This is a genomic window from Caldanaerobacter subterraneus, from assembly GCF_004345675.1.
Lineage (GTDB): Bacteria > Bacillota > Thermoanaerobacteria > Thermoanaerobacterales > Thermoanaerobacteraceae > Thermoanaerobacter > Thermoanaerobacter subterraneus.
On the sequence record NZ_SLWU01000021.1, the window covers coordinates 2,501 to 44,739 of the forward strand.

General features: G+C 37.1%; 39 protein-coding genes, 1 tRNA gene and 2 pseudogenes. 10 read left to right on the forward strand and 32 right to left on the reverse strand.

All coding sequences use genetic code 11. From position 1 onward, the window contains the following. Nucleotides 1-39: 39 nt before the first annotated feature. A complete protein-coding gene (locus tag EV203_RS09640; protein ID WP_132040297.1) occupies nucleotides 40-747 on the reverse strand; it encodes a PP-loop family protein in 708 nt (235 codons plus the stop codon). Nucleotides 748-861: 114 nt separating this feature from the next. Here EV203_RS09640 and EV203_RS09645 point away from each other — a divergent pair, with 114 nt between their 5' ends. Together EV203_RS09645 and EV203_RS09650 are read left to right on the forward strand one after the other, a co-directional pair. Then, nucleotides 862-2,037: a class I SAM-dependent rRNA methyltransferase gene (locus EV203_RS09645; RefSeq protein WP_011025776.1), complete on the forward strand. Its 1,176-nt coding sequence runs from the start codon at nucleotides 862-864 to the stop codon at nucleotides 2,035-2,037. Nucleotides 2,038-2,102: 65 nt separating this feature from the next. Beyond that, nucleotides 2,103-2,336, forward strand: coding sequence for a peptidoglycan-binding domain-containing protein (locus EV203_RS09650; protein WP_132040299.1), 234 nt, complete (start codon nucleotides 2,103-2,105; stop codon nucleotides 2,334-2,336). Here EV203_RS09650 and pyrE read toward each other — a convergent pair. The 7 genes from pyrE to pyrR all read right to left on the reverse strand — a co-directional run bounded on the left by pyrE (nucleotide 2,333) and on the right by pyrR (nucleotide 8,465). Further along, entirely contained in the window at nucleotides 2,333-2,905 is a 573-nt protein-coding gene (pyrE, locus tag EV203_RS09655) for an orotate phosphoribosyltransferase (protein ID WP_132040301.1), read from the reverse strand. The two genes, EV203_RS09650 and pyrE, sit on opposite strands and share 4 nt — an antisense overlap. A gap of 15 nt (nucleotides 2,906-2,920) precedes the next feature. Further along, on the reverse strand, nucleotides 2,921-3,826 hold the full coding sequence (locus EV203_RS09660; protein ID WP_011025778.1) for a dihydroorotate dehydrogenase: 906 nt from the start codon (nucleotides 3,824-3,826) through the stop codon (nucleotides 2,921-2,923). Next, nucleotides 3,823-4,554, reverse strand: coding sequence for a dihydroorotate dehydrogenase electron transfer subunit (locus EV203_RS09665; protein WP_132040303.1), 732 nt, complete (start codon nucleotides 4,552-4,554; stop codon nucleotides 3,823-3,825). The genes EV203_RS09660 and EV203_RS09665 overlap by 4 nt, the downstream gene beginning before the upstream one ends. Before the next feature lie 8 nt (nucleotides 4,555-4,562). Further along, nucleotides 4,563-5,486, reverse strand: a complete 924-nt coding sequence (gene pyrF, locus EV203_RS09670) for an orotidine-5'-phosphate decarboxylase (RefSeq protein ID WP_132040357.1) — start codon at nucleotides 5,484-5,486, stop codon at nucleotides 4,563-4,565. A 23-nt stretch (nucleotides 5,487-5,509) separates the two neighbouring features. Further along, nucleotides 5,510-6,805 (reverse strand): dihydroorotase, encoded by a 1,296-nt coding sequence (locus EV203_RS09675; protein ID WP_132040305.1) that lies wholly within the window; start codon nucleotides 6,803-6,805, stop codon nucleotides 5,510-5,512. A gap of 2 nt (nucleotides 6,806-6,807) precedes the next feature. Beyond that, nucleotides 6,808-7,722 carry an aspartate carbamoyltransferase catalytic subunit gene (locus EV203_RS09680; protein ID WP_132040307.1) on the reverse strand — a complete coding sequence of 305 codons (915 nt, stop codon included), beginning with the start codon at nucleotides 7,720-7,722 and terminating at the stop codon, nucleotides 6,808-6,810. A gap of 206 nt (nucleotides 7,723-7,928) precedes the next feature. After that, entirely contained in the window at nucleotides 7,929-8,465 is a 537-nt protein-coding gene (gene pyrR, locus EV203_RS09685; protein ID WP_011025784.1) for a bifunctional pyr operon transcriptional regulator/uracil phosphoribosyltransferase PyrR, read from the reverse strand. 215 nt (nucleotides 8,466-8,680) lie between these two features. Here pyrR and EV203_RS09690 point away from each other — a divergent pair, with 215 nt between their 5' ends. Then, the gene (locus tag EV203_RS09690; RefSeq protein ID WP_132040309.1) at nucleotides 8,681-9,682 is read left to right on the forward strand and encodes an AIR synthase family protein; all 1,002 of its coding nucleotides are present in this window, start codon (nucleotides 8,681-8,683) and stop codon (nucleotides 9,680-9,682) included. Here EV203_RS09690 and EV203_RS09695 read toward each other — a convergent pair. From EV203_RS09695 to EV203_RS09750, 12 genes and pseudogenes are all read right to left on the reverse strand, one after another. Continuing rightward, nucleotides 9,679-10,608: an RluA family pseudouridine synthase gene (locus EV203_RS09695; protein WP_132040311.1), complete on the reverse strand. Its 930-nt coding sequence runs from the start codon at nucleotides 10,606-10,608 to the stop codon at nucleotides 9,679-9,681. The genes EV203_RS09690 and EV203_RS09695 overlap by 4 nt on opposite strands. After that, nucleotides 10,605-11,042, reverse strand: coding sequence for a signal peptidase II (gene lspA, locus EV203_RS09700; RefSeq protein ID WP_043883906.1), 438 nt, complete (start codon nucleotides 11,040-11,042; stop codon nucleotides 10,605-10,607). Before lspA ends, EV203_RS09695 begins: the two co-directional genes overlap by 4 nt. Before the next feature lie 100 nt (nucleotides 11,043-11,142). Continuing rightward, a complete protein-coding gene (locus tag EV203_RS09705) occupies nucleotides 11,143-11,700 on the reverse strand; it encodes a GNAT family N-acetyltransferase (protein ID WP_132040313.1) in 558 nt (185 codons plus the stop codon). Further along, complete coding sequence (locus tag EV203_RS09710) at nucleotides 11,678-11,959, reverse strand: nucleotidyltransferase family protein (RefSeq protein ID WP_132040315.1); 282 nt, start codon at nucleotides 11,957-11,959, stop codon at nucleotides 11,678-11,680. The genes EV203_RS09705 and EV203_RS09710 overlap by 23 nt, the downstream gene beginning before the upstream one ends. Before the next feature lie 83 nt (nucleotides 11,960-12,042). After that, nucleotides 12,043-12,717 (reverse strand): M48 family metallopeptidase, encoded by a 675-nt coding sequence (locus tag EV203_RS09715; protein WP_132040317.1) that lies wholly within the window; start codon nucleotides 12,715-12,717, stop codon nucleotides 12,043-12,045. Nucleotides 12,718-12,721: 4 nt separating this feature from the next. Then, complete coding sequence (locus EV203_RS09720; RefSeq protein ID WP_132040319.1) at nucleotides 12,722-15,934, reverse strand: type I restriction endonuclease subunit R; 3,213 nt, start codon at nucleotides 15,932-15,934, stop codon at nucleotides 12,722-12,724. 211 nt (nucleotides 15,935-16,145) lie between these two features. Beyond that, nucleotides 16,146-17,604, reverse strand: a pseudogene (locus tag EV203_RS09725) (IS200/IS605 family accessory protein TnpB-related protein); the annotation flags it as partial. After that, nucleotides 17,573-18,178 (reverse strand): IS607 family transposase, encoded by a 606-nt coding sequence (locus EV203_RS09730; protein WP_132040323.1) that lies wholly within the window; start codon nucleotides 18,176-18,178, stop codon nucleotides 17,573-17,575. The pseudogene EV203_RS09725 and the gene EV203_RS09730, both read right to left, overlap by 32 nt. A 10-nt stretch (nucleotides 18,179-18,188) precedes the next feature. Further along, nucleotides 18,189-18,512 carry a nucleotidyltransferase family protein gene (locus EV203_RS09735; RefSeq protein ID WP_132040325.1) on the reverse strand — a complete coding sequence of 108 codons (324 nt, stop codon included), beginning with the start codon at nucleotides 18,510-18,512 and terminating at the stop codon, nucleotides 18,189-18,191. Beyond that, entirely contained in the window at nucleotides 18,509-19,810 is a 1,302-nt protein-coding gene (locus EV203_RS09740; protein ID WP_207910883.1) for a restriction endonuclease subunit S, read from the reverse strand. Before EV203_RS09740 ends, EV203_RS09735 begins: the two co-directional genes overlap by 4 nt. Then, entirely contained in the window at nucleotides 19,803-22,244 is a 2,442-nt protein-coding gene (locus EV203_RS09745) for a type I restriction-modification system subunit M (RefSeq protein WP_132040327.1), read from the reverse strand. The genes EV203_RS09740 and EV203_RS09745 overlap by 8 nt, the downstream gene beginning before the upstream one ends. Before the next feature lie 317 nt (nucleotides 22,245-22,561). After that, complete coding sequence (locus EV203_RS09750) at nucleotides 22,562-24,460, reverse strand: alpha/beta hydrolase family protein (RefSeq protein ID WP_132040329.1); 1,899 nt, start codon at nucleotides 24,458-24,460, stop codon at nucleotides 22,562-22,564. A 190-nt stretch (nucleotides 24,461-24,650) separates the two neighbouring features. Here EV203_RS09750 and EV203_RS09755 point away from each other — a divergent pair, with 190 nt between their 5' ends. Then, entirely contained in the window at nucleotides 24,651-26,294 is a 1,644-nt protein-coding gene (locus EV203_RS09755) for a peptide ABC transporter substrate-binding protein (protein WP_132040331.1), read from the forward strand. A 35-nt stretch (nucleotides 26,295-26,329) separates the two neighbouring features. On the opposite strand, the gene EV203_RS09760 is transcribed toward EV203_RS09755, so the two are convergent. The 3 genes from EV203_RS09760 to EV203_RS09770 are packed head-to-tail and all read right to left on the reverse strand — an operon-like array spanning nucleotide 26,330 to nucleotide 29,524. Further along, nucleotides 26,330-28,132: a DUF2207 domain-containing protein gene (locus tag EV203_RS09760; RefSeq protein ID WP_132040333.1), complete on the reverse strand. Its 1,803-nt coding sequence runs from the start codon at nucleotides 28,130-28,132 to the stop codon at nucleotides 26,330-26,332. A gap of 16 nt (nucleotides 28,133-28,148) precedes the next feature. After that, nucleotides 28,149-28,904 carry a sulfite exporter TauE/SafE family protein gene (locus tag EV203_RS09765; protein WP_009610091.1) on the reverse strand — a complete coding sequence of 252 codons (756 nt, stop codon included), beginning with the start codon at nucleotides 28,902-28,904 and terminating at the stop codon, nucleotides 28,149-28,151. Continuing rightward, the gene (locus EV203_RS09770) at nucleotides 28,904-29,524 is read right to left on the reverse strand and encodes a nitroreductase family protein (protein WP_022587990.1); all 621 of its coding nucleotides are present in this window, start codon (nucleotides 29,522-29,524) and stop codon (nucleotides 28,904-28,906) included. Before EV203_RS09770 ends, EV203_RS09765 begins: the two co-directional genes overlap by 1 nt. A gap of 260 nt (nucleotides 29,525-29,784) precedes the next feature. Between EV203_RS09770 and EV203_RS09775 the strand changes: the two genes are divergently transcribed. Beyond that, nucleotides 29,785-30,249 (forward strand): RNA polymerase sigma factor, encoded by a 465-nt coding sequence (locus EV203_RS09775; protein WP_132040335.1) that lies wholly within the window; start codon nucleotides 29,785-29,787, stop codon nucleotides 30,247-30,249. Next, complete coding sequence (locus tag EV203_RS09780; RefSeq protein WP_132040337.1) at nucleotides 30,250-31,161, forward strand: sigma factor regulator N-terminal domain-containing protein; 912 nt, start codon at nucleotides 30,250-30,252, stop codon at nucleotides 31,159-31,161. Between the two features lies 1 nt (nucleotide 31,162). Here the strand turns inward: EV203_RS09780 and EV203_RS09785 are convergent, their stop codons facing one another. The 7 genes from EV203_RS09785 to EV203_RS14145 form a co-directional block, all read right to left on the reverse strand. Beyond that, a complete protein-coding gene (locus tag EV203_RS09785; protein WP_132040339.1) occupies nucleotides 31,163-31,894 on the reverse strand; it encodes an ABC transporter permease in 732 nt (243 codons plus the stop codon). A gap of 11 nt (nucleotides 31,895-31,905) precedes the next feature. Then, complete coding sequence (locus EV203_RS09790; RefSeq protein ID WP_132040341.1) at nucleotides 31,906-32,658, reverse strand: ABC transporter permease; 753 nt, start codon at nucleotides 32,656-32,658, stop codon at nucleotides 31,906-31,908. Further along, nucleotides 32,655-33,563 carry an ABC transporter ATP-binding protein gene (locus EV203_RS09795; protein ID WP_132040343.1) on the reverse strand — a complete coding sequence of 303 codons (909 nt, stop codon included), beginning with the start codon at nucleotides 33,561-33,563 and terminating at the stop codon, nucleotides 32,655-32,657. The genes EV203_RS09790 and EV203_RS09795 overlap by 4 nt, the downstream gene beginning before the upstream one ends. Before the next feature lie 126 nt (nucleotides 33,564-33,689). After that, the gene (locus EV203_RS09800; protein ID WP_132040345.1) at nucleotides 33,690-35,120 is read right to left on the reverse strand and encodes a sensor histidine kinase; all 1,431 of its coding nucleotides are present in this window, start codon (nucleotides 35,118-35,120) and stop codon (nucleotides 33,690-33,692) included. A 10-nt stretch (nucleotides 35,121-35,130) separates the two neighbouring features. Then, nucleotides 35,131-35,877: a response regulator transcription factor gene (locus EV203_RS09805; RefSeq protein WP_132040347.1), complete on the reverse strand. Its 747-nt coding sequence runs from the start codon at nucleotides 35,875-35,877 to the stop codon at nucleotides 35,131-35,133. 202 nt (nucleotides 35,878-36,079) lie between these two features. Then, a complete protein-coding gene (locus EV203_RS09810; RefSeq protein WP_132040349.1) occupies nucleotides 36,080-37,678 on the reverse strand; it encodes a GGDEF domain-containing protein in 1,599 nt (532 codons plus the stop codon). After that, nucleotides 37,675-37,797, reverse strand: a complete 123-nt coding sequence (locus EV203_RS14145; protein ID WP_132040351.1) for a hypothetical protein — start codon at nucleotides 37,795-37,797, stop codon at nucleotides 37,675-37,677. Before EV203_RS14145 ends, EV203_RS09810 begins: the two co-directional genes overlap by 4 nt. A gap of 199 nt (nucleotides 37,798-37,996) precedes the next feature. On the opposite strand from EV203_RS14145, the gene EV203_RS09820 reads away from it, so the two are divergent. The 3 genes from EV203_RS09820 (at nucleotide 37,997) to EV203_RS09830 (ending at nucleotide 40,010) form a co-directional block, all read left to right on the forward strand. Next, complete coding sequence (locus EV203_RS09820) at nucleotides 37,997-38,422, forward strand: RNA polymerase sigma factor (RefSeq protein ID WP_165911606.1); 426 nt, start codon at nucleotides 37,997-37,999, stop codon at nucleotides 38,420-38,422. Between the two features lie 14 nt (nucleotides 38,423-38,436). Continuing rightward, nucleotides 38,437-38,514: an RNA polymerase sigma factor gene (locus EV203_RS14320; protein WP_424945278.1), complete on the forward strand. Its 78-nt coding sequence runs from the start codon at nucleotides 38,437-38,439 to the stop codon at nucleotides 38,512-38,514. 212 nt (nucleotides 38,515-38,726) lie between these two features. Then, on the forward strand, nucleotides 38,727-40,010 hold the full coding sequence (locus tag EV203_RS09830) for a serpin family protein (RefSeq protein WP_243700656.1): 1,284 nt from the start codon (nucleotides 38,727-38,729) through the stop codon (nucleotides 40,008-40,010). Between the two features lie 22 nt (nucleotides 40,011-40,032). On the opposite strand, the gene EV203_RS09835 is transcribed toward EV203_RS09830, so the two are convergent. Next, nucleotides 40,033-41,100: a transglutaminase domain-containing protein gene (locus tag EV203_RS09835; RefSeq protein ID WP_132040355.1), complete on the reverse strand. Its 1,068-nt coding sequence runs from the start codon at nucleotides 41,098-41,100 to the stop codon at nucleotides 40,033-40,035. Between the two features lie 147 nt (nucleotides 41,101-41,247). On the opposite strand from EV203_RS09835, the gene EV203_RS09840 reads away from it, so the two are divergent. Continuing rightward, nucleotides 41,248-41,323: transfer RNA gene (locus EV203_RS09840), tRNA-Trp, on the forward strand. A 25-nt stretch (nucleotides 41,324-41,348) separates the two neighbouring features. On the opposite strand, the pseudogene EV203_RS09845 reads toward EV203_RS09840, so the two are convergent. Continuing rightward, nucleotides 41,349-42,239, reverse strand: a pseudogene (locus EV203_RS09845) (IS1182 family transposase); the annotation flags it as partial.

The window sequence follows — 42,239 nt, forward strand, 5'->3', positions numbered from 1 at the left end:
AAAAAACCTGCGCAATTTTTGCACATAGCTTTTTTTTACTCAATTTTTCAATTGAAAAACATCTTTTTTTATGGCCGTAAAAATTCTCTTGCCCAATTCAGGGATTTCTTTTTCTAAATTTCTAATCAAATTCTCAATTGAGTGGCGAGTAGTATTCCCTGCCATAGGACACGGATTTTCCACAACAGGTAGGTTGTTTTTTTTCACTGCACTTCTCACTTCCTTCTCTCTCACATAAATCAAAGGCCTTATTAGTGTAATTTTAGACCTGTCCAAAAACGTGACAGGTTCAAAAGTGTGAAGTCTTCCATTGTAAAACAAATTCATCATAAAAGTAACTATCAAGTCATCATAATGATGTGCCAGAGCCACTTTGTTGCAACCCTTCTCCTTTGCAAAGTCATTCAGAGCACCTCGCCTTAGATTTGCGCATAAAGAGCAGGGATTTTTCTCTTTCCTGTAGTCAAACACGATTTTCTTTATTTCGGTATGCTTAACAAAAAAAGGAATACCCTTTTCTTCACAGAAGTTTTTTATAGGAGTGGGGTCGAAATTCTCAAACCCTAAAGATAGCATGAGTCCCATTACCTCGAACTTTATTGGATAAAATCTTTTGAGAAGATGTAATCCGTAAAGAAGCGTGATGCTGTCTTTACCTCCAGACACTCCGACAGCTATAGCATCTCCCTCCTGTATCATCTCAAAGTCCTGCACCGCTCTTCTTATTTTGCCTAGTATCTCCTGCATACTCATCACCCCTCTAAATATTAATCCTGCTTTCTTTGCCATGTCAATATACAATTGCAAAATCAAGACATCTGTGGTATAAAAAACTTATCAAAAACCGTAAGGAGAGGTGCTATGGCAGACGTAATCTTAAGAAACATGAATATAAAGCGAATATTAGATGGACATCCTTGGGTATACAGAACTGAGATAGACAGGATTGAGGGAGATTACATCCCTGGAGATATTGTAAATGTGCTCACTCATAAAAAAGAATTTATTGGAAAAGGATACATAAACTTAAAATCGATGATATCCGTGCGAATTCTCACAAGAGACCCTGAAGAGGAAATAGGCGAAGAATTTTTTAGAAGGCGAATTAAAAGAGCATGGGAATACAGAAAAAAAGTGATGGAAGATCTTAATTCGTGTCGAGTTGTATTTGGAGAAGGGGATTTTCTACCAGCATTGATTGTAGACAAATTTGGAGATTATCTTGTCATACAAACTCTTTCACTGGGTATAGACAAATACAAAGAAACGATAGTGAAACTCCTCGTAGAAATATTAAATCCCAAAGGCATATTTGAAAGAAATGATGTCAACGTGAGGGAAATTGAAGGCCTACCTCAGCAAAAAGGATTTTTATACGGAAAGTTTGACCCTGTACAGCAGTTCAAAGAAAATGGCATTAAATTTTGGGTTGATATGGAAAATGGACAGAAGACAGGTTATTTTTTGGACCAAAAAGAAAATAGAAGAGCAATTCAAAATTATGTAAAAGGGGCCGAAGTACTGGATTGTTTTAGCCATACGGGTTCTTTTGCCGTTCACGCTCTTCACTATGGAGCAAAAAGGGTAGAAATAGTGGATATATCTGAAGAAGCACTTGAAATGGCAAAAAAGAACGTAGAACTAAACGGCTATCAACAAAGGGCTGAGTTTATAAGAGAGAACGCCTTTGACCTTTTGAGAAGGTACGACAGAGAAAAGAAAAAATTTGACACAGTAATACTGGACCCTCCTGCCTTTACAAAGAGCAAAGAAACAGTTAAAGACGCTTTAAGAGGATACAAAGAGATAAACTTAAGAGCTTTAAAAATCATAAGAGAAGGGGGATTTCTCATCACCTGTTCCTGTTCTCAGCACATAAGACCCGATATGTTTTTAAATACAGTAAAAGAAGCAGCTTCTGACGCTAAAAGGACCATAAGACTTGTGGAACAAAGGACACAGGCAAAAGACCACCCAATACTGCTGGCTTCCGAAGAAACCCAATATCTTAAGTGCCTTATACTTCAGGTATTTTAAAGGAACACTCCCCTCATCTTATGCATACCCTGTAAAGAGGGAAAGTGCATAGATGAGGTGAAAAAATGGAAAGACAAGAATTGGGTTCTCGCCTTCTGTACGAAGGATTAGCAGGGTACGATGTGCTAGAACTTCAGATGATTCTTCAGAGTTTAGGCTATGACCCTGGCCCCATAGACGGCATATTTGGCCCCCGAACAAAAAAGGCCGTCATGAAATTTCAGCAAGACAACGGCCTTAAAGTAGACGGCATTGTGGGCCCTGAAACGATGAAAGTTATAAGGATGTTAGTGCCCTAAAGCTTTCTGCTTCCTGGCTTTACCAGAGGAATACCCTCTTTACAAAGAGGGCATTCCTCTTTTTCATAAGTTTTAATCTGTAACTTTACAATTGACTCAAAAGGCACACCAAAATCTATTTTCCCATCGCTTCTATCAACAATAGTTCCTACTCCTATCACTTCTCCTCCTAAAGATCTGACCAATTCTATTACCTCTTTTACAGAACCTCCTGTTGTCACTACATCTTCTACCACCAATACTCTTTCTCCTTTACTTATCTCAAATCCTCTTCTCAACTTCATAACATTGTCTTCTCTTTCCGCAAATAAAGCTCTTACACCGATTTGCCGCGCAACCTCATACGCCAATATAATGCCTCCAATCGCAGGGCCTATTACCACATCTATTCTGTATCCTTTGAACTTCTCTGCCAATTCCCTGCTAAAAATTTCACTACAGTTAGGATATTGAAATATCTTTGCACATTGAAGGTACGTATCACTGTGTTTCCCAGAACTCAGCAGAAAATGCCCTTTATTTATAACTTCTAGTTTTTCAAAAATTTCCAAAACCTTTTCTTTTTCCATTTCCAAATCCCCTCTTTAAATTTTTATACTTCCAATAATTTCATTTATGTCTTCAATTTCGTTTTCTTCCATGTACTTTTTTATTCCATCAATAATCTCAACAGTACAGTAAGGATTTACAAAATTACAAGTTCCCACTGCAATAGCTCTTGCACCTACAATTAAAAATTCCAAAGCATCTTTGTAGTTCATTATTCCTCCCATGCCTATCACAGGAATGCTCACAACTGTGACTACTTCGTACACCATTTTAAGAGCAATAGGCTTTATAGCAGGCCCGGATAGACCCCCAATTACATTCTCAAAAACAGGCCTCCTTTTATCGATGTCCACAGCCATTCCTGCCACCGTGTTAATCAAAGATATAGCATCTGCTCCTCCTTTTTCCGCAGCCTTTGCGCAAACTTTTATGTCTGTTACATTTGGGGTTAACTTCACTATGACAGTCTTACTGGTAGCCTTTCTAACCTTTCTTGTAATGTCAAAAATATCATCTGGATTTACACCAAAAGCCATTCCGCCTTTTTTCACGTTGGGGCAGGAAACGTTAATTTCAATCCCTTCTATCCCTTCAATATCAAGTTTTTCTGCCATATACACAAATTCCTCAACCGTTTCCCCAGCAATATTTACAATCACTGGAACATCGAAACTTTTCAAAAAAGGAAGTTCCCTTTCAATAAACGCATCTACTCCCGGATTTTGAAGGCCTATGCTGTTTAAAATCCCAGAAGCGGTCTCAAACAACCTGGGCGGAGGATTGCCTTCCCTTGGCTTTACAGTAAGTCCTTTTACAACTATCGCTCCTAATTTATTAAGGTCGATGTATTCACTGTACTCCCTGCCAAAACCAAAAGTTCCTGAGGCAGTAATCACAGGGTTTTTAAGCTTTATCTTTCCAATCTCAACCGATAGGTTCAAAATAGCACCTCCTCTGCCCAGAAAACCGGCCCATCTCTGCAAACTCTCTTGTAAGAAAAGCCTTTATCTTCTCTGACCTTGCACGCACATCCAAGGCAGGCCCCAATACCACAGGCCATTTTCTCTTCTAAAGAAATTTGGCATAAGACGTTTGCCTTCATCGAAATTTCCTGAAGAGCTTTTAACATGGGCTTTGGTCCACATCCGTATACTATATCCACTTCTCCTATCATTTCCTCAACTACAGAAGTTACCAATCCTTTTCTTCCCGTACTTCCTTCTTCTGTAGTCACTACAACTTCCCCTAACCCCTCAAATTTTTCCACAAGAAAAGTTTCTCTTTTAAAGCCTAGAGCGATGTACAGCTTCTGTGCCTTTACTTTCTTAGCAAGGTACAAAAGGGGAGCAATTCCTACTCCTCCGCCCACTATAAGAACTCTCTTTCCTTCCAAAATCTCAAATCCATTGCCATGAGGGCCAGTTATTTCAAGAATATCTCCCTCTTTCATCTGAGACAAATTTTTTGTGCCTTCTCCCCTTACTTGATAGAGAATTGTCATTTTCTCCTCTTCAAAGTCATTCACACTAAACGGCCTTTTTAAAAAGGTCTTTCCCTGGCAGTCTATCATTAGAAACTGCCCTGGATGAGGTTTTTTTCCTTTCCACTCAAATGTCATTTCATAGACGCTAGATGCTATTCCTCTATTGGACAATACTCTTGCCTTCATCTTCCACCTCAACTGGCAATGTATTTTCTTTTTACAAGGGCATTGTTGATCATGCCCGTCATCAAAATCACTTCTTCTCTTGCCGCCTGACCATACTCATATTCCGAATAGGCCTCTTTCCAAAAATCGCTCCTGTAGGCATATATTACACCTCTAGATGAATTTATTATCGCTCCATATCCTTCTTCATCAAAGCAATTTACTACATCCTCGGCTGTTGCCCCCTGTGCTCCATATCCTGGTACCAAAAAATAACACCGCGGCATCTCTTCTCTTAGTATTTTCGCTTCAAAAGGATATGTTGCACCTACCACAGCCCCTATGGAACTGTACCCGTATTTACCGACTGTCATTTTTGAGAGCCTGCTTATCATTTTTGCTACTTCCTGGTACACATAGCTGCCTTTTTTAGTTTCAATATCCTGTACGTCCTTTGAACTCCTATTAGAAGTCTTGACAAGGACAAATATGCCCTTGCCAAACTTCTCCACATCTTCTAAATAGGGTACCATGCTGTCCTCACCCATATAGGGATTTACAGTGATTGCATCAAACAAAGGGTTCTGAAGATACGCCTTCGAATACATTTTAGCAACGTCCTGTATATCCCCTCTTTTCACATCTGCTATCACTATAAGGCCTAGACTTTTAGCATACTCCGCAGTTCTGAAAAAAGCTTTAAAGCCCTCTATCCCATAAGCCTCATAAAAGGCAACTTGAATTTTCACAGCAGGAATAAGGTCATACACAGCATCAATTATCCCTTTGTTGAAAAGGTACATGGCTTCTGCAATTCCTTCTACCCCATTTCCCTTTCTCCTAAACGCCTCTTCTTTTATAAAATCCGGAATCATCTCAATTCGCGGGTCAAGTCCCACAACCACATGGGTTTTTTTGACCTTGACACTTTCTATCAGCCTGTCCACAAACATATTTCCCCTTCTTTCCATCAAAGTCATATCTCGACCTTTTCAAATTTCTTGTTTTTCTGATACCTTATTTGCCCTTCCACTATTGTGTATTCCACAACTCCTTTTAATTTCATCCCGTGATAAGGGGTGTTTTTGCCCTTTGACTTGAATTTTTCTTTATCCACGGTATATTCTTCATGGGGATTAACAATCACAATATCCGCAGTAGCTCCTACCCTTATTCCATTGGATATTCCCAGTATCCTTGCAGGATTCATACTCATGTAATTCACTAAGGCTTTCATAGTGATTATACCTGTCTGTACCAGAAAAGTGTTTATAACAGAAAACGCCGTTTCAAGACCTGATATTCCAAAAGGAGCCATGTCATAGGGAACTTTTTTATCGTCTTTAGTATGAGGAGCGTGGTCTGTAGCGATCGCATCTATAGTGCCGTCCTTCAACCCTTCTATCAAAGCCTCTACATCTTCCCTAGTCCTCAAGGGCGGGAAAACTTTTGTATTGGTATCGTAATTGTAGACTGCCTCATCTGTGAGGGTAAGATGGTGAGGAGTAACTTCTGCTGTTATACTTACCCCTTCCTCTTTTGCCCTTCTTATGAGCTCTACACTGCCTTTAGTGGAAACATGGGCAATGTGAAGCTTCGCACCTGTCGCCTTTGCCAGTATTATATTTCTTGCAAGCATCACTTCTTCCGCTTCCCTCGGTATTCCTTTAAGCCCCAGCATTGTAGCAATTATCCCGCTGTTCATAACTCCTTCTCCGCTCAACGTCTTGTCCTCGCAGTGAGTTATCATAAGGAGGTCATACATTTTGCCATAAGTCATAACCCTTTTCATAATTCCCGCGCTCATTATCGGGAAGCCGTCATCAGATAAAGCAACGACTCCAGCCTTTTTCAGCTTTGCCATTTCAGTTATTTCTTCGCCTTTCATCCCCTTTGTCATAGCCCCTATAGGCAGTACCTTCACTACTCCTTCTCTTTGAGCCACAGCCTTCACATACTCTACGACTACTTCGCTGTCTATAGGAGGATTGGTATTAGGCATACAGGCGACAGTAGTAAAGCCCCCTGCTGCAGCCGACTCTGTTCCTGTCTTTATGGTCTCCTTTTCCTCAAAACCCGGCTGTCTTAGGTGGGTGTGCATGTCTACAAAACCTGGAAGCACATATTTGCCTTCAGCGTCAATCACTATAGCATCGGAAACATCGATATTCTTGTCAATCCCCTTTATTATGCCGTAATTTATAAAGATGTCGGCTTTTTCTTCACCGCCAAAACCATCAATCACAATTCCATTTTTTATCACGATCCTCATTTCTAATTCCTCCTCTCACACAGAATTTTCAAAAGTGCCATCCTCACAGCCACCCCGTTTGTTACCTGCTCCTCTATTACGGAGTAACTAGCATTTGCAGCACCTGAGGTAACCTCCACATTCCTGTTGATAGGACCTGGGTGCATCAAAATAGCGTCAGGTTTTGCCAGTCTCATTCTCTCCTCATTTATTCCGAAATACTCCCTGTACTCCTCAATTGAAGGAAATAGCCCGCTTTTTTGCCTTTCCAATTGAATTCTCAATCCCATCACAACATCTGCATCCTTTATAGCCTCTTCAGCGTTATAGCAGACTTTGACCCCCATTTTCTCTATCTGAGGAGGCATTAGTGTGGAAGGTCCCGCCACTTTCACTTCTGCTCCCAATTTCTTAAGCCCCCATATGTTAGACCTTGCCACCCTGCTGTGCATAATATCACCTATTATAGCAACTTTTAATCCTTTAAAATCCCCTTTTTTCTCCTTTATAGTCATCATATCCAAAAGCGCCTGTGTTGGATGTTCATTTATGCCATCCCCTCCGTTTATGATGGAAGCATTTGTGTATTTCGCAAGAAGGTGAGGAGTTCCACTCATATTGTGCCTTGTCACTATCACATCTGCTTTCATTCTTTCAACTGTCCTTATAGTATCTATGAGGGACTCTCCCTTTACCACACTGCTGGTAGCCACCTCTATATTTCCATAATGGGCTCCTAGGTATTTGGCAGCCATTTCAAAAGACAGCCTTGTCCTTGTGCTGGGCTCGAAGAAGATTGTCACCACAGTTTTTCCTCTTAAGGCTTGGGAATACTTTTCACCGTTTAACAGCTTTTTCATCTCAAAGGCCAAATCCAGAATTTCCAGTATTTCTTCTCTTGTAAGGTCTTTAATCCCCAGAAGGTCCTTTTTGAGCATGACCTTTTCCCTCCTTTAAAAAAAGAGTAGTCCCCATTTCACAAAAAAGTGAAATGGAACTACTCTTATTTCTTAAAATATACTTTTTTGTAAAAATCAAGAATTTAATTTTAGGCACAAAAAATCCTCCCCTCGTCAAGTTTAACACTCAGGGAGAATAGATCTATATTCTCCCTTCTTAGCCTCGCTGGGCTAAATTAAAGGTGCTACTTTTCAGTTATAACTACTTTATTCACTCCATCCACTTCTTCCAGCATCACTTGAATTATCTCGCTTCTAGATGTCGGAACATTCTTCCCAACATAGTCAGGCCTTATAGGAAGTTCCCTGTGACCTCTGTCCACAAGCTCAGCAAGCTGTATTGCTTTGGGTCGCCCCAGGTCAATTATGGCATCCATTGCAGCCCTCACAGTCCTGCCTGTGTATATCACGTCGTCTACCAAAACCACTATTTTATTGGCTACATCCACTCCAATATCTTTCTTCTTTACTACAGGCTGTTCAAGGTCTGTGGTGAGGTCATCCCGATACAGCGTAATATCAAGAGACCCCACTGGAGGTTCTTTCCCTTCTATTCTAGAGATGTACCTCGCAATTCTCTTAGCTAGAGGTACTCCTCTTGTCTTAATGCCTACTAAAACTACATCCTCTATCCCTTTATTTCTTTCAACAATCTCGTGAGCTATTCTTATCAAAGCTCTATCTATAGCTTTTTCGTCCATTATCTCTGCTTTTACTCTCATCCTACAACCTCCAAAAAAACCTTCTTGCACTGGCAAGAAGGTTTCTGGTACTTCTTTTTATAAGACCTTGCCAGCCTCACAGGACTGCTTAAAGGCTTTTTTTATATATTACCACATTCTCTTCAAGTTGTCCATAGGGAATATTTAAAAAAAGCAAAAATTGTGGTAATATGAAATTGTTCGCTCTAAATATCAAGAAAAAAGGATGTGACAAAATGAAGCTAGAAATAGGGAAAATTCCTGTAGAAGTGATGAAAAGGTCCATTTTCCCTTATCTTGGCACAAAAAGAAAAGAAGTCTTAGTTCACTCCCAGTTAGGAGAAGACTCCAGCATAATCGATTTTGGTGAATACGTAGCAGTTCTTTCCACAGACCCAATTACAGCAGCAGATAAATTGAGCGGCTTTTTATCTGTCATAATATCCTGCAATGACCTTGCAGCCTGCGGCGCAGAACCTATTGGCATACTCACCACAATACTTCTTCCAGAGGGCACAGAGGAACAAATGCTTAAAAATATAATGCAGGAAATTGACAAAGCTTCTAAAATGATAGGAATTGAAGTTTTAGGAGGGCATACTGAAGTAACTCAAGCAGTAAATAAACCTGTAATAAGCACAACAGCAATTGGAATTGCTAGAAAAGGAAAATACATAACCTCAAAAGGGGCTAAAATAGGAGATGACGTAATTGTAACAAAAGCTTTGGGACTTGAAGGAACAGCAATTTTGGCAACAGATTATGAGGATTTGCTCATCAAACATTTCGGGAAAGACTTTGTCTTAAAAGCACAAAGCTTTATAAACGAAATAAGCGTAATAGAGGAGGGTCTAATAGCTTCCCAAAATGGCGCAAATGCCATGCATGATATAACAGAAGGAGGAGTGCTAGGAGCAACTTATGAAATTTCCGAAGCATCAGGACTAGGAATTGAAATATACGAAGAAAAGCTGCCTGTTCGACATGAAACAAAAGAAATATGCAATTTTTTTGGATTAAACCCGTTAAAATTAATATCCAGCGGTTCCATGTTGATCACTGCAGAAGATGGGAACAGAATAGTCAAAGCCTTATCTGAAAAAGGAATACAAGCTACAATAATAGGAAAAATTGTGAAAGAAGGAAGGTATTTGATAACTTCTTCCGGAAAAGAAAAAATTCTTCCACCTGAAAAAGACGAAATATACAGAGCAGATAAAGGCAGGGCAAAAAATTAATCCCTGTCTTTCTCTGCCCTTAAAATTTCGAGCAATCTTGTAAAATAATCGGGCAAAGGGGCTTCAAACTCCATGTACACCCCTTTTGTCGGATGAATAAACCCTAGAACTTTGGAGTGCAATGCCTGCCCTTCCAACTTAAACTTTTGTTTTTTATATCCATACACAGGGTCTCCTACGACAGGATGACCTATATAACTCAAATGCACCCTTATCTGATGAGTCCTGCCTGTCTTTATGGTCGCCTCCACAAAAGTATTGTTTTTAAATCTCTCCAAAACTTTATACAAAGTAAGTGCATACCTTCCGTCCTGGACTACAGCCATCCTCTTTCTATCAACAGGATGCCTTCCAATAGGTGCTTCAACTTTCCCTTCTTCCTCCTTTATGACTCCTTCTACAATTGCAACATATTTTTTAAGCACACTTCTTTCCTTTATCTGATTTGAAAGACTCATATGAGCTTTGTCATTTTTAGCGACAACCATGACCCCTGAAGTATCTTTATCAAGCCTGTGCACTATTCCAGGTCGCAGTATGCCGTTAATTCCTGATAAATTTTTACAATGGTAAAGAAGAGCATTCACAAGTGTACCGCTATAATTCCCTGGCGCAGGATGAACAACCATACCCTGAGGCTTATTTATCACAATTATGTCCTCATCTTCATAAAGGATATCAAGAGGTATATTCTCAGGCACCACTTCAATCTTTTCCGCTTCTTTAATATTTACTACAACTTCATCATCTTCTTTTACTTTATAACTAGGTTTTACATTTTTCCCATTTACAAGTACAAGCCCTTCTTCAATTAACTTTTTAATATATGACCTGGAATAGTCAAGCTCTGAAACAAGAAATACGTCTATTCTCTTTCCTTCGTCCTCTTTTTCTCCTAGCAAAACTATTCTGTCTACAATGTTCATCTTATCCCGCCCTTAAAAATCATAAGATATCCAAGTATAATTGCTCCCACAACAATAAAAGAATCGGCAACGTTAAAAACAGCAGGGAAAAACTTAAAATCAATAAAATCCACTACATATCCAAGTCTTACCCTATCTATGAGATTCCCTATGGCTCCCCCTAAAATCATAGCAAGCGTATAATTATACAAACTATTTTCTGGAAGCTTAATCATTGAATAAATCAAGACAATTCCCACCACCACAGTTATCACAATAAAAAATAAAGTCTTATTCTGTAACATTCCAAAAGCTGCCCCTCTATTCTCCACATAAGTCAGATGAAAAAAATGCTTTATAACTGGATAACTTCCTACAGGCATCAAATACTTTGCCGCAAGGTATTTTGTAAACTGGTCAAGAAAAACCACAAACATTACAATAGCTATAGCCAATGCCAACTCCTCCTGTTATTTGTTTGCTTAGCTTTTTATACTACACAAGTATATTATACAAAAAATCAAGGCATTTTAAAGCAATGTGCTTAAAAAGTAATTAGGCTTCCCTATTCTTTTCATACTCTCTTTTCAAAATAGAATACATCTTCATATCCCAAAATCTCCCTTTTACAAAAACTGCTTCTCTTAACACTCCTTCAAACTTCATACCCACTTTTTGCATTACCCTCTCAGAAGCAACATTTTCTACCTTACACCTTGCTTGTATTCTATTTAGATTTAATTTTTCAAAACCAAACTCTATTACTTTTCTAACAGCCTCTGTCATAATCCCTTTATTCCAATATTTTTTACCAAGCACATAACCTATTTCTCCTATCATATTTCTTCCATCAATAAATAAAAAACCACAAGTACCAATTAATTTACCATTTTCTTTTAAATACAATCCCCAATCTGATGGCTCTCCCTTTTCATACCTTAACAACAAAAGATTAATAAATTTTAAAGAATCCTCAATATTCTTATGATATTCCCACGACACATATTTTGTAACTTCCGGATCACTGGCATATTCAAACATATCTTCCGCATCTTCCAAGCTTATCTTCTTCAATATAAGCCTTGAAGTCTCAAGAACAGGCTGGTAAAACATAAATTAAATCCTCCTTTACATTATCCCAAAGCCTCTGTTTCTGCTTTACTGCTTCAAATGTGACCAAATCACCTTTCATATCCAATATTTCCTCAAGATAATCTGCAAGCTCAAAAAATTTAAGCCCTATTGGCCTTTCAAATTCAATCAAAATATCAATATCACTTACTTCTGTCTGTTCATTCCTTGCAAAAGAACCAAAAATACCCATAAATTTTACTCCGTATTTTTTCTTTAATTTCTTCTTTATGTTCCTCAAGCACCTTTTTTACTTCTTCAAGGGACTTTATAATTCTAGCCTCCATAAAAGAAATCATTTGGATTTATTTATTCGCTATTCCTTTATAAATTTAATAAGTATCCATTCTTTCTCAGCCAATCCTCATATTTTTTATAATCAGGCATAAGCACCTTTACTTTTATCCAAAAATCCTTCCCGTGATTTTTTTCTTCAAGATGTACAAGCTCGTGAACAACAACGTAATCTATTACAGAAATCGGTGCCATAATGAGCCTCCAAGAAAAGTTCAAATTGCCACTTGCAGAACAGGAACCCCATCTTTTTTGTGCATTTGTTATATTAACTCTGTTGTATTGAAAACCTCTTTTTTGAGCATACCAATTTACCCTTTCTGATATTTTTTCATAAGCAGCTTTTTTATACCAATCTATAAAAACCTCTCTTGCTCTTGGCAAAGCACCTCTTGAAAGATAAAACCCATTTTCAAATTTAAGAGGCACATCCTGATTTTCTACTACATACAACTTATAATACTTGCCAAGATATAGAAAACCTTCCCCATTAACAAATTCTTTTTGCAAAGCTTTAGGATCTCTTGTCTCTATCTCTTTCTTTCTCTTCTCAATCCATTTCTTATGCTTTTGAATAACACTCCAAATAGTTTTTTCATCTACATCAAAAGGCGCTTTAACAATAAGTGTAGCATTATCTGTCATTTGTAAAGCTATAGTGTTTCTTCTTGAGCGTATTATCTTTTCAATTTTAATGTCCACCATACCATCACTTCCTAAAATGATGATAAGCTAGTTCTAGCAGTCTTTGAGCTATTTCATTTCTTCTACTGAATATTATATTTGGAATTGAATTACTGGTAACATATACCTCTTCATCTTCCTTTACACTTTCATAATTATTTTGGGAAGCAGAGGGAGAAATTTTTTCAAGTAAATGTGAAATGATATAACTCTTGAGTCGTTTTTGTTTACTCAAACTTTCCCAAAAATCCACTGTTTGTGTTTCCCTACTTATTAATTCTATAATGTCTCTTGTCAAGCTAACAAGAAAATCTATTTCTCTATCAGAAAGTTCAGTTACAGGTTTGTTCCCAAATATTTTGTCTTTTAATAAACCAAAAAACGGCATTTCTTTCTTTGGATCGAACCCGTAAGTTTCTTCTGCCTCTCTTCCTTTCTTTAATTCTTCTCTCATTTTTTCTAATTCAATACACTGCACATCCCAATTTTCTTTGTATTGTTCAAGAAGCCTTTTCAATCTATCTGAAAACCTCTCATAAAATTCTGGATCTTCTTCCCAATGTTCATCAATATACTCAATAATTGCACTCTGAAGTTCTTGAGCTCTTGCTTTGCTTGAGTTTTTATGAAGTTTTTCAAGAAATTTATCTTCAAGAAGCGGAGTAGGTGGTATTTTAGGATCTACACCTTGAGAAATCAGATATTCTTCAACAATTTCTCTTATTTTGTTACTTGCGTCCTTTACACTGAGCTTACTATCTCTGTATCTATTTCTTGCAGACTCTTTTATGAAGGCAAGAATTTTTAAATCAGTAACATATTTTAAGGCTGCTGGGTCTGGGAGAACTTCATCCATAGAGCGATTAAATTTTCTTACAAGATTTATAAACTCATTTCTAACTTGCTCATCAAGAAGAATATCAATACATTCATCTACATTCTGGCGCCAGTTTTTGATGCCATATTTTTCAAAAAACTCTTCAATAAGATTGTGAACATACCTAAGCTCATCAATGCTCTTTGCTTTGTTCTTTACAACCTCTGAAATTTCCTCAATATCCTCATCTGTGTAAATAGCCAGTGCCTCTTTTAAATGTTTCAAAACACCTACATAATCAACAACAAAACCACAAGACTTATTTTTGTATACTCTATTCACTCTTGCAATAGCTTGTAGCAAGTTATGTCCTTTAATCACATTGTCAAGATACATAACCTGCTCCATAGGTGCATCAAAACCAGTTATTAGCATATTTTGAACAACCAAAATACCCACATTACCGCTGATACCATTTTCATCCACCTTGTCAAATGGAAGCTTAAAACTTTTGATTATCCTTTCGTGCTCATTGGGGTCAGTATAAGGATGATACTCAGGTGGGTCATTCTGAGCTCCTGAAATAACCACACCAACCTCTAACTTTTTCAATGTTTCTAAATCTATTTTTGAATTATTTTCTTTTTCTAACTCAGAAATTTTTTCTTTGAGAGCCTCTTCAAGTGCTTTTTTATATCTTATTGCAGCAAGACGTGATACTGTAACAACTTGAGCTTTAAATCCATTTGGAAATATATGGGTTATATAGTGCTGTATCATATCTCTTGCTTTGTCACGGATAACTTCTTCAGCTTCAAGATATGCTCTCCATGTGAATCTTCCCATTATCATTCTTTTTGTATTTTTGTCAGCATCTTTGAAAACATCTTCAAACTTTGCATTTGCTGCCTCTTCGTCTGAAAGCTCTGCGCTATGTACTCTTCCTTCATATACAATCTCAACAGTCACACCATCTTCAACTGCCTGCTTTATGCTGTACTTGTCTATGTAATCGCCAAATGTCATCTCGGTCTTTTCTATAGGTGTACCTGTAAATGCTATTTTTGTTGCATTTGGAAGAGCTTTTCTTAAATTTGCACCCAGCAGCTTGTATTGGGTTCTGTGTGCTTCATCTATCATTATTAGAATATTAAGTGATGTATTGAGGACAGGAAATTCTCCTTTTAATTCCCTCTCTTGAAATTTATGAACCATAGCCATAACAAGTTCGGGTGTGTCAGTTTTTAAAAGTTCTTTAAGCTCCTGAATGCTTCTTGCTAACTTAACAGTAAATCCAACACTTCTTGATGTTTCATTTAACTGCTTTTCAAGATCCCTTCTATCTGTGACAAAAACAACTTTGTAGTTTCCAAACTCAGGATTGTGATAAAGTTCTCGAACCATAAACATCATTGTCAAAGATTTACCAGAGCCTTGTGTATGCCAAACAATTCCTCCTCTTTCCTCTGGTGTCTTGCCCTCTTTTAACCTTTTTATCATCTTCTTTACTGCTCTAAATTGCTGATATCTTGCAACAACCTTTATCATTTTGCTCTTTGGATCTTCTTTAAAGATGGTGAATGTGTGAAGCAAATCAAGAAGGTTTTCTTTTGAAAGCATCCCATGGATCAAAACCTGCTGGCTTGTTACATTTCCATCTGGATTTACGTCTGACAGTGAAAAAGGATAAGGGTCTTTCCACTCAACAAAGTGCTCATACTCTGAGGTTATTGTGCCATACTTTGCAACCTGATTGGATGTAGCTACTAAGAATAAGTTGTACCAAAAAAGCTTTTCATTTCCCTCAATTGCGCCACGTCTGTTACAATAGCGCATAAGCTGAGTAATTGCTTCAGAAATTGGGTCAGCAATGGCTGGAGATTTGCATTCAACCACCACAAGAGGCAAACCATTCACAAAAAGGACTAAATCGGGAACAATATGTTTTTCAGTTCCCGTTATATTCACTTTAAACTGTGATATAGCAATGAATGAATTATTGTCCGGATTTTTAAAATCAATAAACTTAACAGTTGGGCTTTTTTCTCCTGTTTTTCTATTTTCAGAAACTGAGGTGTTCTCTAAAAGCAAGTCGTGGATTTCTTTATTTGCCTCTAAAAGAGAGTTAGCTTGTGGTGTTGTAATTCTTCGAACAACTTCACTTATTTGGTCATCTTCTATCCATGGGTTTATTCTCTTTAAAGACTCCCTTAAAACTCCCTCAAGGATTACTTCATTAAAACTTTCTCTGAATTTTTGGTTTTTACCATATTCAGGTTCTAATGAAGAAGTGAACGATATTATTTCTTTTGTATCCTCAGGGTTATCTTTGTTTTGTCTATAAATCTTCCATCCAAGCCTTTGAAGGTGAAAGAGGAATGAATTTTCAACATAATGTTCTTCGTCAAGTTTGTAAAACATTTTTAACTCTCCTTTTCAAGAAGGAATTTTACTGCCTTTTCAAGTTCCGGCAGCTTCTTTTTGATAACCTGGTCAACCAAACTGTGCAAAACTGCACAGTATTGGCGGCTGGGGTATTTGTAATCCGCCTTTCAGGCTTTCCCAGCCCCAGCAGGCGGTATTTGGAAAAGCCATAGCCCCTGTCCCAAGAAACAGGAACTCGCGCCCTCTCAGGTCTTCCCCACTTGCCCTGAAATCAATACCGATTTCAGGACAGACATGTCACGCAACACCCTGTCAGGGGAAAGTGGCGTTACCACCGCTACCCTGAGAACTCGCCAGAGATTGTGGTTTTTGCCACGACTACCCGCACTTGTTCCATCCAGAGGCACGGATAGCCTCCCTGGCTCACCCCCAGAGCTTTGTAATATCCCTATCACCCTATCTATCTCTCTGAGTTGCTTTCTCCTCAGATGTTTGTTTTTGACTACCTTCCTCACATACTCTTTTAGCTCTTCCAGGTTGTTTACATCAAGCTTACTGAGAAGTAGCATATAATTGTGCGGTACCCTTTCTCTCAAGCCAAGTCCTCTTCGCGCTATTACATACGCTGCAGCTACATCCTTTGTCACCATAAACTGCGGTGCATACTTTAAAATTCCTATCACAGAAGTGTATGCAGGGTCTACTTCTATAACCTCTATCCCTTCTCGCTTTGCTAAAAGTTTTACCTTCTCCAAAAGTGACCTGTACCCAAAATAGTGTCTTATCCGTCTTGATTTTCTGCCTGAAAAGTCTCCTCTTCTGCCCCTGTCCTGTATGCTAAGGCTCTCAATCACTATGGCTTTTTGCTTCTCTTTCGCCATTCGTACTATCATGTGTGCATACTGCCACCTGTAATACTCCCTTTTTTCAAAGCTCCCACTCTCAAGCTCTGGCATTGGTATCGCACCATATCCCAGAAACTGTCCGTGCTCATCCATTTCTACCCATGCAATATTCTTTGGATATGCGTTAGTGTCTATCCCTATAACCCCATTCGCTTTTGTTATTGCAGGCTGTGGGAAAACTTCTTCAATTGCAAAGTAGGCATATACTACACCACTTTTAAGTTTCAGCTGGACAGAGTAGGGTTCTCCAGAAGTACTTATCGCCTGCAGCAGTTGATTCCTGTCTGTGTACGTTCCGTCTTTCATCTTCCATCCAGGCTGTATTCTCGCATATACGTACTCCCTTTCTCCTACGTTGATTCTAAGTCTTGTACAATCTTCATCTGTCTCAATCCTTGTATTGAGATTCCCCTTCTTGCTCCTGTCTCCTCTTGAGTACAGATTCCCCTTCCTTTTCTCCTGCCACTCCCGTTGTAGTTTCCTATATACCTTGCCGTTTATGTGTCGCCTCTTTAGTTTTTCAAAAAGCTGCCTACCACCAAAAATGACCTTTTCAGGATTTTCTCCTCTTTCTTTGCATGAGGTCAAAATGCTCTTTGCTTTCATTATTGCATCATCAACGTATCGGGAATTTAGATTAAAAATTCCTTGCAGCTCTCTTTTGAGTTCATTTCTTTTATGCCCTTCAAGTAACCTCTTGTATGCATACCTCATGCATGATGACCATCTTCTCATAAGGTCCAGGACTTTTTGCTTATCTTGGCTGCTGTCAAAAGTTAGCTTGGCTTGAACTGTTACCATGCTCTTTGGCACCTCTTTGCCCATAAATCCTTGCTGCAAAAGATGTTACTATTGCTATTAAGTCCTCTGCCAGTTCTCTGTTAATTTCTTCTTCGTTTTCTCTGCCATTTAACACTACAAGTTCTACCCCAAAACTCTCCATGAAAAACTTAAGATATTCAAATCCAAACCTTGCAAGTCTGTCAGGATACTCCACTACAACTTTTTCAACTTCTCCTCTCTTAATCTTGTTCAAAAGTTTCAACAGTCCCCTTCTGTTCTCGTTTATTCCACTTGCTATCTCAAATATAGTCTCATACTGCCACCCCTGAGAATTGGCATATTCTTCAAGTCTTCTAATTTGGTTTTTAAGGTACTCTTCTTGCTTTTTTGTTGATACCCTTGCATACAAAACAACGGTTGGCTTTGGTTTTTCTTCTATCATACCCAGTAGTTTTTCTATATCTTCTTTTTTATACCTTCTTCTACCCTTTGGGGTTCTAACAGGGGTAATTAACCCCTCTTTCTCCCAGTTTATAAGTGTCCTTCGACTGATTGAGTATATTTCTTTTACTTTTTGCATACTTAATAACACCCATCATCACCTAATTAAAATTATACTCTTTTGCATAACTATTTTCAACTGTTGCAACCTCCTCCATTATGAAAGGCTTTAGACGTGGATTTATAGCTGATTTAATCACAAGGTCAACCTTTTTACCAAAAAGTTCTTCAAGGTAGAATTTCAAATTCATATAATTATCGAAAGTTTTGTAACCCTCTTTAAAATCAACAATGATATCTACATCACTATCTTTTCTTTGTTCGCCTCTTGCATAGGAGCCAAAGATAGCAATTTCAATTACTCCGAACTTTTCCACTAAATAATTTTTTCGTTCTTGTAGAATTACTTGTATATCACTGTTCATTTTTCTTCCTCCTCAATAAGGTGGTTTACCCTGACTTTGCCTGTTAGCAAATCTTCCATTAAGCCTTTTTTGATTCTTTCAAGTTTTTCCTTATAGGCTTGCTCTTTCTCTATGACTTCATCTATTTGAGATAAAATTGAAGCTATGCGTTGTTGTTCGGGAAGAGGTGGAAGAGGAATTAAAATTTCCTTAAAGGTTTCTCTCGTAATTGTATTAAATACATTTCCATATGCTAATGATAAAAATGAAGTAATAAAATGTTTTAAAGCATAATATAGGAAATCATTGGAGAGCTTCATTTTATCTTTTGCATCAAGGCCGTAGCATGACTGATTGAAAGCCATATCCGCCCCAAGTTGTGCTAACACACCTACAGTACCGCGTGCAGATATTATCAACATACCTTTTTTAAGTAGCTTTGTTGCACTTTGCTTTAAACCTAATTCAGTTATGTATTTTGAACTTGAGAAAACCCATCTTTTGCCTATATTAAAATCTTCTACAGATAGCCAAGGTATACTTCCATTCCAAAACTCGGGCCTTGCTGTGCTTGGAGTTCCTCCATTAATTAAGTTGACATGTCCGTAGACATCCACCACTTCCCACTCCTCTGGAATCCTCCCAAGCGGTGAGTCCTTGAATTTATCAATATTCTCATCTCTCAACCTCCACCTCTCACTTTCACCCTCACCCTCATTTACCACTCCCTTAGTAAGCAAATCTTGCATCAAACCTTGCTTTATGCGTTTATACTTTTCTATAATAGCGTCAGTTTTTTCAATTGCATTATCAATTGTCTCAAGTATTTCTGCGATTTTACGTTGTTCGGGAAGAGGGGGAAGTAGAAAAGATAATTTATTCACAAAAACATTGGGCCTTACTTCTAATATTGTAGTTTGATTTGCGAGTCTTAATAGTTCATTCTTTTTGGTTGTTAGAACAAAATAAAGAAATAAGTTAAAAACTTCGTCATTTTTTAGCTCCATTCCTGCTATCCCCTGTTTAGTTGCAAGATCAACCTCTGCAATTCCAACCACTCCAATTGTTGCTCCAAAAGACAATATGATACTTCCCTTTCTCCATATTTTAGCATTTGAGTGTTTGAGTCCTTTTTTAGTTAATTTTTCCTTGGTATCGTAAATCCTTTTCTTAATATCCTCTATAACCACCCAAGGAATATCACCATCGAAATTAGTTTTATCTGAACGAGGAGGAGTTCCACCATCTCCTATTCGTTCTATAACCTCCCCTAACCTTACTCTTTTCCATCCATCAGGCAATTTAACATTTTCACTCATAGCAATATCCCAGCCTTTGTAAAAATTCCTCCAATTTTTTGATTTCTTCACCTCTTTCAGCTTTCAAGTCTTGCAAAGAAACTTTGTATTTATCCCAAAGCTTTTCAAAAATCTTTATCAGTTCTTTTTTCTCTGCATTTAAGTACTTTTCAAGTTGATTGCTAATTAATTCAAAGAACTTTTCGAGCAAAAGCTCTTTTGCTTCTTCTTCGGTAATAGATTCAATCTTTTCATCAATCTTATTTTCAATTTCCTTTTGCTTTCTGCCTATCTCACTTCTCACCTTTTTAATTTCCTTTTCTTTTTGAGCAATATTTTCTAACAAATCTTCCCATTTTCTTGCTTCCCTTCTTGCAGCCTCGCTGTCTTTTGATCTTAAATCTTTAACCAAGTCCTTCAGAAACTCTTTGACCTTGCTTGCAGTTTTATCTCCCTGCTGCTCTTCATCCCAATCTTCAACCTCTTCTAAAAGCTCACTTAAATCTGCTTCAAGTTCTGCAAGCCTGCTTTCAAGTTCTTCAATCTCTTCTACATCTTCTTTAAAATATTTTTCCTTAATCCTTTCTCTTTCAACCAAATTCCTATTCCAACCAGCAGAAACTATACTTTTAAAATCATAAACAAGTTCTTCCCACCAATTTGCAAATATGCCCGCTATTTTGAACTCATCAAACGTTCCAATTGGCAAGAGACTTTCTTTCAACTTTTTCAAAGCTTCATTTCTAAACTTCCAAAGATTATTTCTGCCAAAAAACTGTTCAATTTCAGGCTTTATACTTTGCCACCAATCCAAAAGTTTTTCCCTGTGTTTTGTTATGGTAATTTTTACTTCTTCAGAGTTTTCAATTAACTCTCTAATTTGATTCTTATCGGTAATGTCTTTCTTAAATTCTAAATAGTCTGCACTTTTCTCTGTTAGTAAAATATCATAACTCAACTTAAATTTTTTAAATTGTTCTGCATAAAGTGATACTTCTTTTTTGGGTATACCACCAAAAAGATGTGCATGAACATCTTCAATTTCTGGATCTGGAGAATTATCCACATACCGTCTGATATTTAGGTTAAAATCATTTTCTTCTATTTCTTTTATATCAACTAGCCTTGAGTATTTAGGTATTTCTTTTTTCTCCTCAAATACTGTGACTATTTTTTCTATATCCTCCGGTCTTAAAAAGTTTTGATTTCTACCTTCTCCGTATTCTCTATCTGCATTTATGAACAAAATCTTATTTTTTAAATGTTCTGGCTTGTTTTTATTAATCACAATAATACAAGCTGGTATTCCAGTGTTGTAGAAAAGCTTCGGCGGCAGTCCTATTATTGCCTCAATTAGATCATCTCTTACAATCCCTTCCCTTATAACCTTTTCCTGTCCACCTCTGAACAAAACTCCATGGGGCATAACTGTTGCCATTACTCCGTCATCTTTCAGGCTTGCAATCATGTGCTGCAAAAACATAAGGTCTGCCTTTTTCCCATTCTCAGGAGTAAAGCCATATTTAAATCTTTCTTCAAACTGCATATTTGCGCGGGTATAGTTTTCTGAAAAAGGTGGATTGGCTAATATTCTATCAAACCTTTTTATGTACCCATTTTCCAAAAACATGGGAGTTGTCAACACATCTTCATTTTCTATGTGTGCGTCATTAATGCCGTGCAAAATCATATTCATTTTGCATATAGACCATGTCAAACCGTTGAGTTCTTGTCCATAAAGAGCTAAGTTTCTTGGGTTTTGTCCTTGTTCCTCAATATAGTGGAATGCCTCAATCAAAAAACCACCAGAGCCAACAGTTGGGTCATAAATTGACATGCCCTCACGGGGCTTAACTAACCTTACCATCAATTTTTTAACATGTGATGGTGTGTAAAATTCTCCTCCTTTTTTACCAGCTGAATCGGCAAATTCCTTTAGCAAATACTCATAAGCAGCACCAAGCAGATCAGGAAATTCAAAGTTTGAAGGTGTTAGTTTATACTTGTTGAAATGGTTAATAAGGTCAATAAGTTGCTGATCTTTGAGTCGGGTTTTTCCCTTTACTGCGTTAAAATCTATGTGTTTCAAAACTCCATCAAGCTCTGAATTTGCTTCCTCTAAAGCGCTCAGAGCTTTATTTAGCTGATTTCCAACATCTTCTTTTAATTTCAAAATATTTCCCCATCTTGCCTTTTCAGGGACAAAAAAGGCATCACCATAAGAACTTGGATCTTCTAAAAGCTCTTGAAGTTGCTTTTCAGAAAATCCCATAGTTTTAAATCTATCTCTTAATTCCTGCCTTTTTTCTTCAAAAACATCTGATGTATATTTTAGAAAAAGCATACCAAATATGTATTCTTTATACTCAGAGGCATCCATCTTACCTCTGAGTATATCAGCAGCTTTAAAGAGGTGGGTTTCAAGTTGCCTTAAAGTTATCTTGTTGTTATTCATGATTGTACCTCCCGAACTTAAGTCAATCAATATTCCTTCCCCTAAGTTTAATCTTTACATATTTTATCAATTGCCCGCTTCCCTGTAAAGAACTTTTCTCTACTCTCGACTAAAACAAGCTACGCTACTAATCTCTTTTTCATTTATTCTTTTTCGTTTATAATAAAAGGTAAAGCTTTTTAAATACCCCTTGGTCATAGGCAGGAATATCCATTTTATCTATTCCTGTAATGATTGGCCTTCTACCTTCATAACATATTTCTACAAAAAAAGAAAAAATCCTCCAAGAGAACACAATTTAAAAGCCCATTAATAACTCAACTTCTCTCCCATTCATCTTCCCTTTTCAAAATCCCCTCCACATCGAAACCTTCTTCATATCTCTTGAGTTTTCTTTCAAAAAATTCCATAAATAGTTTATACCTTTTTGCCCTGTGACGAGGAGTTCCATCAAGGCTGTGCCCGTGAGCTCCTTTTTTGAAGATAGCTATATAGGCTTCTTTGCCAAGGCTTTTGAGCACGTGATAAAACATTACGCTCTGGTCAAGGGGACATCTGTAGTCTTCTAAACTATGAATCAAAAGAAGTGGGGCTTCGACATTTTTGGCGTAAAAAATGGGGCTTAATTTCCTATAATTTTCATTTTCAAGTGGATTATCCCCAATGACTTCTCTGTCAAACCATAATCCTATGTCAGAAAAAGCGTAACTCGTAAGCCAGTAACTTATGCCATTTTCACTTATGCCAGCTTTAAAAAGCTTGCTCTGAGTCAAAGCCCAATTAGTCATAAACCCACCATAGCTTATACCCGTAATTCCAACTCTTTCTCTATCAGCGTTTGGTTCTAATTCAAAGAATTTTTCTACCCCATTTAGTATGTCTTGAAAATCTTCTAGCCCTGTTCTTTCGAGCACTCTCAATGCGAAATCTTCGCTGTAGCCATTACTCCCTCTAGGATTTACAAATACCACATAATATCCTCTATTCGCCATAAGTTGAAATTCGTATTTAAAGTAATACCCGTACATCCCCTTTGGACCGCCATGAACAAAAACCAAAACCGGAGCCTTTTGCCCTTCTTCTATTTCAGGTTTAATGTACCATCCATCCAATTCTAAATCAAGACTTTTGTATTTAAAATTGTTATATGGCTTCACATCAAGCTCATCAACTACTAGCTTATTGTAATCTGTCAACTGCTCAAGCCTTTCATCCCATACATAGAGTTCCTTTGGCATAATATCAGTCTCTTTAGTGAAAACCACTTTCCCGTCTCCGCTAACGTCAAATTCTCCTACCCATGAGTTATCTTCTGAAATAGAAGCCAATTCTCTTCTCCTCAGCTTATAAAGACTTATTCTCCCTTCTTTTGCCATAGTAAAGTATACATTTCCCTTTTCATCTAACTTCCCCTGTCCGTTATTGTACACAAGATGTTCTGTCAAAGGGATAACCTTTCTCCCGTCCCACAGATAGTGAAAATCATGTTCGCTGTCTTTTTCTTTCCTGGGTTTACCGTAAAGTAGCACCACTTCTCCGTTAGAATCTACAGCAGTATACGAAACATCCTCAAACAGTTTCTCTCTTTTTCCCTTCTCGTAAACGTATATGTCAAAAAGTCCAAAAAACTGGGGAACATTGTCCACCTTTTTAGGAACATTATAGATTACTCTATCTCCATGCCAGATAGCAGTAGAAAATTTTTCTGCAGAAAACTCATCAAGAATTACTCCACCTTCCACATCTACTACCAAAAAAATTGTTTTCTCTTTGCTAAAAAATCCTTTATCATCAAACCAGACAGGAACCTCATCTTCAAATATGAGGTCTTCATCTTCCATTTTTTTAATCCCTGTTATCAAAATTCTTCTGTCATCTTTATTCCACGTTATATCCAAAACATCCTTTAACTCCAAAATCTTCCTTTCACTCATGGAATTTAAATCGCATAAAAATATCTCGTTAACATCCTTATCCCTATGCTTTCTTACAAAAATCATTTTCCTCCCCGTAGGAGAAAAGCGCGGCATCGTGGCATTTTCAATAAAACTCCTGCTTCCCTTTTCTTCTACAACAATGGTATGTTTGTATTCATTATTCTTCAAATCTGCCTTTGTGAGGACATAAGCTATTTTTAATCCATCCCTTGAAATTCTCGGGTCTTTTAGATAGGCAAATTTCGTAAAAGTACTCTCGTCCCATTTAATTTTGCTCATTCAAATCCCCTCCTGACATATATATTTCTACATTTTCTCAGAAAATCCTCTATTTTTGTAGGTAAAATTACGCTTTAGTACTCTAATTTTGTAATTCCATAAATTTTTTAAGTAAGCAAAAAACTTCTGTTGTACAGTTATGAAAAAGAGAGTAAAATTAGTATTAAAAACAAAAGGGAGATAAAATCTTATGAAAATCAAGGTTCTTGCAGCTTTTGTATCATTACTTTTTATCATCTCTACCGTATTAGGGGGGTGCAGCAGTCAACCAACCAAAACTGCTTCCTCTCCTGAAACGGAAAAGCAAATTCTAAGAATAAACTTAGGAGAGGAACCTCCTCGGTTAGACCCTCAAACTTCTACTGACGGAGTCTCTTTTCAAGTTTTAAATGCCGTGCTGGAAGGCCTTGTAAGGCTTGGGCCAGATGAAAAACCTCAGAAGGGTTCAGGTCTTGCAAAAGATTGGAAAATTTCTGAAGATGGGCTCACCTATACTTTTTATCTAAAAGATAATATATACTGGAGCGATGGCAATCCTATAACCGCTTACGACTTTGAATACTCATGGAAAAGAGCGTTAGACCCAAAAACTGCTTCAGATTATGCCTATATAATGTTTCCAATAAAAAATGCTGAAAAATTTAATGCTGGCGAAGTATCAGCTGATGAGGTAGGAATAAAGGCTTTGGATGAAAAAACTTTAGAAGTACAGCTTGAAGAGCCAACCCCTTATTTCTTAAGTTTGACAGCCTTCATAACATACCTTCCCTTGGAAAAATCTTTTGTAGAAAAGGTTGGCGATAAAATAGCCACAACTCCTGATACTTTGGTTTACAGCGGTCCCTTCATCATAAAAGAGTGGAACCACGAACAGAATATAATTCTTGTGAAAAATGATAAATACTGGGATAAGGACAATGTAAAATTAGATGAAATTCATATGGACATGATAAAAGACATGAACACTGTAGTCCAAAATTTTGATAATGGACAATATGATATAATCACTGTAACCGGAGATTTTGTAGAAAGATACAAAAACAATCCCAATGCTGAATTACAAATATATCCCAATGGTTTTACTTATTTTTTAGCCTTCAATACAAAAAATCCTGTTTTCAAAAATGCCAATATAAGAAAAGCATTCGGCCTTTCAATTGACAGAAAACAGCTTACAGAAAATGTATTAAAAGACGGGTCAATTCCTGCTTATGGATTTGTACCCTACGGAATACCGGGCAAAAATGAGGAATTTAGAAAAGAAGTGGGCAATTTGTTCACAGAAGACCCTGTAAAAGCTAAAGAACTTCTCCAAAAGGGAATGAACGAATTAGGCATAACTTCTTTGCCTAAAATAACCTTGCTGGCAGATGATACAGAAGTAGCTAAAAGAGAATCCCAGGCAATACAGGAATTCTGGAAAAAGAACTTGGGTGTCAATGTTGAAATACAAAATGTGCCTTTCAAAATCAGGCTTCAAATGTACAAACAAGGAGACTTTGACGTAGTCCTCACGCGATGGGGAGCAGACTACAACGACCCAATGACCTTCATGGACCTATGGTTAAGTGAAATCAGCGGGGAACCTAACAGAATATTTTACTCAAATCCCGAATACGACAAGTTAATACTGGAAGCCAAAAAGAGCAATGACAACAATCTGCGCATGGACAACATGAAAAAAGCAGAACAAATACTAATGGAAGATATGCCTATATCACCTCTTTTCTTCTCAGCAACAGCTTATGTACAGCAAAAATATGTGAAAGGCGTAGTAAGGCACGCTGTAGGAGTAGACAATGACTGGAAATGGACTTATATAGAAAAGCATTGAAAAAAATCCCTTTGGGCCTTTCCAAAGGGATTTTTTTATCTTGCACCTCCTCCGCCTCCTCCAAAACCTCCTCCACCGCCATGAGATGAACCCGATGAAGAAGATGGCATGACATTCTGGGAAAAACTTTGTGAAAAAGCAAGTAAGGAAGAATTAAAGCTTTCTACAAAATTACTCACGCTCATTGTTCCTGCAAATGCAGGTACATACCAATCAATTTCCTCAACAGGGACTCTTAAAATTTCCATAGCTTTTAATACTTCTTTTGCCACTCCCAAAATTGTCCCATAAACTAAGTATTTTTCCCAGATAACTAAAGAAGTAGGCGGATACTGTGAAATGAGAGAAAAATCCTTCAAAAACTTTTTAAAAGCATTCCATTTCAAAACAAGCAATTTACCATCAGGAGAATATTTTTTTATGCCAAATCTATAAATAGCTACAAATATAAGCTCTGACACAGAAATTATCAAAAATAACACGTTTATAGCAATGAGCATACCATTTAAAAGTATTAACCCGATAATAATAAGAGACAAAAATGACAACACTGTTAGAAAAGACCATAAAATTACATACTTATTAACTTCTTTATACTTTTCAGTGACAATCCATTTCCTATCATTATAAACTTTTTCCTTGACTACCTCCTCAAATCTTTCTATAAACTTTGCAAATTTTTCTCCGTCTATTTTAGATGTATAGAATTCATTCCCATACTTTTTATACTCTAAAAGCAAAGCCTTTAAGTCTTCACTTAGGCTCTCTTCTATCTCTCTATCAGTTACAATAATCTTGTACTCTTTAGATGTTGAGCCCAGTACACCTTTTTTTACTTCTTCTTGAATTTTTAAATATCCTCTTCTTGCCAATTCTAATGTAGAAGCGACTATTGATTTAGAAGTTACAAAGTCAGACTTCTCTAAAAGCATTTCTACCCATGCTGGAGGGCAATCTACAGGTGCTTCTCTCTCATAAATTCCTTCATAAAAAACCTCTGGGTCTTTTCCATATTTGCGTTTTATTTTTACAGGTATAAATACTGCCAATGCTAAAAAAATTGGAAGTAATATTAAATAAACTTTCTCTAAATCTTTAGATAAAATTTCCCTCTCTTCTTCTCTTTTCTGCCATGCCTCTTCCTCTGCTAAAATTTTATCTCTGCCATTGCCAGAAACTAAGATTACATTATTTGGATTAAGATTTTTAATATAACTTTTAGGAAAAACAAACCTCACTTCTAACCAATGGTTAGAAGGTATATTGCCAGCATAAGCTATTATACCGCTTAAGTCTTTTTTTACACCAATCTTTCCGTCAATTTTAGGATGAAGCCAGTAATTTATATCATCTATATTGCCAATTTTGGAAGGCAAATTAACTTCAACCCAAAGTGCTGGAAGACTTTTATCCCAGGCGCTTCCCCAAACTTTCCAATAAAACTCTGCCACATCCTCATAGATTCTTAAGCCTTTTAAAACTTTATATTTAATCCTAAAAGTCTTTATTTCATTATTAGCTTTATATTTCCAGGTTATTTTGTACTCTTGTTTACCTTTTGCAAAGTCAAAATTAAGGGGAGTCTCTTTACCATCCTTAATTTCACTCACTAACACATCTTTTATCTCATAATCCCCTGTTGGTATGATTAACCATGCTTCAGAAAAAGAGCCATTAAACTTATAAGTTATATCGTTTGTTACATCCATTTCCCCATTATCTTGAATAAAATAATATATTTTAGCTTCTTTTAAACTGTAGTCTTTAGCATAAGCTACTGAAAAAGACATAAAAAATATGAATAAAACTACAGGTATTAAAAATAAGGCTCTTTTCACATCTACACCTCCAAAATTAAACTCCTCTTACCCAAAACATTACTGCTAAAATAAATCCCCATAAGACTACAAAATTTTTTACTTTTCTTCCATCAAACCTTTGTGATATCATTGCCCCTAAATATCCTCCTAAAGCAAAACCTAACATTAAAATAAATGCGTATACCCATACCACTTTACCGCTAAAAATCAAGACCAAACCTGAAGTTATATTTATAAAAAGAGATAATACATTTTTTATGCCATTCGCAGTATGTATATCGGTAATACCTGCAATTCCTAAAGTTGCCAGCATTAAAATGCCTATACCTGCTGCAAAATATCCACCATATAAAGAAGTAAGAAACTGTAGTATAAAAACGGCTACTAATGATTTATTTTTTTTATTTCTATCATCAATCAGATTAAATTTGTTTATTCTGTCATTTAATGCTAAAACCACAGTAGCGAACAAAACTAAAAAAGGCACAATAAAATCAAAGACTTTGTGAGGAGTTATCATAAGAAGATAAGCTCCTAAGATACCCCCAAGTAAAGAAGGCAATGTCAGAAACCTTAAAAGCTCTTTCGTCTGATACAGTCTTTCTTTAAATGCCCATGCACCTGTGACAGAACCAGTCCAAAGAGCAACAGTATTTGTTATATTGGCAGATAGAGGATTTATTCCAACCCATACAAGAGCAGGAAAGGTTATTAAAGTACCCCCACCTGCTATTGCATTAGTAGCTCCTGCTAAAATAGAAGCCACTAAAATTATTACGTAATTACTCATTAGATTATCTCTCCAAATTCATCAAATTTAAATCTATAGGCTCTTGGCAGTAAATCTTTACTTGGGTCCTTGTAACCTATCGCTATTATCATGGGTACCATTTTTTCTACATCTATCCCTAAAAACTCCTTCATCTTTTCTTCATTAAAACCATCCATAGGATGAGTTTCAAGGCCATAAACTCTTGCAACTATCATTATATTCATTGCAAAAAGCGCAGTATCTCTTATGGACTTTCTTTTAGCTTGCTCCATATCTTTCCACACTTCAAGGACCCTTTCTTTTGCTGATTCTCTCCTTTCTTTTGGCATATACCCCAGTTCTACAGAACTGTCTAAAACTCTGTCTATATGCTCAAAAGCTGCTTTTGGATTTGCTATTAAGACAATTACAGCCGATGCATCTTCCACTTTTTGTTGGTTAAAACAGATTTCTTTGAGAATTTTCTTTTTTTCTTTGTCCTTTATAACTTTTACCTCCCAAGGCTGAAGATTATTAGCTGAAGGCGCTGTAGCAGCTACCTCAAGGACTTCTTTTATAAGGTCATCGGATATTTCTTTTGTCGTGTCAAAAAATGTGATAGACCTTCTCTCTGTTATAAGTTTCTGGCATTCTTTCATACTTATACACTCTCCTTTTTTAATCCAGAATTACAAAGGTAACCTAAAATTGGTATGCCCAGTTTTTAAAAAATGCCGATAATAGATTTATATTCTCCATAAAAGTATGAAATCCTTCCTGCCTTTTTGAAAAAAGATTTAGAACAAACTCTTTTGAGTTATAATCGAAATAACAACGAATTTTTGCATATTGTTAATTTGTTTACTTTTTCATCCCCCAAACGTCTTTATTAATGAAAAGTCATAAGGAGGAGGAGTTAATGTGGCAGGATTTGTACAAAGCTGCATTCTATCATTTACTTAAATTGGGTGTACCACAGGCTGACGCTGAAGACATAGCCCAAGAAGCTCTGCTTTCCACATACTTGAATTTAGACGGCATTCAAGAGGGAAAATTAAAAGCTTATGTTTTGACTGCGGCGCGAAACAAATACACTGATTATCTGCGCAAAACCAAAAAAGATGTGACAGTTTCTATTATAAATGTCTTTCCTCAAAGTACCTTTTCAGAGTTTCAACAGATTGAAAATAAAGAAGTAATAAAAAAAGCAGTTAATAGGCTTACTCTCAATGAGCAAAAGCTCTTTTACCTTAAATTCATATTAGAAATGTCAAATGAAGAAATTTCCTCTTACTTAAAAACCAATTCCAATACAGTAAAGACAATGGTATGGAGACTAAGAAAAAAATTAAAAGAATATTTAAAAGAGGAGGAGAAAAGTTAAATGGGATCAGATTTAAATAAGCCAATAGGCGATATACCTTTTGACGAAAAAGCTTTTTTGCGCAAAGCTCGTTTTAAAAGCATACTTCGCATAATAATAATTTCTTTAATTATCGCCATAGGTGTTTTTGTATTAACCATCATAATTTCTGAAATGATGCTGCAGAATCAAGAAAACCGCATAAATAGCTTTTATCCGGATATTGTTAAATTTACAGAACCTAATACCTTCGCAATTTCAGGAGAAAGTTATAATGTCAGGCTATTCGGGCGGCAAAAAGAATATTATCTTTTAAGGTTAATAGGAAATAAGCCTTATCCTGCCGGAATAGTCACAGTTGATTTTGATATCTGGAGAGGAGAGCAATTTAAAGGAGACAAATCTTTAGCCATACCAGAAGGTACAAAAGAATACCTTGCTCCTTATGCCGTGCCAAAATTAAAATTTTACAATCCCGCAGTAAAATACGATAAAGTTATAAGAGAGTTTGATGTACTAAAAAATATACATAACGATAATCTCGTTGAAATGGCTTTATCTTTTGACAGGCCTTTAACCCTCAGCGAAATTAAAACTATTATACCTGAGGATTTAAAGCTAATGTGGGGTGCTGTTTTGGTTTTTGAAGAAAACGACTATAAAGAAAAAAACTATCTTGCAGAAAGATTGGTGGGAAACCCCTATATTGACAGCCGTGATGGCGAAAAAGAATTTTTAAAACAGCTGGAACAACTCAGTAATTTGCAAAGTTATTCTTCGATAAATCTAAAAAGAACAGTAAGTTTTTTAAAGGAAAAGGGCATAAAATACTACGGAGTTGTAGTGGTGGGACATCCTGAATCCTTACAAAAGTTGTCCTCTAATTCAATTATAAGGGGAGCAGTTTTAGGTATAGTTACAACTCCTTATTAACTCAATCGAGTACATCCTTTTCCTTAAACCATCGCATACCTGCGAAAGTTAATATAACAAAAATCAAAGGTCCTGCTACAAAGGGAAAATACGTATTTTTAAACAGCTCTCCTCCCAACGCCGCCATTATGGGGTAAGTCCAGGGATAAAAAACCCAGTACCGGGTATTGGCCACAAGCAGAGAAGGGGTAGCCAGTCCAATACCTATGCCCAGAGGTATGCCCATCTGTGAAAAATTTATGCTCAAAAGAAAAGTTACAATCATTACGGGAAGCGAAGCTATATATGCCAGGAGGAGCCTTGTCAGTATGATGTCATAAGGTATTTCGCCAGGAGCGCCTATAACTTTTCCTGCCACCAGCAGGCTTAATGAAAACACCAGCACATTCAGCAGGGACAGCATACAACCGACTAAAAGTTTTGCAGCATACACGTAGCTTCTTTTTACGGGAAGCGTCAGATAATATCTAAGTCCCCCGCTGACGTACTCTATCCTGGCCAGGCTCACCATGATGAGGGCTATAAGCGCTGGGAAGAGAGCGCTTACGTAAAATACACTGCTCTGCAGATAAATCTGATACCACATGTTCTGACCTCTGGAGGTGAAAATGTCATAATACCTTAAAAAATTGGCTACACCTTGAAATACCATGAATACAGGAGCCAGTGTTATTACCAGAAATATTCTGGAATTTTTAAGCTTAAGTAATTCTAATCTTATAATTTTTTTCATCTTTTTACCCCCTATTCTGTCACATCTTTTTTTGAAAAGCAATAGAGTCCTATCAGTAGAAATGTAGCAGCAAAAAATATCCCACCTTCCAATGCCAGGCGGTTGTTCTCGCCGGGAAGGGGCATGGTGTAAATAACATGGGCGTAAGGTATGACCCTCGCTATATTCTGGTTCTGAGCCAGAAAAAATGATGTAGTAATCCCTATAAAGCCTGTGGCAAGGGGAACTATAACATTGCTGCTGATGGAGGATAGCCACAACTGCAGGCTCGCAAGTCCCAGTGCAGCCACTGCCTGATTTAAGAAATAACGCATAAAGAGCTGATAGTCTAAATCGCCGGGCAGGTGAAATATTTTGCCTGTAGCGGCAAGCATAAGGGTGTCGCAGAGCAGCATCAAGCCGACAAAGCCCACAGTTGTTAACCATTTAGATAGATACAGCCTGACTTTACCAACGGGAAGGCTGAGAGTATACCTCAGTCCTCCAGAGGCATTCTCTGTGTAATATATTACAACACATACTACTGTCACTGTCATGGGCAACATCATAAACCACAAAAGGCTTAAGTGATGCTCCAGGATTAAGGTCTGCCAGGCATTCAGCCCTTTTTTTGCGCCATGAATGAGAAGGAAATCCCTGCGTAAATAAAGGTCAAGAATCAGCAATGTCTCTGTAATAAGTGGTACGAGGAAAATTGCCGGCCATATAAGGCTTCGCTTTTGCTTTAAAATATCAGTCGAGAGTAAGTCAAAAAACTTCCTCAAAGCGCATCACCTCCGGTTACCTCCAGGAAAATATCTTCAAGGTTTTTTGCTACTACCGAAAGGTGTGTCACCTCAAAGCCCTCCATTACCAGCGCTTTATTTACGGCAGCCACATTGATGCCATTCTTTTTTATGAAAAGCCGATTGTCATTCACTTTGACTTTTAAGCCTTTATTCTCCAAAAATTTTAAAGCCTTATCCTGCGGATAGACTTCAATGCATACATCCTGCTCGCTTTTGGCTTTCAATTCCTCCAGTGTTCCCTGAAAAAGCAGCCGTCCGCGGGATATGATACCCACACTGGTAGCCATGAGTTCCACTTCCCTCAAGATATGGCTGGACATCAAGACGGTGACGCCCAACATGCCGGGCAGGTTTTTGATGAGTTGACGAATTTCGTGTATTCCCGCCGGGTCAAGGCCATTTGTGGGTTCATCCAGTATCAAAAGCTCTCGTTTTCCGAGAAGGGCCTGGGCTATGGCCAGTCGCTGTTTCATCCCCAGGGAAAAATTTTTTACCTTTTTATTTTTCCACTGGGATAGGTTGACTATCTCCAGCACTCTGTCAATTTCCTTTTTGTCGGCACCGAGAATTTTTCTTGTAATCTCCAGGTTTTCCGCCGCTGTCAGGTTTCCGTAATAGGAAGGAGACTCCACTATTGCTCCCACTCTCTTTAGGATTTCCATTGGGTTTTGTCTAATGGAAAGGCCAAAAAGGCGCGCGTCGCCCCGTGTAGGTTTTATAAGTCCCAGCAGCATTCTAATGGTAGTAGATTTACCAGCACCGTTGGGTCCAAGGAATCCGTAAATTTCTCCTTTTTTCACTTTGAGGTCTATGCCGTCAACGGCAGTGAAATTGCCGTATTTTTTAGTGAGACCTTGAGTTTCAACGATTAATTCACTCATTCCATTCCCTCCCGCAAAAATTTTTCAGGATATATATCCCCCTACTTGATTATATACCCTATACCTTAAACCACCCTTGAGATAACCTTAAATTTTCCTTAAAAATAAAAAAGCCGCAGTGCAGCTTCATTCATCTTTTACATAAAATACCATGGTTATCGTAGTTCCTTTGCCGGGCTCGCTTTCAGCCGTGATATGGCCTTTATGGGCTTCCACTATTTGCTTCGCAATAGCCATGCCAAGGCCACTGCCCCCTGGGTTTTCTCCGGTGTTAGTGCCCCTGTAGTATCTTTCAAACAAATTTTCCAGTTCATCTCGCGGGATACCCTTCCCATTGTCTTTTATTTCTAATATTATCGCATTGGCTTCTTTTTTTAGTAATACCTGTATAACTGTTTGGGGAGGGTTATGTGTAAGGCCGTTGTAGATGATATTTCCCACCGCCCTTGAAAACAAAACGCGATCTACGCAAAAATCGATATATTTATCCTCGCACTGGAAGTCGACTCTTCGCCCTTCAAATTGTAGATCGTTCAAAATGCCGATGATTATTTCTGTTACTTCATCCACCAAGTTTACTTTTTCGAGTTTAAGGGGGAGTTCATCGTTTTTGAGCCTGTAAGTAAGCCTCAGGTCTTCCAGTAATTGTTCCATGTAGTCAGCTTTTTCTTTGATTATCTTCAAATACCGGGTTTTTTCTTCGTAAGTCTTATGGTAGGAATCCTCCAGCAGGATTTCCGCATAACCTTTTATGGAGGTAAGAGGAGTCTTCAGGTCGTGGGAGATATTTTCAATCCACTCCTCCCGCATGCGATCAAGTTTTTGTTTTCGGAGTTCCCCTTCCTTAAGTGCCCGGGAAAGTGTGTTCAGATTGTGGTATACTTCTTTGTACAAGCCTTTTTCCGGGTAAACTTTTCCATAGTCCCCCTCTGAAAGGATTTTTATGCCGTCTATGATTTTAAAAAGGGGATTGGCCAGCTTCTTGCCGAAAAAATAGCTGATGAGGATGGTGACAAAAGCTGTACTCAAAAACACCAAAAGTAAAACTTTTTCCCACGAATTGAATATTCTCGAAACATTTAGATAGAACACAAACCTTGACACGTATTCATAGGGGAATCCTATGACATAACTCCATTCTCGACCATCAATTTTTGAAACACTTACAAAAATATTGTAATCTCCTATAACCCCTGCATATTTATACGCATGGACTATATCCACCGGCGTATAATGGGAGGGCGCTTCCGGAGGTTTGAAGTGACTATACACTTCTTTACCCGTTTCGTCCAGTATTTGTATCCATCCTCCTCTTTTTTCAAGCTCCCAAAGGCCTTCGGAGGTTACGGCGGGCATGCCTTCCCTGACAAATATGTACTTTTTGAAATCCAGAGTGAACTTTTCAGCCTGATATGGAGAACCAAATGGGCCATTATCTCTGCCGGCTGGACTCCCACCAAATATGTAAAAAGATATGAAGGAAAAAATCAAAAGGAAGATGAGTACAGTAGTTATGGTATAGGTCAGCAAAAAGCCGAAACTTATTTTCCATTTCATGCTCACAACCTCATTTCTGCAAACCGCGAGTTTCCAGTTTGTATCCCAATCCTTTCACCGTAAGTATATACCGGGGATTGGCGGGGTCATCTTCAAGCTTTTCCCTCAAATGCCGGATGTGCACCATGATGGTGTTATCATCACCCATATATGTCTCTTTCCATACCGCTTCATACAGCCGTTTTTTGCTGATAATGTGGTTGGGATGCTGTACAAGATACAGCAGTATGCCGTATTCCATAGCTGTAAGAGTTACAGCCTGTCCATTTTTTAAAACCTCTCCTCTGGCAGTATCGATCTTAATATCACCGAAAGAAATAATATCTTGGAAATTGGCATCTTTTTGGGCAGTCTGGGGTTTTAAATAATATTCACCTCGTCTCAACTGGGCCTTTACCCTGAAAGCAACTTCTTTAGGGCTGAAAGGCTTTGTTATATAATCATCCCCGCCTATACCCAGTCCAAGAATTTTATCCGTATCCTCACTTTTTGCGGAAACAAAAAGTATGGGAGCCAGTGTTATCTCCCTCAACCTCCTGCATACTTCAAACCCATCTATGTCTGGAAGCATTACGTCTAAAATGATGAGATCGGGATTCTCCTGCCGGCATAACTCTATAGCCGCCTCACCCGAGCCAGCACACAATACCTGCCTGAATCCCTCTTTTTGTAGAGCCGTTTTGAGTACATCCTGTATGCTTTCCTCATCATCAATTATCAGTATCTTTTTTTGGAAAATGCTGTTTTCAGATTCCATGGCCTCACCTCCTTATTAATTAAGTCCGGATAAGCTGCACCCAGCTAATAAAAAAGACAAGAGACATCTCCTGTCAACCAGTACAATTGAAAAAACAAAATCACAGAAAGGGGTGCTTCTTGCGAAAAATATCGAACTTGATAATATTATACTATAACATTGTATTAGATTTCACCAGGAGTATGACAAAAATTTTACCTTTTTATATCATAGCCTGTTTTCCCTTTTCCAGTGATTCTATTATATAATGGCTTTTCTTGTATTTCTTGCACTCCATCTTGACATGAGATGCAATTCTGCTTATTTCATCGATGTCAGAAAATTTCCTATTTGAATTGTTTACGACAGCAATAGATATCCCCATAATAGGGAAATCACCTTCATTCCCAAGCCTGTCTGTCGCATGTATGTACCCTCTTTTAACGTCCAGCTCACTGTAAAACCTTACAATGTTATAATCAAATTCTTCTATTATATTTTTACAAAGCCTCTCTACATCGTAAGTTTTTACAATCGCTACAAAGTCATCTCCTCCTATGTGGCCCAGGAAACTATCTTTGTAAAAATACAAATGCCTTTCCAAGATGTTAGCCACATATTTTAAAACCTTATCTCCTCTTTCAAATCCATACACATCGTTATAGGCCTTGAAGTTGTTCAAATCAAAATACATAAGAAAAAAAGGCTCATCTTTTGATATGACTTTCCTTATCTTTCTTTCAATTATGAAGTTTCCTGGAAGTCCTGTCAGCAGATTTGAATACTTCGCGATGTTAAGTTCTAATTCCATTGATTTTTCTAAAAGAGTAATAACAGGCACAACTCCGTAATAATTTCCATCTTTCTCCACTACTATGTAATCATATAATTTATCTTCTTCCCTCGTAGTGACGGCTTTTACTACATCGTTTATCGAAACATTATAGTCAAATACAAGAGGATTTGGGTCCATCAACTTGTATATAGGCCTTTTCATGTAAACCGCCCAGCCGTACTGCGTACCTATGTGAGAGAAAAATTCCTTCCTCATTATAAGCCCTACTACCTTTTTATCGTTCACTACAGTTATCCTCTGCAAATTTGGATTAGCAACAAAAATTCTTTCAATTTCACTCCCCAGAGTAAAAGGCGAAATTGGAGCATCTTGCCTTGCTATTTCTCCAATTTTTACTGTAAAAGCTGACGCAAATTTAAGCCTTTCTACATATGCATTTCTTTCCATAATTAACTTTTTTACATCTTCATCTATACATACGAGTTCTTTAGAAGGCTTCGCAAGAAAAAATCCCTGTCCCAGTGGAATTCCGATTTCAATCACCGTGTAAAGTTCATCAACAGTCTCAATGCCTTCGGCGATGAGCTTTATGTTTGTATTGCTGGCAAACTCCATCAAAGCTTTTACTATGGCTCTCTTGAAATTGTCTTTATCAATGTTTCTTATCAATGACATGTCTATTTTCACATAGTAGGGCTTAATTTGAGCAATTGCAGAAAGTCCAGAATATCCTGCTCCTACATCATCTATCGCTATTTTATACCCCTGGCTCTTGTAATTATCTATGGCATTTTTAAAAGCCTTATAATCTTTTATAGCAGTCTTCTCTGTTATTTCAAAAATCAGATTTGAAGGATTTATTCCATAAAATTGCAATATCTCTTTAGTTGTCCCTCTTATAAAATGCTCATCTTTTATTATCTCAGGGTCTACGTTTAAAAATAAAAGTTTATCGCTTTTAAAACTGTTAAAAGTCTCAATGGCTTTAATCCTTGTCACCAACTCCAAATCCCACAGCAAGTTCATTTTTTAGCTTCTTCAAAAAGAACTTCGGGATTATAAAATATAGTCCCTTCAGGTCCTCTTGTCAAAGCCTCGTACCCAACAACTTCTCCATCAAAAAGGGAAACTACAGGTTGAAACAAAGTATTAAAGTTTTTTCATCGATTATTCTCTTTAGTTCCTCTTTCAAAGTTCATCACCCCTTGACACAATTATACAAAAGTAATGTTAAAATCTTGTTAATTTTATGTAAAATTTCGATAATATTTTACAAGGGAACTTTTTATCAACTTTCCCCTCTTATATAGTAGAGTGAGCTCCCAAAGAAGAGGTGACAAAACATTGGATATAAAAAATGTTGTTAAAAAAATACAAAAAGGAGATTTTAAAGCCTTTGACCACCTAATAAAGTTGCAAAGCCCTAAGGCATTAAAAACTGCGTATCTCATCACTGGTGAAAAACACATTGCAGAAGAATGTGTACAAGAAGCTTTTCTTCAATGCTATCAAAAAATTTACCAGCTCAAAAAGCCGGAAGTATTTGAATCATGGTTTTACAAAATTCTTACAAGAATTTGCTGGAACGTCCTATCTAAAAACAAAAACACAGTATCACTAGAAGCTATAAAGGAGACAGAACAAGATTTCTCATCAGAAAAAGACAATGTGGAGGAAAACTTTGAAGAAGAGGAATTAAAACAGTTGCTGATTAAAACCCTTTACACGCTAGAACCCCATTATCGCACTGTCATTGTACTCAGATTTTAATCAAGACCTTTTCTATAAAAGAAATTGCAGAAATAATAGGGTTACCTGAAGGAACAGTAAAATCCCGACTTCACAGGGGGATAAAAAATTAGAAGAAAAGATAAAAGGCGCCCTTTTAAATACCCACAAGCCTGTAAGTAATCCTCAATCGCAAGGAGGAATTAAGGATGAATAAATCAGATAAAACATACCTGCCTAGAAAGCAAGTTATAAGTTTTCTAGGCAATTTGTTTTATCTAAATCATTCTATTGGGAACATTTGAGAAGGTAATTCGTCTAATTTAGTAGAAAACACAGGAAGGGAGTGGTATTTATCGTAAAAGCTTTAAAATGTAAAAAGTTTTTTGCATCAATACTTGGCATTATAGTATCAATTACAATGTTTATGAACATGTCGGGATGCTCTTTTTCCACCTCAAAAGTTCAAGCTGCAAATTTGATGGAAGGAATAAAAGCAAATCCAGTAAGTGAAAAAAACATAGATGAAAAGTTTATCTATAACACAGCCGACTTTTCAATTGAACTTTTCAAAAATTCAATTGATGACAAGGAAAATTCCCTAATCTCTCCCCTTTCAGCGATGCTGGCATTAGCTATGACAGCAAACGGAGCAGATAATGAAACTCTTGCACAAATGGAAAAAGCACTGGAAAAAGACATTTCCATTGAAGATTTAAACAAATACCTGTACACGTATATGAAAAAGCTTCCCAATGAAGAAAAATCAAAATTAACTATCGCCAATTCAATATGGTTCAAAGAAAATGATTTTATGCCCTCTAAAGATTTTCTTCAGATAATTGCAGATTACTATAAAGCCGATATTTTTAAAGCTGCTTTTGACAGCAGTACAGTAAGTGACATAAACAACTGGGTAAAATCGAAAACAAATGGAATGATTGACAAAATATTGAACAAAATTGACCCAGAAGATGTCATGTATCTGATTAATGCTGTAGCTTTTGATGCAGAATGGGAGACAGTGTACGAAAAAGCTAGTGTACATGAAGATATATTCACTGATGTGTATGGGAACAGACAAAAAGTTGAATTTATGAACTCAGAAGAAAACCTGTACATTGAAGAAGAGAATGCAGTCGGCTTTGTTAAACCTTATGCTAAGAACCATTACAGTTTTGTGGCTATTCTCCCTGATGAAAATATTTTTGTAAACGAATATATAAAAACATTGACAGGCCAAAAATTCATAGATTTAATAAAAAATGCTAAAATAACTCTTGTGCGTGCTTCTCTTCCAAAATTTAAATACGAATATACAATTAAAATGAATGAAACTCTAGAATCCCTTGGTATGACTGACGCTTTCTTGCCAGACAAGGCTGATTTTAGTAAGCTTGGAAAGTCAGACATTGGCAATTTGTATATTTCAGAAGTACTGCATAAAACTTTTATATCAGTAGATGAACTAGGCACAAAAGCTGGTGCTGTAACATCGGTTGATATAACAGCTGCTGGCATTCCAGTAAACTTTAAGACAGTAAAATTAAACAGACCTTTTATATTTGCAATAATTGACAACAGCACAAATCTTCCAATATTTATTGGAACAGTTTTAAGCTTAAAATAAAGGGTCAGCATTGTCTGACTCTTTATTTGTAATCAAAATATTTTTCAGAAAAGTCTTCTTTATTCCATTTATGGTCTTTTTCTATTTGCTTTTCTGTTAGGTTAAAGTAGGTATACATCACTTTATCTCCTCTGTCAGGAACCGGGTCATCCCATGTGACATCAATATATCTCACTTTACCATCAATTCTTACCATATTCCAAGCATGGGGAACTTCTTTCCCATTGCGTATTCCAGTTCCAGAAACCCCAATACTATCTAATCCCGCCAACTGCCCAAGCAAATTAAAAGCCGCTGTATAGCCTTGGCACACTCCTGCTCCTTTTATCAATACTCCATAGGCGGTAAAAGACTCAAATGGAATTGTCCCACTTATATAGTTTTTGTAGTCATATTTTGTATGTTTGACAATATAGTCGTGTATCGCTTTCGCTTTTTGTAAATCTGTCATTTTGAGACTTGTAATCTTTGAAATTATTTCTCTAGCTTTTGCCTCTGTCTCTGCTTTCATCTCTTTCACTTTGTCTAGGGGATAGAAATAATTGAAAGTAATCGTAATTTTATAAGAACTACTTTTATAAGTTGAAGCTGAAATACTCCATTTATCAGCATATGCAAGCTCAGGATGATGTGATAAAATCAACTTGGCAATTTCAGATGTCTTGCCCAGTACATCATCTATAGAACAATTTGAACCACAAAAGGAAGGACTTACAACAAAACTCACATCGCTTGCCGTATTTTCTAAGCTATTTTTAATGAGAACGTACATATCTTTTTCACTAGTAACCTCCGGCAAAGGGTTAACGTACTCTCCGCCAAGAGAATCCTTTAAAGAAGGCTTTTCATCAACCTCTTTTTTAACTCTAAAGTCAATTATAAGACGCCCATTATCCCATACTATCCTATCTTTAAAATTTGATTCTAAATAAGACAAAAAATTTGCAACAAGTTTTGAATCACTCATTCTTTGCTCTATTAAAGAGACTTTTTCTTCAAAAGCAGCAATCAAAGGGCTTGTACTCGAGTTGAAAAATATGACAAAAACTATTACTGCAGTTAATATAAGCCAAAAAATATTTTTCCTCAAATTGTATACCCCCTGTTATGCGGGCTTAAATCTAATTTTACCCTCTATTCAATTATACCACACAAACAAAACTCATGAATAAATTTATAAAAAAGGGCGCAAATTATTGACTAAGGCTTGTTTTATATGCTATAATAAAAATCGCGCAGGGGAGTAGCTCAACTGGTAGAGCAACGGTCTCCAAAACCGTGGGCTGCGGGTTCAAGTCCTGTCTCCCCTGCCAGAAAAATAAAGGCTTTTAAGCCTTTCAGTTTGTTGACAAAGCAAAATTTAAGCCCCTGTTTTCCTAGTTCCGAAAACAGGGGCTGTATATATCTGGATAAAATTTTCTTTAAAACTCCAAATAATGGATAAAAATTTAAAGTACCCAAAGGGCTCTTGCCCCTCCTCCATAACCATGTTGCCATTTTCTTTAAATTCATGGCAGCAAAAACAAGCATCGCTTGCATGGACAATTTTTCTTTCCCTCTTAATGTTGTCCATCGCAAACCATGCTTCTCCTTCAAATCCGCAAATACTCTCTCTATTGTCTCTTTCCTTCTCTCATATACTTCTTTACAGTAAGGTGTATGTCTTAGGTGTTCTGCTTCTTCTACATATCCTTCCCATATGTGCCTGAATATCCTCTTTGTGTAGTCTTTACTTTGGGTACACTTTTCTCTTAAAGGACAATTTCTACATTTTTCTGGATTTGATTTGTATTCTCTATATCCTTCTCTATTGGTTGTAACATATGTTAATATTTCATTTTGTGGGCATATGTAACAGTCATAATATTCATCGTATACGTACTGATGCTTTTTCATGAAACCATCTTTTGTCATTGGTCTTGTATACGGCACTGCTGGTATTATTTCTTTATCAAATATTGTCTTTAATATGTACGGAGTTTTGTATCCTGCATCTATTGCTATTGCTTTCGGTTTCCCTACCCTATTTTCAACTTCTTTTAGTACTTCCTGAAACATTACACTGTCGTGTACATTTGCTGCTGTTACTTTTACTCCTAATACAAATCCGTTTTTATCGCAGGCCGTATGAAAAGAATATGCAAAACATTTTTCTTTTCCGTTTTTGTTTAACATTCCGCTATCTGGGTCTGTTTTGCTTACTTTCACTTCTTTCGTCTTTATTTTCTT

Coding starts and splice junctions, on each gene's coding strand:
- EV203_RS09765 (WP_009610091.1), bottom strand. CDS start 28,904: ATGAGTAATTACGTAATAATTTTAGTGGCTTCTATTTTAGCAGGAGCT.
- pyrF (WP_132040357.1), bottom strand. CDS start 5,486: ATGTTTGTGGACAGGCTGATAGAAAGTGTCAAGGTCAAAAAAACCCAT.
- EV203_RS09720 (WP_132040319.1), bottom strand. CDS start 15,934: ATGTTTTACAAACTTGACGAAGAACATTATGTTGAAAATTCATTCCTC.
- EV203_RS09665 (WP_132040303.1), bottom strand. CDS start 4,554: ATGAAGGCAAGAGTATTGTCCAATAGAGGAATAGCATCTAGCGTCTAT.
- EV203_RS09715 (WP_132040317.1), bottom strand. CDS start 12,717: ATGGTGGACATTAAAATTGAAAAGATAATACGCTCAAGAAGAAACACT.
- EV203_RS09675 (WP_132040305.1), bottom strand. CDS start 6,805: ATGAGGATCGTGATAAAAAATGGAATTGTGATTGATGGTTTTGGCGGT.
- EV203_RS09780 (WP_132040337.1), top strand. CDS start 30,250: ATGGGATCAGATTTAAATAAGCCAATAGGCGATATACCTTTTGACGAA.
- EV203_RS09770 (WP_022587990.1), bottom strand. CDS start 29,524: ATGAAAGAATGCCAGAAACTTATAACAGAGAGAAGGTCTATCACATTT.
- EV203_RS09735 (WP_132040325.1), bottom strand. CDS start 18,512: ATGAACAGTGATATACAAGTAATTCTACAAGAACGAAAAAATTATTTA.
- EV203_RS09785 (WP_132040339.1), bottom strand. CDS start 31,894: ATGAAAAAAATTATAAGATTAGAATTACTTAAGCTTAAAAATTCCAGA.
- EV203_RS09640 (WP_132040297.1), bottom strand. CDS start 747: ATGCAGGAGATACTAGGCAAAATAAGAAGAGCGGTGCAGGACTTTGAG.
- EV203_RS09645 (WP_011025776.1), top strand. CDS start 862: ATGGCAGACGTAATCTTAAGAAACATGAATATAAAGCGAATATTAGAT.
- EV203_RS09805 (WP_132040347.1), bottom strand. CDS start 35,877: ATGGAATCTGAAAACAGCATTTTCCAAAAAAAGATACTGATAATTGAT.
- EV203_RS09800 (WP_132040345.1), bottom strand. CDS start 35,120: ATGAAATGGAAAATAAGTTTCGGCTTTTTGCTGACCTATACCATAACT.
- EV203_RS09810 (WP_132040349.1), bottom strand. CDS start 37,678: ATGAACTTGCTGTGGGATTTGGAGTTGGTGACAAGGATTAAAGCCATT.
- EV203_RS09705 (WP_132040313.1), bottom strand. CDS start 11,700: ATGTTTTACCAGCCTGTTCTTGAGACTTCAAGGCTTATATTGAAGAAG.
- EV203_RS09680 (WP_132040307.1), bottom strand. CDS start 7,722: ATGCTCAAAAAGGACCTTCTGGGGATTAAAGACCTTACAAGAGAAGAA.
- EV203_RS09755 (WP_132040331.1), top strand. CDS start 24,651: ATGAAAATCAAGGTTCTTGCAGCTTTTGTATCATTACTTTTTATCATC.
- EV203_RS09795 (WP_132040343.1), bottom strand. CDS start 33,563: ATGAGTGAATTAATCGTTGAAACTCAAGGTCTCACTAAAAAATACGGC.
- pyrE (WP_132040301.1), bottom strand. CDS start 2,905: ATGGAAAAAGAAAAGGTTTTGGAAATTTTTGAAAAACTAGAAGTTATA.
- EV203_RS09750 (WP_132040329.1), bottom strand. CDS start 24,460: ATGAGCAAAATTAAATGGGACGAGAGTACTTTTACGAAATTTGCCTAT.
- EV203_RS09690 (WP_132040309.1), top strand. CDS start 8,681: ATGAAGCTAGAAATAGGGAAAATTCCTGTAGAAGTGATGAAAAGGTCC.
- pyrR (WP_011025784.1), bottom strand. CDS start 8,465: ATGAGAGTAAAAGCAGAGATAATGGACGAAAAAGCTATAGATAGAGCT.
- EV203_RS09775 (WP_132040335.1), top strand. CDS start 29,785: ATGTGGCAGGATTTGTACAAAGCTGCATTCTATCATTTACTTAAATTG.
- EV203_RS09650 (WP_132040299.1), top strand. CDS start 2,103: ATGGAAAGACAAGAATTGGGTTCTCGCCTTCTGTACGAAGGATTAGCA.
- EV203_RS09740 (WP_207910883.1), bottom strand. CDS start 19,810: ATGAGTGAAAATGTTAAATTGCCTGATGGATGGAAAAGAGTAAGGTTA.
- EV203_RS09745 (WP_132040327.1), bottom strand. CDS start 22,244: ATGAATAACAACAAGATAACTTTAAGGCAACTTGAAACCCACCTCTTT.
- EV203_RS09695 (WP_132040311.1), bottom strand. CDS start 10,608: ATGAACATTGTAGACAGAATAGTTTTGCTAGGAGAAAAAGAGGACGAA.